Origin of the sequence: Marivibrio halodurans, assembly GCF_017963645.1 — a bacterium.
GTDB lineage: Bacteria > Pseudomonadota > Alphaproteobacteria > UBA8366 > Aestuariispiraceae > Marivibrio > Marivibrio halodurans.
In genome coordinates, this window is the sequence record NZ_JAGMWN010000013.1 from 55,131 (window position 1) to 102,781 (window position 47,651).

The window sequence follows — 47,651 nt, forward strand, 5'->3', positions numbered from 1 at the left end:
TCCCCCGGATGAACGGGGCGAGGGGAGTGCCGTCACCGTCGTCATGCTGGATAAAAGCACGACAGAGCAACTCGAACTACCTTGGCCAATTCCTTATAAGAATCATGGGATTCTGCTCGACCGCGTGTTGAAGAGCTGCCCCCGTGCGCTTTTCATCGATTTCCGCTTTTTGCGCGTCCATAGGGAAGGGGAAGTTCGGCACCTGGAACGCGTCCTTCTCAATTTCTTCGGGGTCGAGGGGACGGAGGAGGCATCGCCGTGGGAGCGCCTTGCCGAAGCACCGCCCGGGGGCATTGCACCCGGGCGCTTATCCGGGGCCCATGAATGCGAGAGCCAGATCGCGTCGGGGGCGCTCGATCTACCGCCGGGGCATTTCCGGGCCGGGACTTTTCCGCTTTTCTTCGCGCATGCGGATGAACTCGACACGCCATTGATCGGTCGGCTCGGTCTGTTCGGAAGGGCGCTGCCAACGCGCTTCGTCACCGCTGGACGGGTCAGCGACTATCACGGCGGGTATCCGCTCGCCCTGTCGTTCGCGGAAAAAGCCGGGGACACGAAGGAGAGTGAAGAAGGCGACGACGATGTTGCCACGCCGGCGGTCGCGCTATACCGCGTTTTCCGCGGTGTGCCGGCGGCGCAAGCGATAGAACCGCCCGATCCGGACGATTTTCTGGGTAAGATGTATTTACGGTGGGGCTATTGGATGTCTCCCCGGCAACCCGACTATCGGGACGGCATGGTGGGGTGCGAGACACGGTGCGGGATGACGGGGGTCGCAGGGGGCATTCTTCCCGTCCTGAAAAGTGTGGAATTGCTGGTGGGGTCCTTGGTGTCCGGCGCGCGCGGTCGGGATGAAGCGAATGCCCTGTATTGCCCGCCGATTCTCGAAATTCCCGCGCAGTTGCCGATGCATATCGGTACGCCACCGGATGCCTATCGGGACGACTTGCGGGGCCGGCTGGTGCTTTATGGCGGCAATCTGAGCCAGACGCCGGACCTCGCCTTCTCCCCGGTGCAGGGACCGATTCCGGGAGTCTATGTCCATGCGATGGCGCTCGATAACCTTCTGACGATGGGCCCGAAAGGCTATGCGACCCGCTTGTCGGAGGGATGGAGCCGGGCAATCGAGCTCGTGCTTCTCGCGATACTCGCCTTCTTTGCGGTTCGTCGGAAGGAGACGCGGGACGACACATATGTCGAGCAGGCGGCGGAGCCCTGGCAGGCCGACAGGACGGATCTCTTCCTGTTCTTTCGGGCGGTTGGATTGAGCCTCCTGATCGCTGTTGCCGGGATCAGCGTTTCCTTCATCGGCCAGTTCGCACCGGCGAACTTCATCGGGCTTCTCGCCGCGAGCGGGGTGATCGGGGTGCTGCAGTCCAGCGGGTTGTTCCATTGTGTCCGCTGGGTCGCCAGGAAACTCGACCGCAGGGTTTTCGATTCAAGGGATTGAGGCATGCGCCGAAACCTGCCGAAGGGGGACCGACCGCCCGTGCAGGACGTCGTTTAGAAGCGCGTTACGTCTTCATGTTCCGTGCAATTTTATATATACTGCACGTGTGTGGAGAGCCCGCGATTGGCTGGCAGGGGTTTTCGTCGGAGGGGGACTTGAGAAAAATTAAAGGATTCTGCGCCATACTGCCCGGGGCGTCGATAACGCTGTTCGCCTGGATGACCGTGACGGCCCTGGCCGAGGAACGGATCACCATCGCGGCGATGAGCAAGCCCGAGATTCGCCTATATACCGTCGATGCGGAGCCTGCCGGCTCGCTCAAGCAGGGCTCGCCGGAAGCGGCCAATGTTTTCCCGCAATCCTATGCGAAGACGGATGTGAACGATTACGGCATGCTGCCGTTGGTGGTCGGCGATGTACTCTACTTCATCGACCCGTTGGTCGTTCAGACCAATACCGAACCCTTGAAATGTCCTACCGGGTCCTCCGTCGCGGGGGCGGGAGTGCGCAGCACCGCCGGATCCGGAAGCAAACTGTGCATGTAAGGGTGGGGCGCGGCCGCGATATCTATTTTTGAGGGGGGCATAATGATTGGAAGATTTCGCGTTTCCCGTTCGCGGGGCGCCGTGTTGGCACGTGCCATGGCGACCGGAGTCGGCGTCCTGATGCTCGCCGGCTGTCAGACGGGCAGCGATACGATCGATTCGATGAATCCCTTCGCCGACAGTGTCGATATCAGTTCCCGGATCGTCGACCAGTACCTCGAAGGGCAAGGCCTGCCGCCGGATTCATTCCCGGCGCCGGAAGATCGGCGGCGCGCGCCCGATCTTCTGCCTCCCGGCGTGGGGAGCGAGGTTGCCTATCGCGACCATTATGGCACGATCTCAGTTCCCGCCATGGAGGAATCGCTGAACGATATCCTGCAACGATTGCAGGCGACGCTTCCGGGCGACCCGCCGGCGGCACGGGTCTATATCGAGCCCGGTATGGGGTTCGCCGCCAGGGCGGAGCGGAGCGGGGCGATCTTCGTCACCTTCGGAACGGTGCTGGGCAAGGATGGAATCGGTTGGGAGGCCGAAGGCCTCAAGGACGATCATTTGGCCTTCCTGATCGCGCATGAGTACGCCCATATCCTGATGGATCATTTCGGCGACATCGAAACCGAACAGGACATGCTCAAGCTCGCGCAGATGGCGCGTGTGGGTTTGTTGGCGCGTAACAAGGTGGATGACGACCGCGACAGCGAGGATCTGGAGCGCAATATGCGCGCCCCGAACATCGCGCTCGCCGTCAGCGAGGCCTCGCTGTTGAGGACCTGGGGGCGATCCCAAGAATATGAGGCCGATCTTCTCGCCCATGATCTCATGGCCGCCGCCGGGTTCAACCCGCGCGATTCCTCCAACGCGATCCGTCTGATTAAGGATGTCGATGACGTGGTGGGGCGCATCCCCTTCTTCAATTCGGAGGAATTCCAGTCGATTGCCGCGCAGACTCTGCAAGGTGGCCTCGATAAGGGAAATCTTGTCAGCCGCGCTTCTGACGCCGGGTTCGCTTTATTCCAACAAATGAGTAAAGAAGTTTTCGGCAAGGACCATCCAAGCCAGAACGAGCGCTTGGAGCAGTTGTCCCTCTATGACGAGAAGCAGTATCGGGAAGTGACGCGCGCCTATGTACCGCGTTTCGTAAAATCCAGTGACAGGATGCTGCGCGATCTCTCCACCGATTCCCGGTTCCGGACCTGGGAGGCGGCCTATACCAGCACCCTGAAGGCGATCGCCCTTTCCGAGGAGACGGAATATCCCGTCACGGAAACGGGAGAGCCGGCGAAGCCCATTTTCGCCTCTGGCTTCGCGCGCACCTTCCGGGAAGCGCGTGCGGCTCTCGGCAGGACGGGGCAGGAGGACGCGTTCCTACGCGAACGCTTCGCCGAACTGCGCGAGCACGAGGGCGAGGACGAGACCGCCATCGATAATCTTGAATTAGTGGTCGGTGAGATGGGGGACGACACCCCGTTGAAGACCCTTATCGAACTCGTGAACCGGCGACTGGATAGCGGGAAGATTGGTGAGGCTGGCGAGGCCGTGCGCGCCGCGGTCCTTAACTATCCGGACGAACAGGCTTGGTATCCCAACAAGATCGCCGTGGAATTGCTCAGCGGCGACAGGGAGCAGGCACAACGCACATTTGATGCCTGTCAGCTTCAGGGCACTGTGACCACCACGATTGCTTGCCGGGAGGTCGCGCGCGGGAAAGGTCCGGGCTTCAACAAGAACAAGGATGCGGCACCCGCCCTTCTGGAGAGTGGCGGCAGCGTACCCACCGGTGGCGGTGCTACCGGCGGGGGAAGCATACAGAGCTTCATGCAGTCCCTGACCGGCACCTGACGCGCGGGTATTGTTCGACAATTTCCCTGGCCAATCCGCCCGGCGCATGGCTTGCGATGCGCCGTGGGTCTATCTATATGCCGGTCCAGGTATTCCCCGAGGCTATCCGATAGAGCCGGAACGATTGGAGGAGACGGCGAGAACATGGCTGCCGAATCGAAAACGACGGGCGCGGGCCAGAGCGAAACCATGGGCTTCCAGGCGGAGGTTGGCCGCCTGCTGGATATCGTCGCGAACGCGCTTTATTCCGAGCGCGAGATTTTCCTGCGCGAATTGATCTCCAACGCCGCCGACGCGTGCGACAAGCTGCGTTATCTGGCGATCGAGACGCCCGAGCTTGCCGCCGGCGACAACGACTACGCCATCACGGTGACGGCCGACAAGGTGGCGCGCACGATCACCATCGCCGATAACGGCGTGGGCATGAACCGGGACGATCTGGTCGACAATCTGGGGACCATCGCGCGCTCGGGCACCTCCGCCTTCGTGGACCGGTTGACCGGCGACAAGAAGAAGGATGTCAGCCTGATCGGTCAGTTCGGCGTGGGCTTCTATTCCGCCTTCATGGTGGCCGACGAGGTGAGCGTCACCGCGCGCCGCGCCGGCGAGGAAGAGGCCTGGCACTGGACCAGCGACGGCAAGAGTCAATTCACCATCGAGCCGGCCGAGAAGGCGACGCGCGGCACGCGCATCACCCTTCATCTGAAGGAGGATGCGGACGAGTTCCTGGAGCGCATGCGCCTGGAACGGATCATCAAGACCTATTCCGACCATATCCCCTTCCCGATCCGCCTTGCCATCGCGGGCGACGAGAAGGACGAGGCGGAAAGCGCGGAGGAAACGCCCGCGCAGGTCAATGAGGGGTCGGCCCTGTGGACCCGGCCGAAGTCGGAGATCGACGACGCGCAATACAGCGCCTTCTACAAGCATGTCAGCCACGGCTTCGACGAGCCTTGGATGACGCTTCACTTCCGCGCGGAAGGCGTGATCGAATATACCGGCCTCGTCTTCGTGCCGACGGAGCGGCCCTTCGATCTGTTCAACCCGGAACGGATGTCGAAGGTGAAGCTCTATGTGAAGCGGGTCTTCATCACCGAGGAATGCGACGAGCTGTTGCCGAGCTGGCTGCGCTTCCTGCGGGGCGTGATCGACAGCGAGGACCTGCCGCTCAACATCAGCCGCGAGATGCTGCAGAACAATCCGGTGGTGGCGAAGATCCGCTCCGGGCTGGTCAAGCGCGTGCTGGGCGAGCTTGCCAAGAAGGCGGAGAAGGAGCCGGAAACCTATACTAAATTCTGGGAGAACTTCGGCCTTGTCCTCAAGGAAGGTCTCTATGAGAGCGCGGCCGACCGGGAGAGCCTGTTTCCGCTGACCCGCTTCGCCTCCACCACGGCGGATGGGTTGACCAGTCTCGACGACTATATCGCGCGCATGAAGGACGGTCAGAAGGCGATCTACTACATCGCCGGCGATGACGCGGATAAGCTTCGCAAGAGTCCGCAGATCGAGGGCTTCGCGAAGAAGGGCGTCGAGGTCCTGCTGATGACCGATCCGGTCGACGAGTTCTGGATTCCCGCCTGCGGGGAATACAAGGGCCATGCCTTCAAGTCGGTCACCCGGGCCGGCGCCGACCTGTCCGACATCAAGGCGGACGATGCGCCGGACGCGGAGAAGGACGAGGACAAGGCGGAGGAAAGCAAGGATGGCGCGGTCGAGGGCCTCGCCATCGCGCTCAAGCTGAAGCTGGGCGAGACGGTGAAGGAGGTACGCGCCTCCGACCGGCTGACCAATTCGGCCGTCTGCCTCGTCGCGGATGAAAGCGGCATGGACATCCATCTGGAGCGCATGCTGCGCCAGCATAAGCAGTTGGATCAGGCGAGCCCGCGCATCCTCGAACTCAATCCCGACCATCCGCTGATCAAGGCGCTGGCGTCGAAGGCCGGTGCCGACGGCACCGGCGATATCGGGGAGGCGGCGGAACTCCTCTACGATCAGGCGCTGATCGTGGAAGGAGAGCAGCCGAGCGATCCCTCGGCCTTCGCCCGGCGCCTGTCTGAGGTGATGGCGAAGGCGATCGGCTAGGCGGCGGCCTTCTCGCGCGGCGGTCGTCAGGCCCCGGGGGTGATATCCGGCAGGCAGGCGCGCAGCGCCGCCATATCGTCCGCGATAGCGGCCTCGGTCCTGGTTTCCATCCGGCGGAAGGTGTCGAGCACCCGGTCTCCCATTGGGGTCAGCGCGGCGCCGCCTTGGGCCGAGCCGCCGCGCCGCGTCTCCACCAGCGGCTCGCGGAAGGCGGCGTTCATCGCCTCGACCAGGCTCCAGGCGCGCTTATAGCTCATCCGCAGCCGGCGGCCCGATGCCGCGATGGAGCCGGTTTCCCGGATACCCTCCAGGATGTCCGCCTTGCCCGGCCCGATGGCGATGCCGTTCCCCAGGTCGAGGCGCAGGCGCGCGCCGGGCGGGCGGGGTGAGCGCCGGCTCATGCCGTATCCACCGTCGTCGCCCGCCATCGTGTCCGCCACCGAGACGGTCGCGTGGCGTGCCGTCGGTTTCTCATCATGACCGCTCTCCCGTTGTTTCGTTCGGGACGCTTCGTCCCCACCCTTCCATCCCTACCCCAGGCGCCCGGGACTTGGCGAGAGGGCGGGCGTCGGGCCGGTGGCGTCGGGCCGGTGGCGCGGCGTCGTACCACATCGCGTATTGCTTGCTATTCGTCTCGTTCGGACGTTCCCTTGACGGGGCACCGTGAGTGAAGGAGTGCGCGATGACGCCGGAAATCGAGACCTTCTTCGATGAGGCAACCAACACCGCCACGCATTTGGCCCACGATCCGGGAAGCGGGCGGGCGGTGGTGATCGACCCCGTGCTCGACTATGACGCGGCGTCGGGGCGGACGGGCCGTGCATCGGCCGACCGCGTGATCGCGCGGGTCGAGGCGCTCGGCCTTCAGGTCGATTGGATACTGGAAACCCACGCCCATGCCGATCACCTGACGGCCGCCCCTTATCTCAAGCAGCGGCTGGGCGCGCGGATCGGGATCGGCGCGCGGATCACCGAGGTACAGGCGATCTTCGCCACGCTCTTCAACGCCGGCGATGATTTCGAGCCGGACGGCCGGCAATTCGACCGGCTGTTCGAGGACGAGGACCACCTTTCCGTCGGTGGCATGGACATCCGCGTCCTGCACACGCCCGGCCATACGCCGGCCTGCGTCACCTATGTGATCGGCGGGGCGGCGTTCGTCGGCGATACGCTCTTCATGCCGGATCACGGGACGGCGCGCTGCGACTTTCCGGGCGGGGATGCGGCCATGCTGTACCGCTCGATCAGGCGGCTTTTCACGTTGGGCGACGGGATGCGGCTGCTGCTCTGTCACGATTACGCGCCCGGTGGACGGGCTTATGAATGGGAAACGACCGTCGGCGCCCAGCGGGCGCAGAACCGTCAGGCGCGCGACGGGATCGACGAGGCCGAATTCGTGCGCCTGCGCGAGGAGCGCGACGCCACGCTGGCCGTGCCGGCGCTTCTGCTGCCCGCCATTCAGGTTAATATGCGCGCCGGTGACTTCCCGCCGGCGGAGGATAACGGGACCGTCTATCTGAAAATCCCGATCGATCGGTTCTGACCCCCGCGCCGCCCCATCCGGGCCTTGGAAGGACGATGCCATGACACCTTACGCGGATTGGATTTCGGGCGCCCTCGGTGGCGCGTTGATCGGCCTCTCGGCGCTCGCGCTGCTGGCCCTGATGGGACGGATCGCCGGTATCAGCGGCATCGCCGGCGCGCTGGTCGAGGGGCGGCGCGATGGGTTCGGCTGGCGGCTGGCCTTTGTCGCCGGGCTGGTTGCCGGCCCCTTGCTCCATGCGGTCTTGCGCGGTGGGGAGGCGGTGGCCGTGCGCCTCGATGTGGGGTGGCCCTGGCTGATTCTCGGCGGGTTGCTCGTCGGGTTCGGGACGCGGCTGGGAAGCGGCTGCACCAGCGGGCACGGTGTCTGCGGGCTGGCGCGGTTGAGCCCCCGGTCCCTCGCCGCGGTCGCGACCTTCTTCGCGGTCGCGCTCGCCGTCGTCCTGGTCACGCGCCGGGTGCTCGGCCCGGCCGCCGGATTCGGAGGATAGGCGATGCGGATTCAGCGCATTCTCGCGGGGGCGGGCGCCGGGTTGCTCTTCGGGCTGGGGCTCGCGCTTTCCGGTATGATGGATCCGGCCCGGGTGATCGGCTTCCTGGATGTCGGGCGCCTTGTGGGGGCGGGCGTCTGGGACCCGACACTTGGCTTTGTCATGGGCGGCGCGTTGCTGGTGACGCTGCCGGGTTTCGCGTTGATGCGCCGGCGGGGGGCGCCGCTGCTGGCGGATCGGTTCGAATGGCCCAGCCGCCGGGATATCGACCGGCGCCTCCTTCTCGGCGCGGTGCTGTTCGGCGCTGGATGGGGGCTCGTCGGGTTCTGTCCGGGGCCGGCCTTGGCCGCCCTGTCCAGTGGCCTTGCCCCCGTTTTCATCTTCGTTGCCGCGATGGTCGCAGGGTTCCTTCTGTTCCGCCTATTGGCCGGGGGGAAGTAGCGTCAGCGCTGTTCCTCCAACCGGTCGGTCGCGGGCGGCGGCGTGCGGGATAGGGCGGCGATCTCCCGCCACAATCCTTCATCCATGCCGACCGAGACGGAGGCGAGCGAGGGGCGCAGTTGCTCGACCGACCGCGCGCCGACGATCGGGCAGGTGATGCCGGGATGGAAGCCCGCCCAGGCGACGGCGAGGCTGACAGGATGCACGCCGCGCGCATCGGCGAAGGCGGTGAAGGCCTCGGCCACGTCATAGTACCAGGCTTCGTCATAGCGCTTGGCGTATTCCCCGTTGGTGACGAGGCGCGTGCCCTCCGGCTTGCCGTCGCGGCGGTATTTCCCGGTCAGGAGACCGCCGCCGTTCGGGCCGTAGCTGATGACGCCCAGCCCCTCGGCCTCGGCCAGCGGCAGGATTTCCACCTCCGCCTGGCGTTTCACCAGATTGTACATCGGCTGGATCACGTCGAGGCGCGCCCACCCCCGCGCCGCCTGGATGCCGAGCGCCTTGGCGATCTGCCAGGCGGCGAAGTTGCTGGCGCCGAGATAGAGCACCTTGCCGTCGCGCACCAACTGCTCCAGCGCCCGCAGCGTTTCCTCCAACGGCGTGTCCTGGTCCCAGCGATGCAGGAACAGGACGTCGAGCCGGTCCGTGTCGAGACGCTTCAGGCTCGCCTCCACCGCGCGGGCGATGTGCCGGCGGTTGAGGCCGCGGGCATTGATATCGACCCCCTCCTTGCCGACCGGCATGGCGAGCTTCGAAGTCAGGACGATCGCGTCGCGTTCATGCGCGATCAGCCGTCCCAGGATCTCCTCCGCCGCGCCGCCGTTATAGGTGTCGGCGCAATCGAAGAAATTGATCCCCGCCTCGCGGCAGGCGGCATAAAGACGGCCGGCCTCGGCCGCGTCGGCGTCCCCGCCGAAGGACATGGTGCCGTAGCAGAGTTGGGACACCTGCACACCCGTGCGGCCCAGCCAACGCATCTCCATCGGTCGTTCCTTTCCCTCTCGGCCCCCTTGCGGGGCGGCGTCAGAGCAGCACCCGCGCGCGGATCGTGCCGGTCAGCGCGCGAAGCTGGCGCACCAGTTCGTCCGCCGTCTCCGGGTCCATGCTGCCATCGGAATCCAGGACAACATAACCGATTTCGCCCTGGGTCTGGTAATACTGGCCGGCGATGTTGGCGCCGTTGCGCGCGAAGATCTCGTTCATGCGGCCCAACTCCCCCGGTACGTTGCGCTGCACCTGGATGAAGCGCGTGCCGGCGGGGTGGCGGGGAAGCTGTACTTCCGGGAAATTGACCGCGCCGACCGTGGTGCCGACATCGGAATAATCGATCAGCTTGCGCGCCACCTCGTCGCCTATGCGCTCCTGCGCCTCCTCGGTGGAGCCGCCGACATGCGGGGTCAGGATCACGTTGTCGAGGCCGCGCAACGCGCTCTCGAAGCTTTCCTTGTTGGAGCCCGGCTCCTTCGGGAAGACGTCGATCGCCGCGCCGGCCAGATGACCGTCCCGCAGCGCGGCGGCCAGCGCGTCGATATCGACGACCGTGCCGCGCGCATTGTTGATGAGATAGCTGCCCGGGCGCATGCGCGCGATCTGCTCCGCGCCGATCATCATTTCCGTCGCGGCCGTCGCGGGGACATGCAAGGTCACGACATCCGCGCGTTCCAGCAGCGCGTCGAGGCTTTCCATCGGCTCCGCATTGCCGTGGCGCAGGCGGTCGGTGTGATCGTAATAGACGACGCGCATGCCCATGGATTCGGCCAGAACGGCAAGCTGGCTGCCGATATTGCCGTATCCGACGATGCCGAGGGTCTTGCCGCGCACCTCGAAGCTGCCGGTGGCCGATTTGTCCCAGCGTCCCTCATGCGCCGCCTGGGCGCGCGGGAAGGTGCGGCGCATCAGCATCACGGTCTCCGCGATTGTAAGCTCGGCGACGCTTCGGGTGTTCGAGAAAGGGGCGTTGAAGACCGGAATCCCAAGATGATGCGCGGCTTCCAGGTCGACCTGATTGGTCCCGACGGAGAAACAGCCGATGGCGGCCAGTCGAGGGCAGGATTCAATCACCCGTCGCGTCACCTTGCTGCGCGAGCGCACGCCGAGGAAGCGCACATCCTGCAGCGCCTCGATCAACGCTTCCTCGTCCAGGGCGGTCTTAAGATGCTCGACATTGCGGTATCCGTTGGCGGCGAGTTGCTCCACCGCCGTGTTGGCGATGCCTTCGAGCAGCAGGAACTTCAGTTCGTGCTTGGGAACGGACGGGTTGGCGATCTTCGACATGGGAACGGGTCCCCTCGGTTTTCGGAAAGAATGAAAGCAGGGTGAAGGGCGCCGCGGGGGCGCGGACCATTGCCCGTGGCTTGTTTCACGACGACGGCGGAATGTCCAGCCACGCCCCCGTCCTATCCCGGGGATGCGCCGGTTCGTCGCGGATTGTCGGGGGATATCGGGAACGTTCGGCAATGAGAACGTTTCGGCTTTTTTTCCGTTGCGCGGGTTTTCCGCACTCCTTGCGGCTGCTAGGCTTCAAGGAGGCTAAGCGGGGAAAGACGAGAACGAACCGCACAACGACATGGAATGCCGGAAGGAGATCAGCGCATGAGCGCAGCGAAAGACGGCGACACGGTCAAGGTCCACTATACCGGTCGTCTGGAGGACGGGAGCGAGTTCGACAGCTCGCGCCAGCGGGAGCCGATCGAATTCAAGATCGGCGACGGCGAGATCCTGCCGGGCGTCGAGCAGGCGGTGGTCGGGCTGGAGCCGGGCGGCACCAACGAGGTGACGTTGCCGGCCGACGATGCCTATGGCCCGCGCCGTGACGACATGATCCAGGAGATCGAGCGCTCGGTCCTGCCGCAGGAGATCGAGCCGGAGGTCGGCCTCCAGCTCCAGGCGCAGTCGCCGAACGGCCAGCCGCTCCTCCTCACCATCACCGATGTGGGCGAGGAAAAGGTCACGGTCGACGCCAACCATCCGTTGGCCGGCAAGGACCTCACCTTCGAGGTCGAACTGGTCGAGGTGGTGAAGTAAGGGACGATACCCCTCGCGGCCCGCGAGGGGCGCGCGGAACCGCCCTTTTCGCGGCCCGTTAGGGGCGCGCGGAATCGGCATGTGAATCCGGGCCGGTCCGATGGGCCGTGCCCGGATTTTCGTGTTATGATCTAGGGCCGCCCGGTTCCGTCGCTTTCCACCCCGGCGGCGCGCAGTTCCCGGCCGAGCCGCCCGCCGAGCCACAGCAGGAACATCCGGAAATCGCTGACCAGCGACCAGAGCGGATGGGTGAATGTCGCCGGCCGGTTCCGTTCCACGGCCATATGCGCGATCCAGGCGGGGCCGTATCCCGCCACCAGGGCCGCCGGCAGAAACCGCCAGTCCGCCAGCACCGCCGCCAGCGCGAGGCAGAGAAGCGCCGCGCCCGTGCCCGCGAAATGCAGGACGCGCGTGCCGGGCCGCGCATGTTCGCGCAGATAATGCGGCCAGAAATCCCGATAGCGCGTGAATCGTGTCGTCCGCTCCGTCATGGAAGGGACTCTAATCCGCCACGCGGGCGTCTCCAACAGGGCGGTTTTGGAAGCCGGTTCCTGTTTGCCGTTTGCGGCGGCGGGGAACTGCGCTATGCAGCGATCCCATGGCCGGTTCCGTTTCCTCTCCGATCCTACCCCCGCTCGATCGGGCGCTTCTGCCGCCGTTGCTGGCGGGTGCCGCCATGCTTTGGGTCGCGGGTGTCACATTGCCGATCCTGCAGGTGACGAAGCTTTTCCTGTGGGAGGACGAGATCGTGATCTGGCGCGCGACCTTCCAGGTCTTCGAGGAAGGGGCGGCCGTCCTCGGCGTGATTCTGTTGCTCTTCACTCTCGTCCTGCCGGTGATGAAGCTGGTCTCGACCTGCTATGCCCTGGCGGCGCTGGCGCGGGCCCGCACGGCCCAGGCGGCCCGGGGCCTCGCCTGGATCGAACGGTTCGGGAAATGGTCGATGCTGGACGTCTTCGTGATCGCGGTCGCGGTCTTCGCGGCCAAGAGCGGTTGGCAGGCGGAGGCGACGGTGCGGCCCGGCCTTTATTGCTTCGCCGGCTTCGCGCTGTTGTCCTCGGGGCTCGCGCTGCGGGTCAAGCAACTGGCCCATCGCGCTGCCGTGATCGAGAGCCCCTGACCCTTCTTGCCTAATCCTTCTTGGACGAGATCATCAGCAGGAACGGCGTCGGCGCGTCGTCGTCATGGATCAGCGTGCCCATGGCCGTGACCACGCGATGATGGTCGCGGTTCGCGAAGGCGGCGTTCAATTCATAGTCGATGGGAACGCGCGGGAAGATTTCCCTGTCCACATGCTCCATGAAGGCGCGCACGACGCGAACCGGCGTCCGGTCGAGCAGATCGTCGTCCGCTTCGAAATCGTACCGGCCTTCGCTACCGCTCGCCGCGTCCATCATCCGTGCCGTGAATAGCGCCATGATCGCTCGCCCTCCCTTCGATTCATGGGTGGAAGGGGCGAACCATACGCCGGTTTTATGACGCTATGCGGACACACCCGCTGGCCGTGTCGCCCACGACGCGTTATTCCCTAAGCCCAAAGCCCTATTCAGGAGGCAGGATGCTGGATGTGACCGCGCCTTTCGGCGCCGGACTCGGGCCGGTCGGGCAGAGCGTGTTGATCCCGGCGCTCGCGGCGCTCGCCGTCGCGGCGCTCGTTCGCCTTCTCGGGGGCAAGGCGCGCGCGGCGCTGGCCGTGGCCTTGGGCCTCGGGGCCGCGCAACTGGCGATCGCCTGGGCCATCGGCGGCATGCCGAAGCTCGTGACGCCGGCGGCGGTGGATAAGCTCGTGCTGACGACCCTCGCCTTCGGACCGATCGCGGCGGGCATGTTGCGTCGCGGCCGGATGGAGCCGCGCGCCATCGCGCCGATCGCCGCGCTGGCGCCGGTGATATGGATTGCCTGGCCGCTCCTGGTTTCGCTCGACCCCGCGACATTGCCGCGGATCGTGGCCGCGCTCCTGGCGGCCGTCGCGGTCGCGCACGGGGTCGGCCGGGCGGAAGGGCGCGGCCTGCCCCTGCTGGTCGCGTTGATCGCGATCGGGCTGGCGGGCGTGGCGCTCTTCGGGGCGACCTATCGCATGGCGCAGCTTTTCTCCGGTCTGGCGGTTGGCGCCTTGGCCGCGCCGTTGGCGGTTCTTCTCGCCGGCGGGGCGGCCGGGGGGATCGGCGCGGCGGTGGTCGGCGCGCCCTTCCGGTCGGCGGCGATCGCGGGGCTGGCCTCCGGCGCGGCGATCCTGCTGCTCTTCACCGTTGGGCCGCCCGTGGCGATGGCATTGCTGCTGCCGGCGGTGCTGGCGGGGCAATTGGTGCCGCTGCTGCCCGGGGGAGGCCGGTCGGGAAGCGTCGCCGCGACGCTCATGACGCTGTCGCTCGCGGCTCTGTCGGTCGCGGGGGCCGTCCTTATCGCCTGGGCGACGAGCGAACCTCTCTATCTGGGCTGAGACAATCCACCGGCCGTCAACACTCTGTTGCGGGGCGGATGCCTTGAAACCGGGCGCGTCGTGCGCATCTTGTTCGCGGTAACGGGAGGAGGAGGAGCCACCCATGACCGCCACGCGTTACGATCCGGTCGCGCAGCTTCTGCATTGGGCGATGGCCGCGCTGATCGTCGGCAATTTCGCGCTCGGCCTCTATATGGACGGCTTGCCGCCGGCGCCGCGGACCATCGAATTCTATAATCTGCACAAATCCATCGGCCTCGTCGTGCTGCTGCTGGCGGTCGCGCGGATTATCTGGCGCTTGCGCCATCCCGCGCCGCCGCTGCCGGATTACCATCCGCGCTGGGAGCGGGCGGCCGCGACGGCGAGCCATCATCTGCTCTATCTGCTGATCTTCGCCCAGCCGTTGACGGGGCTGCTGATCGCCTTCGCATCCAAATATCCGACGACCGTGTTCGGCCTCTTCAACCTGCCGAGCCCGATCGCGGCGAGCGAACAACTGGCCGGCCTCGGCGGCGCGCTTCATTGGTGGGGGCAATGGGCGATGCTGGTGCTGGTCGCGATCCATGTCCTCGCCGCGTTGCGCCATCATTTCTGGCTACGCAACGACGTCCTGAAACGCATGCTTCCCGGAGGGTCCGCGTGAAATCCCTGTTCTTCCATAAGTTCACCCCCGTGATCGTCCCGATGCTCGCCGCGCTCGCGTTCGCGTCGTCCGCGCCGGCGCATGCCCAGGATGCGCCACTCTGGCGGATGCGGCCGGCGGAAAGCGCGCTGACCTTCACGGCCTATCAATCCGGCGATCCGATCGAGGGGCGGTTCGAGGATTTCGACGCCGTGATCCATTTCGACCCCGACCGCCCGGAGGCCGGCGCCGTCGAGGTGACGATCCGCACGGCCAGCGCCACCACCGACGATTCGATGCGTGACGGCACGCTGAAATCCGCCGATCTCTTCAATGTCGAGGCCTATCCGACCGCCCGCTTCACCGCCGACCGGTTCGAGAAGGCGGCGGGCGAGAACGCCTATATCGCGCCCGGGGAGTTGACGCTGCGCGGCGTCACCAAGCCCGTGAGCTTGCCCTTCACCCTGACGATCGAAGGGGAGGGGGCGGGCGCCACCGCGCATGCGGCGGGCGGCATCACGATCCAACGGCTCGACCATGGTGTCGGGCAGGGTGATTGGGAGGACACATCCACCGTCGGCAATGACGTGGATATCGCCATCGATATCCGCGCGGTCCGTCAATGAGGCGGGTGAACCGGCCCGCACGGTTCCGCGCGGCATCCGAGTCCGGACATCCGGTCCGGCCGATCCATTCGACCGAGACGAAGGAGCATCGCATCATGCCTCACATGACCAAGACCCTTTCCGGCCTCGCTTTCGCGGCGGGCGCCTTCGCCGCGATCACCCTCGCGCCCGCTCCGGCGGCGGCCGAGGCGGAGGAATATGAACTCGACAAGACGCACGCGGACGTCGTCTTCTGGGTCAGCCATCTGGGCTATTCCAACACCTGGGGCCGTTTCAACAGCATGGACGGCACGCTGGTCCTCGACCAGGAGGCGCCGGAGAACAGTTCCATCGCCATGGTGATCGACGCCGCCTCGATCGACACCAATCTGGGCAAGCGGGACGAGCATCTGCGCAGCCCCGATTTCCTGAATGCCGGGGAGTTTCCGGAAATCACCTTCTCCAGCACCGCGATCGAGAAGACCGGCGACAAGACCGCGACGGTCACCGGTGACTTCACGCTGGCCGGTGTCACCAAGACGATCAGCTTCGACGCGACCGTCAACAAGGTCGCGCCCTCCCCGATGGACAAGTCGAAGGAGATTGTCGGCCTGTCCGCCGAGACGACGATCGACCGCACCGAATACGGTGTCGATTACGGTGCCGGCGCCATCGGTAACGAGGTGAGGATTTTCATGGAACTCGAATTCATCCGCGCGGTCGGGGGCTGAGCGCCCCTCTCGCGGAAAGTCCTATGGAAAAGCCCTCCGGTCCCACGGCCGGGGGGCTTTATCATGCGCCATTCTTTCCGGGTGTCGGCCCTGGCATCAGCCGGTGGTCGCGGTGCCCCGGGCGGGTTCGCTCTTCAGCGGGGCGACGACGACGTCGATCTCCGTCCCGCCGTCGATCGGCATGATGCGCACGGTCGCGAATCGTTCGTCCCGGACATAGGTGATCGAGGTACGCTTGGAGCGCACGATCGCCGTCTCCCGCCAGCCGTAATTGGGCATCGACCGGCGCATGAACTCCACCACCTGGACCAGGGAATAGCCGTCGGCGCGCATTACCACCTGGCCCGTCCATGTCTCGTCGTCGCCGATGATGACGGTATCGCCCAGCAGCACCTCCGAGCCCGGCGCGACTGGCAGCGAGGGAAGCTGCATCATGTCCGGCGGCATCTCCGCGTCCTGCTGACCGGCGCTGGAATCGCCGGAAATCGGCGTTCCGCCCCCGGCCGCGACGCGCGACGAACCGCCGCCACCGCCCAGACTGCCATTGACGCAGGCCCCCAGCATCGGCACCAGCGCGAGCGCGAGAAGGGCCCGCCAGGAAATGCCCCACCGGTGCCGACGTGCCGATCGCCGCGAAGTCCTATCGGTTCCTTGCAAGGGAAGGCCCGCCCTCAGCCAATCATCCATTTCCGATTGGGCCGTGATTCGCGCTTACCCTTCAAGGATCAATCGCGCGTGGCCAGAAGGGCGCGCGCGCGGTCCAGATCCTCGGCCGTGTCGACGCCGAGCGGCACGGTCTCCACCGCCGCCACGTCGATGCGCATGCCGGCCTCCAGCGCGCGGAGCTGCTCCAGCTTTTCCCGGCGCTCCAGCACGCCGGGCGGCAGCGCGACGAACCGGTCCAGCGCCGCGCGCCGATAGGCATAGAGGCCGATATGGTGATAGAGCGGCCCGTCCCCCCATGGCGCGGTCGCGCGGGTGAAGGTGAGCGCACGGGCGATGCGCCGTTCCGCCGTCAGCGGCGCCACCGCCTTCACGACATTGGGGTTGTCGCGTTCCTCGTCGCGCACGATCCGGGCAGCCAGCGTGGCGATGTCGACCGCCGGGTCGCGGGCGAGCGGCTCCAGCGCCGCGCGGATCAGCCGGGGGTCGAGGGTCGGCAGATCGCCCTGCACATTGACCACGGTGTCATAGCGCCCGTCCGGGTCGCGCGTGGCGAGAGCCGCATGGATGCGGTCGGAACCCGACGGCAGGTCCGGGTCGGTCAGCACCGCCTCGCCGCCGGCGGCGGTGACGGCCTCCACGATCGCGGCTTCCCCGGCGGCCACCAGCACGGGGCCGGTATCGGCCTCCATCGCGCGGCGCCAGACCTGGACGATCATGGGAAGGCCCGCGATATCCGACAGCACCTTGTCGGGCAGGCGGGTGGAGCCGAGGCGGGCGGGAATGACGGTGATGACCTGCATGGTTTCGGGACGCTATCTTCCGGAGAGTGGGATCGCCGTTTCGCCCGGCCGGGACAATTGGTCGCGTTCGCGGAGTCCCCGGAACGGGTGGAATGGCGCGCGCGGCCCATCATCGCGCCGGATGGCGGCATTGATTAAGGCGCGGCGACAGGATATATCGCACCGTCATGGGGGCAACCGGTTTGTCGAGGACGCGTCGCCACGCGTCCGGGCCGCGAAACCGGTTTGCGTTCGAAATATCGGTGACGGACGGTTCGCGTGCGACCCGTCGATGACTTGGGGAACGGTCCATGGCGAAAGACGCGCTTTTTTGGAACAAGATCGCGGGCGCGGTGCTTACCGCCGGCCTGATGGCCATGGTGGTGGGGGAGGTTTCCGGCATCCTGTATCACGCGGAGGAGCCGGAGGAGCAGATCTTCACCATCGGCACCGGCGAGCAGCAGGCCGCCACCACCCAGCAGGCGCCGCAGGAGCCCGCCGGGCCCGAGCCGATCGCGCCGCTGCTGGCCTCCGCCGACCCGGCGGCGGGCGAGACGGTCGCGCGCAAGTGCGGAAGCTGCCACAGCTTCGAGAAGGGCGGCCCCAACAAGGTCGGCCCGAACCTCTACAACGTCGTCGGCGCCGAGATCGCCCATCACGAGGGCTATAGCTATTCCAGCGCGTTGAGCGATCACGAGGAAAGCTGGACCTACGACAACCTGAACCACTTCCTCTACAATCCGAAGGATTTCGCGTCGGGCACCAAGATGACCTTCAACGGCGTCAAGGATACCGAGGACCGCGCGAACCTGATCGCCTATCTGCGCACCATGAACGACAACCCGCCGCCGCTGCCGGAGGAGTGATCCGGAGCGGACCCGTCGCGGGCGGGGCCATCCATTCGGGCGGACGGGGATCATCCCTCGTCCGCCCGTTTCATTTGCCATCCCGCTTTTGATCCGGACCCACGCAGGGGGAACGCCGTTGATGACCGATCCGTCCGCCGATTTCGTCGTTCCGGAGGCGTGGCTCGACCTCGCGCATGCGCTGGCGGATGCCGCGCGTCCGGTCGCGCGGCGCTATTTCCGTCAGCCGCTGGAGATCATCGCCAAGGCCGACGAAAGCCCGGTGACCATCGCCGACCGGGAGATCGAGCAGGCGATGCGCGCGCTGATCGAGGCCCGCTTCCCCGATCACGGCATCTTCGGGGAGGAATTCGGCCGCACGCGCGAGGATGCGCCGGTGCAATGGGTGCTGGACCCGATCGACGGGACGCAGGCCTTCATCACCGGCATGCCGATCTTTGGCACGCTGATCGCGGCCTGTTACCAGGGGCGCCCGGTGCTGGGCGTGGTCGATCAGCCGATCCTGGAGGAGCGCTGGGTCGGCGCGGCCGGTCATCCAAGCACCTTCCAGGGCGCGCCGATCCACACCAGCGGCTGCGCGGATCCGGGGGGCGCGACGCTCTATTCCACCCATCCCGACATGTTCGCCGGGCTGGGGCGCGCCGAGGATTACGGCCGGTTGACGGCGGCGGTGAAACGCACCCGTTTCGGCGGCGATTGCTATGCCTACGGCTTGCTGGCCAGCGGATGGGCCGATCTGGTGGTGGAGGCGATGCTGCAGCCCTATGATTACTGCGCGCTCGGGCCGATCGTGGAGGGCGCGGGCGGTGCCGTCAGCGATTGGGCCGGCGATCCCCTGACGATCACGAGCGACGGGACGGTCGTCGCGGCGGCGAGCCCGGCGCTCAACGTGGCGGCGCGCGGCCTGCTCAACCGGTAAGCCGGTGGAACGGGGCAATATCGGGGCGGCCTTGAGCTTGCCACGAAGACGCGCCATCTTGCCCCAAAGGTCCTCAAGGGCCAGGGACCGTCGGGAACAGGGAGCAGCCATGAACGCGCGCCGGATCACGCAATTTCTCGCCTCCGTCACGCTCTGCACGCTCGCCGGCTTCGCACCGGTTCTGATTGGCGTGGTTGCAAAGGCTCAGGAACCGGAACGGCACCACGGCTTCGCGATTCACGGCGACTTGAAATACGGCCCCGATTTCCCGCATTTCGACTATGTCAATCCGGACGCGCCGAAGGGCGGCACGGTGACCCGTCTCGGTCGGGGAACCTTCGACAGCCTCAATCCCTTCATCATCAAGGGCACGCCGGCGGGCGCGGCCGCGGCCGTCTACGACACGCTGATGACGCAGCCGATGGACGAGCCGAACACGGAATACGGCCTCCTGGCGGAGTGGATTTCGGTATCGGACGACAAACGCACGGTTACCTTCGGGCTCAGGCCGGAAGCGCGCTTCCATGACGGCCATCCGGTCGAGGCGACGGATGTGGTCTGGACCTTCGATACCCTTCGGGAGAAGGGCGCGCCCCTCTATCGCTATTATTACAGCGCGGTGGATAAGGCCGTCGCCGTGGACGCCCATACGGTCGAATTCCATCTGGGCGAGGGGATGAACCAGGAAATGCCGGTGATCCTCGGCCAATTGCCGGTGCTGCCTGAACATTACTGGGCGGACAAGGATTTCGCCACGACGACGCTGGAGCCGCCGCTCGGCTCCGGCCCCTACCGCGTCGCCGATGTGGATGCGGGAAAGGCGATCACCCTGGAGAGGGTCGAGGATTATTGGGGCGCCGATCTGCCGGTCAATATCGGCATCAATAATTTCGACCGGATCGTTTATCAATATTACCGCGACCCCGTCGTCGCGATCGAGGCGCTGAAGGCCGGCGAGATCGATATCCGTTACGAGAATTCCTCGAAGTTCTGGGCCACCGCCTATGATGTCCCGGCGGTCGAGAAGGGACGGTTGATCAAGCGGGAATTTCCGCATCACCGCGTGGCACCGATGCAGGGATACATCTTCAACCTGCGCCGGCCGCTGTTCCAGGACCCGAAGGTGCGGGAAGCGCTGACCTATCTCTGGAATTTCGAGTGGGTCAACAAGACCATCATGTATGACAGCTATGTCCGCACCGACAGCTATTTCGACAATTCCGACCTGGAGGCGACGGGCACGCCCGGGCCGTTGGAGATGGAGGTGCTGGAGCCGCTGCGCGACCAGCTGCCGCCGCGCGTCTTCACCCAGGATTATGCCCCGCCCGCCTCCGCGCCCACCGACATGGACCGGAACAATCTGAAGGCCGCGTTGGGTCTGCTGAAGGAAGCGGGCTGGGTCGTCAATGAGAACCGCAAGCTGGTCCATGGCGAGACCGGGGAGCCCTTCGCCTTCGAGATCCTGCTGCATTCCGATCAGTTCGTTCCCCACACCCAGTCGCTGGAGCGCGCGGTGGAACGGCTGGGCGGTGACGTGGAAATCCGCCCGGTCGACGATGCGCAATATCAGAACCGCGTCGACAATTTCGATTTCGACATGACGATCGAACTGTTCGGGCAATCGCACAGTCCCGGCAACGAACAATTGGATTTCTGGGGCAGCGCCGCCGCCGACCGGCCCGGAAGCCGTAATGCGATCGGCATAAAGAACCCGGCGATCGACACGCTGATCGAGAAGCTGATCGCCTCTCCCGACCGGGAGACGCTGGTCGCCCGGACCAAGGCGCTGGATCGGGCATTGCTGTGGAACTTCTATCTGATCCCGATGTATCACAGCGAGGCCGATCGCTATATCTATTGGGACAAGTTCGGTATCCCGGAGACGGTTCCCTCCCAGGGCATGACGCCGGAAATCTGGTGGGTCGATCCGGAGAAGGCGGCCGCATTGGGCAAGGCCGGCTAGGCGATCGGATGAGGGGGCGATGATGGCGGCGCGCGCGGGGGTGTCCTGATCCATGCTGGCCTATGTCGTTCGCCGCCTGCTGTTGATCGTGCCGACCCTGCTGGCGATCCTGACCATCAATTTCGTGATCATCCAGACGGCGCCCGGCGGGCCGATCGACCGCTTGATCGCGGGCCTCAAGGGCGAGGTGACGGGGGCCGCGGGCCGGGTGGCCGGCGGGGCCGGGGACACGGCCGGGAACGGTGAAGGCGCCGCGCGCGGCGGCGACACGCGCGGCAGCCGCGGCCTCGACCCCGAATTCATCGCCGAGTTGGAGCGCGAGTTCGGCTTCGACAAGCCGATGCACGAGCGCTATTTCGCGATGCTCGGCGATTATCTGAGCTTCGATTTCGGGGACAGCTATTTCCAGGACCGTTCCGTCATTCAACTGGTGATCGACAAGATGCCGGTGTCGATCTCGCTCGGTCTGTGGACGACGCTGCTGACCTATCTGATCGCGGTGCCGCTCGGCATCCGCAAGGCGGTGCGGGACGGCACGCCCTTCGACGTCTGGACATCGGGGGTGTTGATCGTCGGATATGCTATTCCGAACTTCCTCTTCGCGGTTTTGCTGATCGTGCTGTTCGCGGGCGGCAGCTATTTCGATCTGTTCCCGTTGCGCGGCCTCGTCTCCGACGATTGGGCGACGTTGAGCTGGCCGATGAAGATTCTCGATTATTTCTGGCACCTGGCGCTGCCGCTGCTGGCCATGGCGGTCGGCATGTTCACCGCGCTCGCCATGCTGACCAAGAACAGCTTCCTGGAGGAGATCAACAAGCAGTATGTGATCACCGCCCGGGCCAAGGGGCTGGCGGAGCGGCGCGTGCTCTACGGCCATGTCTTCCGCAACGCGATGCTGATCGTGATCGCGGGCTTCCCCAGCGCCTTCATCCGCATCCTGTTCACCGGCGCCCTGCTGATCGAGGTGATCTTCTCCCTCGACGGGCTTGGCCTGCTGGGCTTCGAGGCGGCGCTCAATCGCGACTATCCGGTGATGTTCGGCACGCTTTATATCTTCACGCTGATCGGGCTGCTGCTCAATCTGGTGAGCGATATTACCTACACCCTCGTCGATCCGCGCATCGACTTCGAGCGGCGGGAGGGCTGATCCCATGGACGCGCCCATGCAGACGGCGAAGCCCGACCGGTTCCTCGGCCTGCGCGTCGCGCCGCTGACCCGCCGCCGGCTCGATCGGTTCAAGCAGAACCGGCGCGGCTATTGGTCCTTCTGGATATTCATCGTCCTGGTCGTCCTCTCGCTCTTCGCGGAGGTGATCGCCAACGACAGGCCGCTGATCGTTCACTATGACGGTGGTTGGTACTTCCCCGTGGTCGAGGTGGTGCCGGAGACCGACTATGGCGGCTTCTTCGAGACGGAAGCCGTCTATACCGACGCCGCCGTCCAGGAGTTGATCGAGGAGAAGGGCTGGATGATCTGGCCCTTGATTCCCTACGACTATCGCGCGCCGGCGACCGATCTGACCGGCCCGGCGCCGACGCCGCCGGATGCGAACCACTGGCTCGGCACCGACGACGCGGCGCGCGACGTGGTGGCGCGCACGATCTACGGCTTCCGGATATCGGTGCTGTTCGGATTGGCGCTTACCGTGCTCAGCAGCGTGGTCGGCGTGATGGTCGGGTTGATGCAGGGCTATTTCGGCGGGCTCACGGACCTGATCGGCCAGCGGGCGATCGAGGTGTGGAACGGCCTGCCCGAACTCTTCATGCTGATCATCCTGGCGGCCATCGTGCAGCCCAGCTTCTGGTGGCTTCTGGGGCTGATGCTGTTGTTCAGCTGGCCGACGCTGGTCGGCCTCGTGCGGGCGGAGACGCTGCGCGCGCGTAATCTCGACTATGTCCGGGCGGCCAAGGCGCTGGGCATCTCGGACAGCACCATCATGGTGCGCCATGTGCTGCCCAACGCCATGGTCGCGACCCTGACCTTCCTGCCCTTCATCGCGACGGGATCGGTGACGACGCTGACGGCGCTCGACTTCATCGGCTTCGGCTTGCCGCCGGGCTCGGCCTCGCTCGGCGAGTTGCTGAAGCAGGGGAAGGAGAATCTGCAGGCGCCCTGGCTCGGCCTGACCGGGTTCTTCGTGATCGGCGCGATGCTGACGCTTCTGATCTTCATCGGCGAGGCGGCGCGCGACGCGTTCGACCCGCGCAAGACGATGCTGTAGGAGAATAGCCGATGAGCGACGAGTCCCCCCTGCTTCGGATCGACAACCTCTCCGTCGCCTTCGCCATGGGCGGGGCGGAGCCGGTCGAGGCCGTGCGCGGCGTCTCCTTCGAGGTGCGCCGGGGGGAGACCGTGGCGCTGGTGGGGGAGAGCGGTTCGGGAAAGTCGGTCTCGGCGCTTTCGATCCTGCAACTCCTGCCCTATCCGGTCGCCTCGCACGCGCCGGGCAGCTCCGTCAAATTCAAGGGTCAGGAATTGGTCGGCGCCCCGGAACCCGCCTTGCGCAAGGTGCGGGGCAACGAGATCGCGATGATCTTCCAGGAGCCGATGACCAGCCTCAACCCGCTGCACACGATCGAGAAGCAGGTGGGCGAGGCGCTGTTGATCCATAAGGGGATGAGCCGGTCACAGGCGCGCCCGCGTATCCTGGAGCTGCTGGACCTCGTCGGCATCCGCGATCCGGAAAGCCGTCTCGACGCCTATCCGCACGAACTGTCCGGCGGTCAACGCCAGCGCGTGATGATCGCCATGGCGCTGGCCAACGACCCGGATCTGTTGATCGCGGACGAGCCGACGACCGCCCTCGACGTCACCATCCAGGCGCAGATCCTGAAGCTGCTGAAGGATCTGCAGGACCGCTTCGGCATGGCGATCCTCTTCATCACCCACGATCTGGGTATCGTGCGGCGAATGGCGGAGCGGACCTGCGTCATGCAGGCGGGCGAGATCGTGGAGCAGGGGGAGACCCGGGCCCTGTTCGACGCGCCCAGCCATGCCTATACCCGCAAGCTTCTGGCCGCCCAGCCTTCCGGCGTGAAGACGCCGCCGGCCGCCGACGCGCCCGTCGTGATGGCGGGCGATGCGCTCAAGGTCTGGTTCCCGATCAAGCAGGGCATCCTGCGCCGCACGGTCGATCATGTGCGCGCGGTGGACGGTATCTCGCTCACCGTGCGCGAAGGCCAGACCGTCGGCGTGGTGGGGGAGAGTGGATCGGGCAAGACGACGCTCGCCATGGCTTTGCTGCGGCTGATCGGCGCGCGTGGCGGCATAAGGTTCGACGGGGAGGCGATCGACGGCCTGGACGGTAAGGCGCTGCGCCGTCTGCGGCGGCGCATGCAGGTGGTTTTCCAGGACCCGTTCGGCAGCCTCAGCCCCCGCCTCTCGGTCGCGGAGATCGTGGGGGAGGGGCTGGCCGTCCACGGCATCGGCGATGCGGCCGAGCGCGACCGGCTGGTGGTCGAGGCGCTGCGGGAGGTGAAGCTCGACCCCGAGGCGCGCCATCGCTATCCGCATGAATTCTCCGGTGGCCAGCGTCAGCGCATCGCGATCGCGCGCGCCATGGTGCTGAAGCCCCGATTCGTGGTGCTGGACGAGCCGACCAGCGCCCTCGACATGTCGGTCCAGGCGCAGATCGTCGATCTGCTGCGCGACCTTCAGGCGCGGCACAAGCTGGCCTACCTCTTCATCAGCCACGACCTGAAGGTCGTGCGCGCCATGGCGGACGAGGTGATCGTGATGAAGGACGGCCGGGTGGTCGAGGCCGGCCCCGCCAGCGATATCTTCGACGCGCCCCAGGCGGACTATACCAAGGCCCTGATGGCCGCGGCCTTCGATCTGGAGGCGATCGAGAGCGGGGTCGTCAACGTCTGACACGTCCGCCCCGCGCGTCGTTTCCTATCCGTCGTCCCGTTTCTTCGCGCGCGGATGCGCCTTGGCGTATTCGGCCATCAGGCGCGCCGAATCGACTTCCGTATAGCGCTGGGTGGTGGAAAGGGAGCTGTGGCCCAGCAGTTCCTGGATCGCGCGCAGATCGCCCCCCGCCGCCAGAAGATGGGTGGCGAAGCTGTGGCGCAGGGCATGCGCGCTGGCGCTTTCCGGCAGGCCGAGGGCCTCGCGCGCCTGACGCATGACGCGTCGCGCCTGACCGGAGTCGAGCGCGCCGCCACGCACGCCGACGAAAAGCGGACGCTCGGCCTCCGCCGCGTGCGGACAGGCCGCCAGATAATCCGCGATGGCCGCGCGCACCGCGGGCAGCACGGGGACCATGCGCTGCTTGTTTCCCTTGCCGGTGACGGTCAGTTGGTCGTCCTTGGGTGCCTCCCCCACGCTCAGCGCCAGCGCTTCCGCCATGCGCAGCCCGCAGCCATAGAGCAGCGTCGCCAACGCCACGTCCCGTTTCGCGACCCATTCCTGGCGGGCGCCGTCGCCGACCGTCCCGATCATCGCTTCCGCATCCGGTTGGGACAGGGGTTTGGGCACGGCGCGCGGTACCTTCGGGCTTCGGATCATTTGGATCGCGGGGCATTCGGCGCGCCCGGTCTTGGCCGTCCAGGCGAAGAAGGTGCGCAGGGCGGAGAGCTGGCGCGCGCGGCTCGCCGGGATCACGCCGTCGGCCGCGCGCTCAGCCAGCCAGGCCCGGAAAGCACGGGGCTCCAGCCGCGACAGGCGCTTCAGGGTCGGCGGCTCGCCCTCATAAACCTGTAGGAAGGAGAGGAATTGCCGGATATCGCGGCCATAGGCCTCGACCGTCTTGGGGCTCGCCCGGCGCTCGTCCGAAAGCCAGCGCAGGAAATCCCGATGGGCGGCGGCGATATCCGTGTCGTCGGCGAGGTCGATCATGGGCCCCGGCCTCTATGTATGCATCATGCTCTAGGCGGCATGCCCCAGCCAAATCCGGATCAACTGGCTCAGAACCCGGGAGAGGAAGGCGATAAGCTCCGTCGCCTGGCCGGGGTGAAACTTGTCCTCGTCGCGATGACCGAAGGCGAGCAGCGCGGGTGGGCTCTGGCTCGATATCTCCAACCGCACCAGCGCGTCGGAGCGGATGAGCGGGGCCGCGCCCGCGAAGATTTCCGGATCGCCCGACACGTCCGCGCGCAGCAGATGCGATTTGCCGGTGCCGATCTGGCGGTCGACGAAGCCGGGAGGGACGAGAGTGACGGTGCGGATAGGGAAGCTTTCCGCCCGGGCGCTCTCCACGCAGAGCACGACCGCATCCATGTCGAGAATCATGGGAAGGTCGGTCTGCACGGTCTCGACCAGCCGCTCGAAGCTGTCCGCGCCGAGAAGCGCCATGACCGCGTCATGGATACGCGTCGTGCTGGTCAGGTTGTCGCGGCTGGTGTCGATCAACTCCTGGGCGACGTCGGTGGCGTCTTCCTTCTCGCGCCGCAGGCGGCGGATCAGGGCGGTCTGGAAGTCCGCGATATTGTCGCCGCTGGCCGGCTGGGAAGGCGGGTCGAGCACGCTGAGTAGGTCGGGCCGCCGGGCCAGGAAATCGGGATGCGCGCACAGATAATCCGCTACCTGCTCCGCGTTCGGCGGGGCCGGTATCCGGCTGTCGCTTTCCGGTTTCTGACTCATCGCGGCCTTCCCCCTCCGCCCATTCGATCACACGATTGTCTTCGTAGCGTGATTCGCTCCGGCCGGAAACGGCCCACCCTTAAAGAATGGTTTGGCCGGTTTTCTTCCAGTCCGCCAGGAAGGCATCCAGCCCCTTGTCGGTCAGCGGATGGCCGTAGAGTTGGCGCAGCACCTTCGGCGGCACGGTCGCGACGTCGGCGCCCAGCTTGGCCGCCATGACCACATGCTGCGGTCCGCGCACGGAGGCGACGAGGACCTCCGTATCGAAGTCGTACTGCGCGTAGATCTGGCAGATATCCGCGATCAGCTCCATCCCGTCCTGGCCGACATCGTCCAACCGGCCGACGAAGGGCGAGATGAAGGCGGCACCCGCCTTGGCGGCCAGCAGCGCCTGGGCGGCGGAGAAACAAAGCGTCACATTGACCATCACGCCCTTGTCGCTGAGCGCCTTGCAGGTCTTCAGCCCGTCGACCGTCAACGGCACCTTGACCGCGATGTTGTCGGCGATGGCGGCGAGCTTCTCGCCTTCCTTCAGCATGGTCTCGAAATCGGTCGCGACGCATTCGGCGCTGACCGGTCCGTCGACGATGCCGGCGATTTCCTCGACCACTTCCAGGAAGCTTCGCCCGGTCTTGGCGACCAGCGAGGGATTGGTGGTGACGCCGTCGACCATGCCGGTCGCGGCCAAATCGCGGATGTCGTCGAGATCGGCGGTATCGATGAAGAACTTCATGGTGAATGGCCCCCTGGGTGCGGTCGATGGCGCGGTACGCGGCGCGCGGCCCTCGCTATCCCGATTCGCCCCCGTTTGTCCGGGGGACGTGGATCGGCTCGCGACATGGGGGGAATCGCTGCTAGAACGCTTCCCATCATGGCGACTTCCGATGATACAGCGCGGCGCGCGTCGCACCCGGCTCTTTTCGGCTCTGAGGAACGGCGGGTCAAGGTGCTGCTGCCGCTTCCCCTGGGGGGGGCCTATGATTACCGGTTGCCGCCGGACATGACCGCGCGGCCGGGGCAGTTCGTGCGCGTGCCGCTTTCCAATCGCGAGATGGTCGGCGTGGTCTGGGACCCGCCGGAGGAGGAGGACGCGTCCACCGTGCCGGCGTCGAAGCTGCGCGATGTGGAGGCGGTGCTGAACGCACCGCCGCTGCCGGCGGAAAACCGGCGCCTTGTCGAATGGATCGCGGCCTATGTGTTGAGTCCTCCCGGCGCGGTCCTGCGCATGGCGATGAGCGTGCCGAGCGCGCTCGACCCGCCGCCGACCCGCACCGCCTATGTCCTCTCCGACACGCCGCCGGAGGTGCGTACCACCCCGGCGCGCGCCCGGGTGATCGAGCGTGCCCGCGAGGGCATGGCGCTTCCCGCCGCCGACCTGGCGCGGGAGGCGGGGGTGACGCCCGGCGTGGTGCGCGGCCTCGCCGATGCCGGGGTTCTGGTGCCTGTCCAGGTGCGCGAGCGGGCCGATTGGCCGGACCCCGATTCGGAACGCGCCGGCCCCGCCCTTTCCGAGGCGCAGCGCGCGGCGGCCGATTCGGTCGTGGCGAAGGCGCGTGCGGGCGGTTTCTCCGTGACGCTGATCGACGGCGTCACCGGTTCCGGCAAGACGGAGGTCTATTTCGAGGCCATCGCCGCCGCCCTGCGGGCGGGCCGCCAAGTGCTGGTCCTGCTACCGGAAATCGCGCTCGGCGCGCAATGGCTGGAACGCTTCACCAAGCGTTTCGGCGTCGCGCCGGCGGAATGGCATTCCGACCTGACCGCCGCCCAGCGCCGCGCGACCTGGCGCGGCGTGGCGGAAGGGCGTGTCCGGGTGCTGGTCGGCGCGCGTTCCGGCCTGCATCTGCCCTTTCCCGACCTCGGCCTCATCGTCATCGACGAGGAGCATGATCAGAGCTTCAAGCAGGAGGATGGGGTTATCTATCACGCGCGCGACATGGCGGTCGTGCGCGCCCATATCGGCGATTTCCCGATCCTTTTGGCGAGCGCGACGCCCTCGCTGGAGACCGTGACGAATTGCGAGTCCGGTCGGTATGCGCGCCTCGTCCTGCCCGAACGCCACGGCGGGGCCGATCTGCCGACGATCGAGATGGTCGATCTGCGCCGTCATCCGCCGCCGCGCCAATCCTGGATCGCGCCGCCGCTGCGCGAGGCGCTGGAACAGTGCCTCGCGCGGGGGGAGCAGGCGCTTCTCTTCCTCAATCGCCGGGGCTATGCGCCGCTTACCCTATGCCGGGCCTGCGGACATCGGTTGGAATGTCCGAACTGCAATGCCTGGCTGGTGGAGCATCGCTTCTCCCGCCGGCTGGAATGTCATCATTGCGGCCATTGGATCCCCATGCCGGAAGAATGCCCGGAATGCGGCGCGGCCGATCAGATGGCGGCTTGCGGTCCGGGGGTGGAACGGCTGGCGGAGGAGGCGGCGGCCCTTCTGCCCGATGCGCGAATGGAACTCGCGACCTCCGACACGCTGATGGGGCCGCTGGCGGCCGCGGCCTTCGTCGACCGCATGGCGACGGGGGAGACCAATCTGGTCATCGGCACTCAGATCGTTGCCAAGGGGTATCATTTTCCCCTGCTGACGCTGGTCGGCGTGGTGGACGCGGATTTGGGCCTCGAAGGAGGCGATCTGCGGGCGAGCGAACGGACCTTCCAACTATTGAGTCAGGTGGCCGGGCGCGCCGGGCGCGCCGGGCACAAGGGGCGGGTTCTGTTGCAGACGGCGAACCCGGACGCGCGGGTGCTGAGCGCGATCGCGGCGGGCGATCGCGACGGCTTCCTTGCCGCCGAGGCGGAGGCGCGCAAGGCCGGCGGCTGGCCACCCTTCGGCCGCTTGGCGGCGCTGATCGTCTCCGGCCCGGAGGAACGGCCGGTGGAGGAGACGGCCCGCGCGCTCGCCCGGGCGGCGCCGGTGGCCGACGGGGTGCGTGTGCTGGGGCCCGCGCCGCCGCCGCTTGCCCTGCTGCGCGGGCGGTTCCGTCGCCGGCTGTTGCTGAAGGCGGATCGCGCGATCAGCGTGCAGAAGGCGCTGCGCGATTGGATCGGCCATGTGAAGGTGCCGAATCAGGTGCGTCTGCATGTCGATGTGGACCCCTATAACTTCATGTGACTAACTTCATGTGACCGGCATGGAATGCGCCAACGGTCCGGTTCGTTCGGAAAGGGGGGGGCGACCTGGGAAGCGTGCCGTTCTTCCTCCCCTTCGCGAGACGCAAGGGTAAGGTGTCGAGGTCGGTTCGGGGCGGCCATGTTGCGCCGCAGGGTGGGGCGCGGTCGATTTCTCTCGAATCCGAGGTTTTTCGGGAGCCGTGGCATGTTGCAAGGCCCGGACCCGTGTGGTAAATCGCCGCCAACTTGGGGCGAGCACGAAAGTGCGCGCCGGGTTCGTAAAGCGAGGGGCTTTGACCGAATCGCGACGGGCCGACCGCGGGGAGTGTCGCGGCCGGCCTGCCGGTACGGAACCCGGACGGAGAGTCGGGATTAAGGTCCTCGGGGGCACACGACGGCGGTCGGGCGCTGGCGCGCGGCCGCCTCTCGCAGCAGGGGTTTCCCAATCGTGGCAGCCAAAGGTGGCGTTTCAGACATCGCCGATCGCTATGCGCACGCGCTGTTCGATCTGGCGGACGAGAACAAGCAGTTGGATGCGGTCGCGGAGGATCTGCGCACGCTTTCCGCGCTGATCGCCGAAAGCGATGACATGACGCGCCTCGTGCGCAGCCCGGTCCTCAGCCGGCAGGAGCAGGGCAAGGCCATGGCCGCGCTGCTCGACAAGATGGAAGCCTCCGATCTCACGCAGAAATTCGTGGCCCTGGTCGCGGCCAAGCGGCGTCTTTTCGCGCTGCCGGCGATCGCGCGGGCCTATCTGGAGGAGTTGGCGCGGCGCCGCGGCGAGGTTGTCGCGGACGTCACCGTCGCGCAGGAACTGTCCGACCAGCAGAAGGAGGCGCTCGAAGCGGCGCTGAAGCAGGCGGTCGGCGGCAAGGTATCGATGGATCTCACGGTGGACCCGTCCCTGCTGGGCGGCCTCGTGGTCAAGGTCGGCAGCCATATGGTGGACTCGTCGCTCAGCGGGAAGCTGCAGCGGTTGAAGTTTGCGATGAAGGGAGCTTAAGGGCATGGAACTCCGCGCCGCGGAAATCTCCGCGATTCTCAAGGACCAGATCGCGAATTTCGGGGCCGAGGCGGACGTCGCCGAGGTCGGTCAGGTTATTTCCGTCGGTGACGGTGTCGCCCGCGTCTACGGGCTCGACAACGTCCAGGCCGGCGAAATGGTCGAATTCAAGAGTGGCGTGAAAGGCATGGCGCTCAACCTCGAAACCGACAATGTCGGTGTCGTGATCTTCGGTTCCGACCGCGAGATCGCCGAGGGTGACACGGTCAAGCGCACGGGCGCGATCGTGGACGTGCCGGTCGGCAAGGGCCTGCTCGGCCGCGTGGTCGACGCGCTCGGCAATCCGATCGACGGCAAGGGCGAGATCGAGGGCGACGAGCGTCGCCTGGTCGAGGTCAAGGCGCCGGGCATCATCCCGCGCAAGTCGGTGCACGAGCCGGTGCAGACCGGCATCAAGGCGCTCGACGCGCTGGTCCCGATCGGCCGCGGTCAGCGTGAGTTGATCATCGGCGACCGTCAGACCGGCAAGACCGCCGTGGCGATCGACGCGATCATCAACCAGAAGACGGTGAACGCGGGCGACGACGAGAAGAAGAAGCTCTACTGCATCTATGTCGTCGTCGGTCAGAAGCGCTCGACCGTCGCGCAGGTGGTGAAGACGCTCGAGGACAAGGGCGCGATGGACTATTCCGTCGTCGTCGCCGCGACCGCGTCGGATGCCGCGCCGTTGCAGTTCCTGGCCCCCTATGCCGGATGCGCCATGGGCGAGTATTTCCGCGACAACGGCATGCATGCGCTGATCATCTACGATGACCTGTCCAAGCAGGCCGTCGCCTATCGTCAGATGTCGCTGCTGCTGCGCCGCCCGCCGGGCCGTGAAGCCTATCCGGGCGACGTGTTCTACATCCACTCCCGCCTGCTCGAGCGCGCGGCGAAGATGAACGACGATCTCGGCGCGGGGTCGCTGACGGCGCTGCCGGTCATCGAGACCCAGGGCAACGACGTCTCGGCGTTCATTCCGACCAACGTGATCTCGATCACCGACGGGCAGATCTTCCTGGAGACGAACCTCTTCAACAAGGGTGTCCGTCCGGCCATTAACGTCGGCCTGTCGGTCAGCCGCGTGGGCTCCTCGGCCCAGACGAAGGCGATGAAGAAGGTCGCCGGCTCGGTGAAGCTGGAACTCGCGCAGTATCGCGAGATGGAGGCTTTCTCGCAGTTCGCCTCCGATCTCGACGCGGCGACCCAGAAGCTTCTGGCGCGCGGCGCGCGCCTGACGGAGCTGTTGAAGCAGCCGCAATATCAGCCGCTCAAGGTGTCGGAGCAGGTGCTGTCGATCTATGCCGGCACGCATGGCTATCTCGACAAGGTTCCGACCGGCGACGTCACCAAGTACGAGGCCAAGCTGCTCGAATATGCGCGCAACGAGGGCAAGGCCGTGCTGGACGAGATCGACAGCAAGGGCGAACTGCCGGAGGACCTGGAGAAGAAGATGGTCGAGTTGCTCGACGCCTTCGCCAAGGTCTACGCGTAAGCCGGCTCCGGTAACGGAGAGCCAGGGTCAGAACCTAGCGAAGACGGACGGCCCGGGCGGGCCGGCGGACGCGGTGAAAGCGGTCGCCCACGCCACGCCCAGGCGGGCCATCCGATCGGGAGGCGCCAGTAGATGCCCAGTTTGAAGGACTTGCGCGGGCGGATCAAAAGCGTCCAATCGACACGCCGGATTACCTCGGCGATGAAGATGGTCGCGGCCGCGAAGCTCAAGAAAGCCCAGGAAGCCGCCGAGGATGCGCGCCCCTATGCCGAGCGGATGGAGCGCATGCTCTCTTCCCTCGCCGCCGGGATCGTGCCGGAGAACGCGCCGCCGTTGCTCGCCGGCACGGGCTCGGAGAAGGTGCACCTGCTGGTCGTCGTTACCTCCGACCGCGGTCTGTGCGGCGGGTTCAACGGCTCGATCGCGCGGGCGGTCAAGGCGCGGATCAAGTCGCTGGAGGACCAGGGGCAGGAGGTCAAGCTCATCGCCATCGGGCGCAAGGGCGTGACCTTGCTGCGCCGCGATCACAATCACCGCATGGTCGAGAAGTACGAGGAGCTGCTGAAGCCGGCCCCCGCCTTCGAGCATGCGGACGAAGTGGTCCAGCGCATCATGCGGATGTTCGAGGACGGCGAATTCGACGTCTGCACGGTCTACTACAACAAGTTCGTCTCGGCGCTGACCCAGGAGGTCACCCCGTTGCAGCTCATCCCCTTCCAGATGCCGGAAAGCCCGGATGAGGAAGCGGGCGACGGCGGCGGTACCGGCTCCGGCGGCGGCGCGCAGTATGAGTTCGAGCCGAACGAGGAGACGATCCTCGCCAGCCTCCTGCCGAAGAACCTCTCGGTGCAGGTTTACCGGGCGATGCTGGAGAGCTTCGCCTCCGAGCAGGGCGCGCGCATGACCGCGATGGACAACGCGACCCGCAATGCCGGCGAGATGATCGACAGCCTCAGCATCACCTACAACCGGATGCGCCAGGCCCAGATCACGAACGAACTGATCGAAATTATCTCGGGCGCCGAAGCGCTCTGACGAACGGACGTAACGAGGAGCTAACCCATGGCTAAGAACAGCGTTGGCAAGATCACCCAGGTGCTCGGCGCCGTCGTCGACGTCCAGTTCGACGGCGAGCTTCCGCCGATCCTGAACGCGCTGCACACCGACAACCAGGGCAAGACGCTGGTGCTCGAGGTCGCGCAGCACCTTGGCGAGAACACGGTCCGCACCATCGCGATGGACACGACCGAGGGTCTGACCCGTGGTCAGGAAGTGGTCGATCAGGATGGCCCGATCAGCGTGCCGGTCGGCCCGCAGGTGCTCGGCCGCATCATGAACGTGATCGGCGAGGCGATCGACGAGCGCGGCGACGTGAAGACGGAGAAGCGTTATCCGATCCACCGTCCGGCGCCGGAATATATCGATCAGGCGACGGAGACCGAGCAGCTCGTCACGGGCATCAAGGTCATCGACCTTCTGACCCCCTATCCGAAGGGCGGTAAGATCGGCCTGTTCGGCGGCGCGGGCGTCGGCAAGACCGTGCTGATCATGGAGTTGATCAACAACATCGCGAAGGGCCATGGCGGCTATTCCGTCTTCGCCGGCGTCGGCGAGCGGACGCGCGAGGGCAACGACCTCTATCACGAGATGATGGAATCCGGCGTCATCCAGCCGGACGGCGACAGCAAGGCGGCCCTGGTCTATGGCCAGATGAACGAGCCGCCGGGCGCGCGTGCCCGTGTCGCCCTGGCCGGCCTGACCCAGGCGGAATATTTCCGCGACGAGGAAGGCCAGGACGTGCTCTTCTTCGTGGACAACATCTTCCGCTTCACCCAGGCGGGCTCCGAGGTCTCGGCCATGCTGGGCCGTATTCCCTCGGCGGTGGGCTATCAGCCGACGCTCGGCACCGACATGGGCGCCATGCAGGAGCGCATCACCTCCACCAAGAAGGGCTCGATCACCTCCGTGCAGGCCGTCTACGTGCCGGCGGACGATCTGACCGACCCCGCGCCGGCGACGACCTTCTCCCACTTGGACGCGACGACGGTTCTGTCGCGCTCGATCGCGGAGCTGGGCATCTATCCGGCGGTCGATCCGCTCGACTCCACCTCTCGTATCCTGGAGCCGGGCACGGTTGGCGAGGATCACTACCGCATCGCGCGGACGGTCCAGGAGACCCTGCAGCAGTACAAGAACCTGCAGGAGATCATCGCCATTCTGGGCATGGACGAGCTTTCGGAAGAGGACAAGCTGACGGTCGCGCGCGCGCGCAAGATCCAGCGCTTCCTGTCGCAGCCCTTCCACGTCGCGGAGGTCTTCACCGGCAGCCCGGGCAAGTATGTCGAGCTGGAAGACACCATCAAGGGCTTCAAGGCCATCGTCGCCGGCGATCACGACGACCTGCCGGAGGCCGCCTTCTACATGGTCGGCACGATCGACGAGGCCGTCGAGAAGGCCAAGAAGATGGCGAAGGACGCGGCCTAAGAAGGCCCGTCCGGTCCGCCGGTTCGAAGTTTCCCTTTAGGGCGTTCGAGGAAGGATAGCCGATGGCCGACAAGATTGGCTTCGACGTGGTCTCCCCGGAGCGGCTGCTCCTCTCCGAGGATGTCGACATGGTCGTCATCCCGGCCGAGGAGGGCGATATGGGCGTGATGGCCGGCCACGCGCCGGTGATCGCCAATGTTCGTCCGGGCACCATCGCCGTCTTCAGCGGCAACAGCGTCCAGAAGCGCTATTTCGTCGCCGGCGGCTTCCTGGAAGTCACCGGCGAGCGCTGCACCGTTCTGGCCGAGCAGGCCACGCCGATCGAGGATATTGATATTTCGGCGACCCAGTCCCAGATCAAGGATCTGAGCGAGGACGTGTCGCATGCGAAGGACGAGCGTGAGAAGGAGGCCGCCGAGGCCGATCTCGCGCTGGCCCGCGCCAAGCTCCAGGCCGCTGAATCCCCCGCCTATAAATAAGTGGGCCGGTGACGGGGCCTGAGGGGCGGGCTGACCCCGGTGGGCCGTGAATCCGGCTCGGCGTTCGTCCTCCGATAAATACCGGCGGTATCCGGGTCCGACCACGGGATCCCGGGCCGACCGGTAGGATGGTCGATGATAGGGGCGGTCGCGATGCGGCCGGGAGATTGCCGATGAAAGCTGGATGGACTCTCGACGATATCGCTTGGGACAAGTTCGATGCGGACAAGGTCAATCCGGAGGTCGTGAAGCTCATCAAGGCTGCTGCCCTAGTCGAGCATAACGGCGCCGATTACACCGAATATCTGTGCAACGTCTTCTCGGGCGACCCGGAATTCCAGGACGATGTCCGTGTCTGGGGCCGGGAGGAAATCCAGCATGGAAAGGCGCTGGCGGCCTGGGCCGAGAAGGTTGATCCGAGCTTCGATTTCGATGCGGCCTTCCAGCGCTTCCTGGACGGCTACCGTCTGCCGCTAGAGGCGACGGATTCGGTGCGCGGATCGCGTTCCGGAGAGTTGGTGGCGCGTTGCATCGTCGAGACGGGGACGAGCAGCTTCTATTCCGCCATCGCGGAATCGACCGACGAACCTGTCCTGAAGCAGATTTGCCGGGCCATCGCGGCCGACGAGTTCCGTCACTATAAGCTGTTCTACGACAGCCTTCGGAAATATCTCGATGTCGAGGGGCTGGGGCGCCTTGGCCGCCTCAAGGTCGCGATCGGCCGTATCAACGAGACCGAGGACGACGAGCTCAGCTACGCCTATTACGCCGCCAACCTTCATGGCACGGAAGATTACGACCGGGAGCGGTGCCACCGCCTCTATATGGCCCCGGTTTATAAGAATTATCGCCGGCAGCATATGGACCGCGCGGTCTCGATGATCGCGAAGGCGAGCGGTATCCGTCTTTACGAGCCGGTTCGCAAGGCGGTCGCCAGGATCATGCTGAACCGCATTCATCGCCAGGCGGAGAAATTCGAGGCGGTTCGGGCCGAGGCGCGGGCGGTCTGACGGGGCAACGCCCTATTGCTTGGGTCGGCCAGCCGCCCCCGCATCCGATCAAGCCCTGATATCGATCGGCGCGCGGGCTATGGGGCTTCCGTCCGGAGCGTATAATGTGCCGGGCGCGGGGACAGCCTCGTCGCGTCCGGCGAGTGTTTCGGCGAAGGCGCGGCGGCTCGCGAGCGCGCGTTGCGCCATATCCTCGAATGCCACCAAATTTCCATCGGCAGGCGCCGCTTCGGCGTCGGGCGGACCGTCTATCGTTTCGCTCGACCCCACCGGCCGCTGTTGCTCTTCCAGCCTCTCGTCGCGCAGTTCGGACTGAGCGGCACTGATTTCCTGCTGTGCCTGGGCGGCGACGCGTGCGTCCTGTGGCGACGGGTCGGCCGGGGCGAGCGCCGCGCGGCGCACGGTGCGCATCTTGGCGATGGTGGCTTCGGGGTTATTCGGGACCGGCGCGGCATCGATACTGACCTCGCCGCCGACGGCATAGAGGCGATTGTCCGGCCCGCGTTGGTACTGATAGCTGGGGGCGCCGGCATAGGGGCCGCCGGCCGCGGCATGCGCGTTCTCGTGCCGGCGGACCTCCGCCTCGCGGCGCTGAAGGTCCCGAACTTGCTCGCGCTCCGCGTCCGTCAGCCCGTCCGGGCCGTCCTCGCGCCCCTCCTCTCCTGATCGGTTGGAGGCGCGGGAAGGGATGGCGTCGGGCCGCGTCGGATCGTCGGGGCCGCGGCGCGGTTCGTTACGCCCATCGCGCGGCGCTTGAAGGAGCGCCAGGCCCTCCGGCCCGATGGAAAGAGGGGCGGCGCGTCCACCCTCCACCGTGCCGGGCGCGTCGCCGCCCGGCTGGCTAGGGCTAGGGGGTGGCCCAGCTTCCGGCTCCTGTCCGGCAATGGGCGCGTCGGCGGTCGCCCGCGACGGGCCGGCCGGCCGCGTGACGAAGAGCAGTGTATTCTGGCTCGTGGCTTCGAGGTACATCGACGCGTTACCAAATGACCGTCCGGTTCGGCCCCGGGTATTTTCCAGACATCGCCAATCGGTTGCCTATAGCACGCCGACAGGTGGGCAGGCGAATCACGAGGCCGCGCCTCGCGGCCGGCGATGTTGCGATGCGAAAAAACACACAAAGAAATGATAGAAATATTGATTCACACACGATTCATGTTTAAATAGATCCAAAGAAGATGGCTCTTATGGGCCAGATCGCTTTCACTCATGCCAGCCATGGAGGTCCCGCCATGACCCGCCTTGCCCGCCCGACCGATGGCGACCCCTCGACGCTCTATCGCGCGTTCGAGACGCTCTCCGGCTTGGAAGGTCTGGACCTTCTTTCGAAATCGATGCTGGAGGTCTTGCCCACGCGGGTAGTCACGGTATCGTCCTTCGGCGCGGAATCGGCGGTGCTGCTGGATCTCGTGGCCCGGGTGGACCCGGATGCGCCGGTCTATTTCATCGATACGGGCATGCATTTCCCGGAAACTTTAGCCTATCGTGATCTGCTGATCGATCGGCTAAGGCTAACGAATGTGATCAATCTCGGCCCCGACGGCCAGGAGCGCGCGGCGGAGGACCCCGAGGATTTGCTGCATCGCAGCGACATCGATGGGTGCTGCGATCTGCGGAAGGTGCGGCCGCTGGACCGTGCCCTGGCCGGGGCCCCCGCCTGGATCAGTGGTCGCAAGCGCTTTCAGGGCGGCGCGCGAACCACTCTGCAAAGCGTGGAATGGGAAGAGACGCCGGAGGGCGGGCGCCGCCTGAAGCTCAACCCCCTGGCGTCGTGGCGGGAAGCCGATATCGATGCGTATTTCGATAACTACGCCCTGCCGCGTCATCCGCTATGGGAGGACGGCTATCCGTCGGTCGGCTGCGCGCCCTGCACGGCCAAGCCCGATCCCGACGCCACGGACCGGCGCGCGGGCCGGTGGGCGGGCCTGGGCAAGACGGAATGCGGCATCCACAACCGCCGCAAGCCCGCGACGAGCCCCATAGCCTGAGCGCATGAACCCAAAACCCAAGCCCTTATATCACGTCCCGGCACCGGTGCGCAGACGCTCGATCGTCGGACGGAATTCCTCCACCACGCGGGCATAGATCTCGCGCTTGAAGGGTACGATCAAATCGACCAACTGGCCGAGGGGGACCCACCGCCATTCCCCGAATTCCGGGGTATGGCGGGTCAGGTCGATATCGGAATCAGTGCCCAGGAAGCGGAAGGCGAACCATTTCTGCGTCTGTCCGCGGTAGCGTCCCTTCCAGACACGACGCGAAAGGCCGGGAGGAAGGTCGTAGGAATGCCATGTCGCGCTCTCGGCCAGGATTTCGGCGCGGTCGGTACCCACCTCCTCCAGAAGCTCGCGCCACGCGGCCTCCTCGGGTGTCTCGCCGGTGTCGATCCCGCCCTGGGGCATCTGCCAATGATCGCCGGGCGTGTCGATGCGGTTGCCGACGAAGACCGCGCCGGATGGATTGACCAGCATCAGGCCAACGCATTCACGATAGGGGCGCGTGTCGGAACTGTCCTGCATCACCCTTTCTTGCTGCCCCGCGTCGCCGGTTCGGTCAAGTCCGAAGGGTCATGTGGCATGACGGGGGAGGGGGTCAACTGCTGCTGGCCCGCGCACGGATGACGGCGGAGAGCGGCGCCAGGACGATTCCCCGCGATTGCAGTTCCTTGGCCCAGCTTTGCACGCGCGCGATCGACACCGGATAGGGCCGGACCAGCACGATCGCGGTTTCCCGCGCCTTGGCGATCACCTCCGCCTCGTTCAGTTTGCGCAGGATTGCGGCGCGGCTCAACGTGTCGTCCGCCACGATATCGGCCGTGACGGCCGGCGCGCCGACGCCGGTCGCGATCCGGGGCGCGGCGGATGTCGCATCCTCCAACGTATCGAAATAGACGAGTCCACGATCGGCCAGGCTGGTCATGATGGGTTGCAGGGCGGTGGCGTTCGCGGTGAAGGCCGAGCCCTGATAGTTGGCGACGCCGATATAGCCGGTCGCCCGGCTCAGGACCCAGTTGAGGCGCTCCATGTTGGCGGCATCGTCGATCGTCGTCATCAAGGCATAGGGACCCGGGTCGCTGCGCGGATAGTCGCGCGGCTCCATCGGCAGGGTCAGCAACACCTCATGGCCGCGATCGCGCGCGGCGGCGATATACTCCGTCAGCTTGCGCGAATAGGAGGCCATGGCCAGCGTGACAGGGCCCGGCATGGCGATCGCTTGCGCCGTCGTATCGTCGGCGATCCCCACATCCGTCACCACGATGGCGATGCGCGGCCGGGTCTCGAGCGCGTTGAAGGGGCGGCTATAGACGCGCCAGGGCTCGCGTCCGTCCGCCGCGATGCGGGGCAGGGGGCCGGTCGGCGATTCCTCCACCAGCGCCGGGTCCGGATGGGGCGCCAACAGGGCGACATCCTCCGCCGCCTGTTCCGCGTCAGCCGTTTCCGGGGCCTCCGCACCCTCGACCGGAGCCTGTTCCGCCCCGGCGGTGCGTTCAGGCTCGTCCTGTTGGAGGTTGGCTTCCTGATTGCCGCTCTCTTCACCCTCGGGCGCGGCGCCGGCGGGCGTGGGGGCGGCGGTTTCCGGCGATGCTTCTTCCCCATCCGCGCCGACACGCACGATCTCGGGCCGCAGATCCTCGACCAGAAGGGAGGGGCGCCGCGCCTTCTCCGCCTCCAGGATCGTATCCTCGTTGAGCCAGAGATAGAGCCCGGTGCCCGCGATCGCGGCCACGAACAGGAAATAGCCGGCGGCCAGCGCGATCCGCTGCCCGTGCCGTTCCAGGAAGGTGGGCTTCAGATGCGCCGGGATATCGTCGTCGTCATCCGTTTCGGATGTCCGGTCCGGGAACTTGGTCGGTGTCGCGACCGTCTTGCCCCGCACGCGCGCCATCAGCCGGGAAAACGGCGATCCGCCCTCCGACCGTGACATGGGAAGCTTTATCCTCGGCGCTTTCATGCGTCCCGCCTTGCCGGCCGCGGCGCCGATGGCATGGCGCGTCGGCCCGAATGAGGACGGTCCCGGGCCCCGTTCCTATTCGGGGCCCGGGATGCGGCGCCCGATCGTTACTCGGCCGCCTGCCTGCGATAAAGCGCGATTCCCTTGATCAGGTCCAGGGCCCGCGCCAGTTGGTAATCGTCGATCGCCCGGTCATGAGCTTCCGCCTCGACGTTCTCATCCCCGCTTTCGCTGTCGGGAGCCGGCGCCTCGTCGGTGCCTTCCCCGGTCTCGGGGGGCTCGGGGGCGGCGTTCTCGTCTTCCTCGTTGGTCAGCGCGTTGCGCAGATCGGCCTCGGTGCGCTGATCGCCGCTCTCCAGCACTTCGAGTTTCGCGCGTTCGACCAGGATATCCGGCGAGATGCCCTTGGCCTGGATCGACCGGCCGCTCGGCGTGTAATAGCGCTGGGTCGTCAGCTTGATCGCCGAGCCCCGGCGGTTGAGCGGCATGATCGTTTGGACCGATCCCTTGCCGAAGGATTGCGTGCCCAGCACGATCGCCCGGCCGTGATCCTGTAGCGCGCCGGCCACGATTTCGGAGGCGCTGGCGGAACCGCCATTGATCAGCACGACCAACGGCAGGCCGTTCGCCCGGTCGCCGGCGGTCGCTTGGAAGCGCTGGATGCTCTCCGCCTCGCGACCACGGGTGGAGACGATCTCCCCCTTGTCGAGGAACGTGTCGGAAATCGAGATCGCCTGATCCAGAAGCCCGCCCGGATTGTTGCGCAAGTCGATCACATAGCCTTGCAGGTCGTCGCCCAGCTCCGCCTTGATCTCGTCGATCGCGCGGTCCAGCCCGTTCTGCGTCTGGCCGGAGAAACTGGTGATGCGGATATAGCCGGCATCGCCCTCGACCCGGCTGCGCACGGATTGGATCTGGATATTGTCGCGGGTAATGGTGACGTCGAACGGATCGCCGCCGTCGCGCACGATGGTCAGGGTGATGTCGCTGCCGACGGGGCCGCGCATCTGATCGACGGCGTCGTTCAGGGTCAGGCCCTGCACCGCCTCCCCGTCGAGATGGGTAATCAGGTCGCCGGCCTCGATACCCGCGCGGTAGGCGGGCGTGTCGTCGATCGGCGAGACCACGCGGACATAGCCGGTCTCGTCCATCGTCACCTCGATGCCGAGGCCGCCGAACTCGCCGCGCGTGTTCGTGCGCATCGCATCGAAGCTTTCCTCGTTGAGATAGACCGAATGCGGATCGAGGCTGCGCAGCATGCCCTGGATCGCCGCCTCTATCAGCTTCTTGTCGGAGACGTCCTCGACATATTCGCGGCGCACCTGTTCGAACACTTGGCCGAAAAGGTCGAGCATCTCGAAGGTGTCGGTTCCGCCCTCGGCGTCGAGGGTCTCGGTGGGAGCGGCGTCGTCCCCCTCCTCCGATTGGGCAAGGGCGGGCGCGGGACCGGCCAGCGTCAGCAGCACGGCGAGCACCGCCAGAAGACGGGCGCCGAGGCGCGGAACGGCCAGGGACGCCGTCCGCGGGGGGAAGAGAGAGAGATCAGAAATCATCCATGCACCTTCAGACTGCCAGCGGTGATCCATTGCAGCGGATTGACCGGTTGGCCGCCGCGCCGCACCTCAACGTACAACTGCGGGCGCCCGCCGTCACCCGCCGATCCGGGGGCGCCGCCTTCATCGCCTTGTACCGTGATCTTCGGCCCGGCCTGGGCGATACGCGCGGACGGCATGACGCCGACCGGTTCCCCCGCCAGGACCCATTGGCCGGCGACGGCGTCGATCCGCTCGAACCCGGCGAGGACCGAATGGTATCCGCCGTCATGCTCGACGATCAATATACGCCCCAGGTCGCGGAACGGACCGGCATAGATCACCTTCCCGTCGAACGGCGCCACGACCTGGGCGTCGGCCCGGGTGGCGACATAGAGGCCCTTGGCGTTGAAGCCGAAGCCGGTGCTCTCGCCATAGCGGCGCAGGATCGTGCCGCGCGCGGGCGCGGTGATCGCCCCCTTCTCCGGAAAGGGACGAAGACCGGCGGGTCGTGTCGCGCGCGCCAGTTGGCGGGCCGTCGGCTGGTCCGGCTCCGGTGCCTCGGCTGTCCCGGGCGCCTCGGGGGCGGGCTTGGCGCGCGCGGCCTCCGCCGCCCGGTCCGCTTCCGCCTCCGCCGCCCGGAGGCGCGCGACGAGATCCTGCAGGGATTGGGAATCCTCGACCATCTCCCGCAGGTCGCGCTGGGTGCGCTGGGAGACGGCGGCTGTCTGCTGGTAGAGGTCGCGCTTTCGCGTGATCAGCGATTCCAGCCGCGCGCGATCCGCCGCCAGGGCTTCGTCGGTGCGGTTCAACTCCGCGATCTTGTCGTCGATATCCGCGCGCACGGCGGCGAGCGCCTCCAGATCGTCGCGCAGCAGCCGCGCGCGCCCCTCCAGCGCCGGGACCGCCGATTTCAGCAGCAGCGCCCCGCGCACCGCTTCCGCCGGCGTGCCGGGATAGAGGAAGACGGCCTGGGGTGGGTCCTCGGAAAGCCGCGCCAAGGCGGCCAGCGTGCCGCTCAATTGACCATGGCGCAGGGTCAGCGCCTTGCGCCGCTCCGCCAGATCGTCCTCCAGCCGCGCGAGTTGGTCCTCCAACGCGGAGAGCAGGGCCTCGCGCTGCTGCGCGCTTTCGGCGACCGTGATGAGTTCCTGGCGCAGGGTGTTGATCTCGCCCGCCAGACGCTGCGCCTCGGCTTCCAGCGCGCGGCTCTTGGCGCGGGTCTGCTCGATCCGCCGGTTGAGGCTCTCCAACTCCGCCTGGCTGGCCTCGCGCTCGTCGCTTCCGGTGGCGGGGTCGGTTTGCGCTTTCGCCGGGGCGATGGGAGGGGCGACCAGTGCCAGCATCAAGACGCCGGCGATCGCGGCCGCCAGGCCGGTGCCCCGCACCCGTCTCGCCTCGCCGCGCGCCATCGCCGTCCGTCCCGGTCTACTCCGCCGCCTGCCGGTCGGCGCGTCGGATCAGGTTGGTGCCGCTCATCGCCTCCGGTTGGTCGAGCCCCATGATGGCAAGCAGCGTCGGCGCCAGATCGGCGAGCCGACCGTCGGCGAGCACCGCGCCCTCGGCCCGTGGCCCGCAATAAACCAGCGGCACGCGGTTCATCGTGTGGGCCGTATGGGCCTGACCGCTGGCGGTGTCGAGCATCATGTCCGCATTGCCGTGATCGGCGGTGATCAGCATGGCGCCGCCCTTGGCGGTCACCGCCTCCTCCAGCCGCCCGACGCAGTGGTCGACGGTCTCGATCGCCTTCACCGCCGCATCGAAGACCCCGGTATGGCCGACCATGTCGGGGTTGGCGTAGTTGACGACGATCAGGTCGAAGCGATCGCTCTCGATCGCCTCGATCAGCTTGTCCGTCACCGCTTCCGCCGACATCTCGGGCTTCAGGTCGTAGGTCGCGACGTCGGGGGAAGGGACGAGGATGCGCTCCTCCCCCTCGAAGACCTCTTCCTCGCCGCCGTTGAAGAAGAAGGTGACATGGGCGTATTTCTCGGTCTCCGCGATGCGCAGTTGGCGCAAGCCCGCGGTCGAGACGACCTCGCCCAGCGTCTCGCGCGGGGTTTCGGGCGGGAACAGCAGGGTCATGAAGGTGTTCAGCGACTTGGAATATTCGACCATGCCGAGCGCGCCGGAGAAGGCGACCGCGGGGCCCCGGTCGAAGCCGTCGAAGATCGGGTCGAGCAGCGCCGTCAGAATCTCCCGCGCGCGATCCGCCCGGAAATTCGCCATCAGCAGCCCGTCGCCGTCCGCCATGCCGGTATAGTCGCCGAGCACCGTGGGGGTGACGAACTCGTCCTTCTCGTCCCGCTCATAGGCTTGGGCGAGCGCGTCCAGCGCGTCGGCGGCATGCGCGCCCTCGGCCCTGGCTATCGTGTCATAGGCCTTGCTAACGCGGTCCCAGCGCTTATCCCGGTCCATCGCGAAGTACCGTCCGGAGACCGTCGCGATACGCGCGCGCGGCGCGGCGACCGCGAAGTTCTTGAGATAGCCTTCCGCGCTGCGCGGCGGGGTGTCGCGGCCGTCCAGGATCGCATGCACGGCCACCCGCACGCCCAGATCGATCAATGCCTCCGCCAGCGCGGCGATGTGATCCTGATGCGCATGGACGCCGCCCGGCGACAGAAGCCCCATCAGATGGGCCGTGCCGCCGCGCGCCTTCACCGTCTCCGCGAAGTCCAGGAGCGCCGGGTTGCGGGTCAGCTCTCCGCTCTCCATCGCTTGATCGATGCGCGGCAGGTCCTGGAGCACCACCCGGCCGGCGCCGATATTCATATGCCCGACCTCGGAATTCCCCATCTGGCCGTCCGGCAGGCCGACATGATGCTCGCTCGCGTCCAATTCCGCATGCGGGCATGTCGACATCAGTCGGTCCATCACCGGCGTATCGGCTGCGGCGATGGCGTTGTTATCGGTCTCCGCGCGCGCACCATAGCCATCCAGGATACACAGGATGGTGGGTTTCGGCCGGCGCGCGCCGGGTGCGCCGTCGCGGGGGGTGGGGGAGGTCTGGGTCATGCTCTTCACCGATCTCGATACGGTCCCGAATGCCGCCTCCGCGCCACGTGCCCTCCATGCCCAGGATATCGGGCCGGGGAGCGGGCCGTGTCGGAGGCGATAGAGGCCTCGGAACGGCCGGTCGGCGCACAGTTCTGTTGAACGGCATTCCCGATAGCGTATCATGGCGCGCGCGGACGGGCATTCGCCTGCCTGTCCACGCCGCCCGCGACACGCCGGGGGCGTTTTACAGGACCGGACCCGACCGGGAAAGTGGCAAGGCCGGCGGCCCTGTCGGATATGGCGTCGGGATCGCGGGATACAAGCGCGGCCGACGGCGAGGGGGCGTATCGGCATGGCGAAGAAGAAATCGGATAAGGGCGGCGCCGGAAAGGGCGGCGCCGACAAGAGCGGTGCCGAGAAAGGCAGTGCCGAGAAAGGCAGTGCCGATAAGGGCGGCGGGGACAAGGCCGGCGCCGCCGGGTCGGATGAATCCCGGCAAACGGACCCGATCCTGCGGACACCCGCCCTGGCGATGCGCGGCTTCGCGAACGAGATCAATCGTAAGCTGGAATCGGCGGGTACGGCCCTGGCCCGGCAGGACGCGGCGCATCTGACCAGTATCGAGGCCTATACGATGCTGCTCTTCATGCTCGAATTCTCCGATGCCGGTCTGTCGGAGAAACATTATCGTACATTGCTGGCCAAGTACGGCGTCGATACGCCCGCCAACCTCAAGATCTATCCGATGTTGAGCCAAACCGTGCTGTTCGAACTCTTCCAGAATCTCGGCATCAGCCGGGAGTCGATCCGGCGCCTGCTGATCCTGATGGCGGAACATGGATTGGTCGACCGCGTTTCCAAAGGCCCCCCCTTCCCGGATCAACTCGGCCTCTCCAAGGAGGGACGGAAGTTGATGGGCCGCGTCGCCAAGAAGCTTGCCAAGGATATCGGAAAGACGAAGCCGTTCGGCTATCTGTAGCCGTGGGCCGAATTGGCCACCCTTTGAAATAGCTTTTTAATATTATTTCTATTAAAAGTTGATGATCGGGAATGCCGTCGGGGAGGCGTGAATGCGCGCGCTTCTTTTCATCTTCTGCCTGGGAATCGGGCTTTGCCCGGGAATCGGGTTGCCGAGTGGGGCCGCCATGGCCGCCGACACCGGCGCCGCGGTCACGCCGGCACCATGGACCGCGCAACTCGCGGCCTGTTGCAAGACCTGCCGTAAGGGCAAGGCCTGCGGCGATAGCTGCATCCGTGCCGATTACCGCTGCACCAAACCGCCGGGCTGCGCCTGCGATGGGGTCAGGCCGCCGGTCCCGGCCGATTGGGGCCCGGCGATGCGCGCGATCGGGGACGCTCTAGAATAGTGCCATCTGGTCGCCGGGACGCGGCGGGCGGTGGAACCGAGAGCAATCGAGTTCGCCCAGCGGCTTGTCCAGGCCGAACCGGCGCGTGGCGATGCGGTAGCGCTGTCGGAAGGTTTCGGCATAGGCGCCGGTGCCACGCATCCGTTCCCCCCACCGCGCGTCGTAGAGCTTGCCGCCGCGCATTTCGCGGACCAGTTTCAGCACCCGGTCCTTGCGATCCGGGGCATGGGCGGCCAGCCATTCCTCGAACAATCCGGCGATTTCCAGCGGCAGGCGCAGCATGACATAGCCGGCGCCACCGGCGCCGCGCGCGGCCGCTTCCTTCAGGATCGCCTCGGCCTCGTGACAGGTGAGGCCGGGGATGATGGGGGCGGTCATGACGCTCGTCGGGACGCCGGCCGCGGCCAGTCCTTGTATGGCGTCGAGCCGCCGGCCGGGCGTCGAGGCGCGCGGCTCCATCACATTGGCGAGATGCCGGTCGAGGGTGGTGATGGAAATGCTGACGCGCGCCAACCCGTCGCGCCCCATCGGACCTAGGATATCGAGATCGCGCAGCACCAGGGCCGATTTGGTGACGATGCTGACCGGATGCCGAAAATCCGCCAGCACCTCCAGGATCGCGCGCATGGACCGCTTTTCCCGCTCGATCGGTTGATAGGGGTCGGTGTTGGTGCCGATCGAGATCGTTCGCGGGCGATACCCCTTGCGGGAGAGCTCCTTCTCCAGCAGGTGCGCGGCATTCGGCTTCCAGAACAGCTTGCTTTCGAAATCGAGGCCGGGCGACAAGCCGTAATAGGCATGGGTCGGCCGCGCGAAACAATAGACGCAGCCATGCTCGCACCCCCGATAGGGATTTATCGACCGATCGAAGGGGACGTCCGGGCTATCGTTTTTCGTGATGATGCTGCGCGCGGCGTCGATGCCGATGCTGGTGCGCAGCTTCGGTGGGGGGAAGTCCGGATCGATCCCGTCCCCACCCGATCCCCAGCCGTCATCCACCGCGTCGTGCGACAGTGCCTCGTATCGCCCGTCGCGGTTGGAAACGGCGCCGCGCCCCTTCACCGGCCGGTCGGCCAGCCGGTCCGGCGCATGCGCGCCATAGCCGTCCTCCATGGAACCCTCCACTGGGGAACCCTCCACTGGGGAACCATCCACCGGAAGACCGGACGTATCGCCATGGGGAAGGGGTTTGCTCATGCGGGCGAGTATGGGAACATTAAAGGAACACGTAAAGTTCTTTCTTCGTTCCTTTTGGCGTGGGCGTCTACATCGCCGGCCAGGGCAGTGGAATTTGCCGCGGGTATGGTTTGTCCGCCGGGGAGGGCATTGAGTATCCGGATCGGTTGGCGGCCGTCTATTTCTCGATCGTCACGATCACCACGCTTGGCTACGGGGATTTTTCCCCGCGTCAGCCATTGCGCCTATTGGCCGCGATGGAAGCGGTATCCGGATTGATCGTTTTCGGAATATTCGTCGGCCTTATCGCCCACTCCCTGAACAGGGTGGGCGATAAGGCGGGGGCGACGAACGTATGGCCCGCCCCGGCTGCAAGCAATAATCAGCAGATGACTCGACGAGTCTGCATAAACGTATCCGGCATTTC

47 protein-coding genes (1 of these 47 only partly in view) are annotated in these 47,651 nt (G+C 66.3%); 30 read left to right on the forward strand and 17 right to left on the reverse strand.

Going from position 1 to position 47,651, the window contains the following annotated elements:
* The 4 genes from KAJ83_RS18255 to htpG all read left to right on the forward strand — a co-directional run.
* Positions 1-1,450, forward strand: partial view of a CHASE2 domain-containing protein gene (locus KAJ83_RS18255; RefSeq protein WP_210683554.1) — the 3' portion only. It extends 224 nt beyond the left edge of the window; 1,450 of the gene's 1,674 nt are visible here — the last part of the coding sequence; the start codon falls outside the window, past its left edge; it ends in the stop codon at positions 1,448-1,450.
* Positions 1,451-1,668: 218 nt separating this feature from the next.
* Positions 1,669-1,995 carry a hypothetical protein gene (locus KAJ83_RS18260; RefSeq protein WP_210683555.1) on the forward strand — a complete coding sequence of 109 codons (327 nt, stop codon included), beginning with the start codon at positions 1,669-1,671 and terminating at the stop codon, positions 1,993-1,995.
* Positions 1,996-2,091: 96 nt separating this feature from the next.
* On the forward strand, positions 2,092-3,834 hold the full coding sequence (locus tag KAJ83_RS18265) for a M48 family metalloprotease (RefSeq protein WP_210683556.1): 1,743 nt from the start codon (positions 2,092-2,094) through the stop codon (positions 3,832-3,834).
* Positions 3,835-3,978: 144 nt separating this feature from the next.
* Positions 3,979-5,916, forward strand: coding sequence for a molecular chaperone HtpG (gene htpG / locus KAJ83_RS18270; protein WP_210683557.1), 1,938 nt, complete (start codon positions 3,979-3,981; stop codon positions 5,914-5,916).
* A gap of 26 nt (positions 5,917-5,942) precedes the next feature.
* Here htpG and KAJ83_RS18275 read toward each other — a convergent pair whose 3' ends face one another.
* A complete protein-coding gene (locus tag KAJ83_RS18275) occupies positions 5,943-6,344 on the reverse strand; it encodes a winged helix-turn-helix domain-containing protein (protein WP_246484877.1) in 402 nt (133 codons plus the stop codon).
* A 254-nt stretch (positions 6,345-6,598) separates the two neighbouring features.
* Here KAJ83_RS18275 and KAJ83_RS18280 point away from each other — a divergent pair, with 254 nt between their 5' ends.
* The 3 genes from KAJ83_RS18280 to KAJ83_RS18290 are packed head-to-tail and all read left to right on the forward strand — an operon-like array spanning position 6,599 to position 8,390.
* Positions 6,599-7,459 carry an MBL fold metallo-hydrolase gene (locus tag KAJ83_RS18280; protein WP_210683558.1) on the forward strand — a complete coding sequence of 287 codons (861 nt, stop codon included), beginning with the start codon at positions 6,599-6,601 and terminating at the stop codon, positions 7,457-7,459.
* A 40-nt stretch (positions 7,460-7,499) separates the two neighbouring features.
* A complete protein-coding gene (locus KAJ83_RS18285; protein ID WP_210683559.1) occupies positions 7,500-7,949 on the forward strand; it encodes a YeeE/YedE family protein in 450 nt (149 codons plus the stop codon).
* A gap of 3 nt (positions 7,950-7,952) precedes the next feature.
* Positions 7,953-8,390, forward strand: coding sequence for a DUF6691 family protein (locus KAJ83_RS18290; protein WP_210683560.1), 438 nt, complete (start codon positions 7,953-7,955; stop codon positions 8,388-8,390).
* A 2-nt stretch (positions 8,391-8,392) separates the two neighbouring features.
* On the opposite strand, the gene KAJ83_RS18295 is transcribed toward KAJ83_RS18290, so the two are convergent.
* Both KAJ83_RS18295 and serA read right to left on the reverse strand, forming a co-directional pair.
* Entirely contained in the window at positions 8,393-9,373 is a 981-nt protein-coding gene (locus tag KAJ83_RS18295; RefSeq protein ID WP_210683561.1) for an aldo/keto reductase, read from the reverse strand.
* Between the two features lie 40 nt (positions 9,374-9,413).
* A complete protein-coding gene (gene serA, locus KAJ83_RS18300; protein WP_210683562.1) occupies positions 9,414-10,664 on the reverse strand; it encodes a phosphoglycerate dehydrogenase in 1,251 nt (416 codons plus the stop codon).
* 318 nt (positions 10,665-10,982) lie between these two features.
* Here serA and KAJ83_RS18305 point away from each other — a divergent pair, with 318 nt between their 5' ends.
* Positions 10,983-11,414, forward strand: coding sequence for an FKBP-type peptidyl-prolyl cis-trans isomerase (locus KAJ83_RS18305; protein WP_210683563.1), 432 nt, complete (start codon positions 10,983-10,985; stop codon positions 11,412-11,414).
* 131 nt (positions 11,415-11,545) lie between these two features.
* On the opposite strand, the gene KAJ83_RS18310 is transcribed toward KAJ83_RS18305, so the two are convergent.
* Positions 11,546-11,905, reverse strand: coding sequence for an Mpo1-like protein (locus KAJ83_RS18310; RefSeq protein ID WP_210683564.1), 360 nt, complete (start codon positions 11,903-11,905; stop codon positions 11,546-11,548).
* Positions 11,906-12,012: 107 nt separating this feature from the next.
* On the opposite strand from KAJ83_RS18310, the gene KAJ83_RS18315 reads away from it, so the two are divergent.
* Positions 12,013-12,534, forward strand: a complete 522-nt coding sequence (locus KAJ83_RS18315) for a paraquat-inducible protein A (RefSeq protein ID WP_210683565.1) — start codon at positions 12,013-12,015, stop codon at positions 12,532-12,534.
* Positions 12,535-12,544: 10 nt separating this feature from the next.
* Here the strand turns inward: KAJ83_RS18315 and KAJ83_RS18320 are convergent, their stop codons facing one another.
* Complete coding sequence (locus KAJ83_RS18320) at positions 12,545-12,832, reverse strand: hypothetical protein (RefSeq protein WP_210683566.1); 288 nt, start codon at positions 12,830-12,832, stop codon at positions 12,545-12,547.
* Between the two features lie 140 nt (positions 12,833-12,972).
* Between KAJ83_RS18320 and KAJ83_RS18325 the strand changes: the two genes are divergently transcribed.
* The 4 genes from KAJ83_RS18325 to KAJ83_RS18340 all read left to right on the forward strand — a co-directional run bounded on the left by KAJ83_RS18325 (position 12,973) and on the right by KAJ83_RS18340 (position 15,812).
* Positions 12,973-13,854, forward strand: a complete 882-nt coding sequence (locus tag KAJ83_RS18325) for a hypothetical protein (protein WP_210683567.1) — start codon at positions 12,973-12,975, stop codon at positions 13,852-13,854.
* A gap of 103 nt (positions 13,855-13,957) precedes the next feature.
* Positions 13,958-14,497, forward strand: a complete 540-nt coding sequence (locus tag KAJ83_RS18330; RefSeq protein WP_210683568.1) for a cytochrome b — start codon at positions 13,958-13,960, stop codon at positions 14,495-14,497.
* Entirely contained in the window at positions 14,494-15,102 is a 609-nt protein-coding gene (locus KAJ83_RS18335) for a YceI family protein (RefSeq protein ID WP_210683569.1), read from the forward strand. The genes KAJ83_RS18330 and KAJ83_RS18335 overlap by 4 nt, the downstream gene beginning before the upstream one ends.
* A 95-nt stretch (positions 15,103-15,197) precedes the next feature.
* Positions 15,198-15,812, forward strand: coding sequence for a YceI family protein (locus tag KAJ83_RS18340; protein ID WP_210683570.1), 615 nt, complete (start codon positions 15,198-15,200; stop codon positions 15,810-15,812).
* 96 nt (positions 15,813-15,908) lie between these two features.
* Here KAJ83_RS18340 and KAJ83_RS18345 read toward each other — a convergent pair whose 3' ends face one another.
* Positions 15,909-16,469 carry a hypothetical protein gene (locus KAJ83_RS18345; RefSeq protein WP_210683571.1) on the reverse strand — a complete coding sequence of 187 codons (561 nt, stop codon included), beginning with the start codon at positions 16,467-16,469 and terminating at the stop codon, positions 15,909-15,911.
* A 68-nt stretch (positions 16,470-16,537) separates the two neighbouring features.
* Complete coding sequence (locus KAJ83_RS18350) at positions 16,538-17,278, reverse strand: 3-deoxy-manno-octulosonate cytidylyltransferase (protein WP_210683572.1); 741 nt, start codon at positions 17,276-17,278, stop codon at positions 16,538-16,540.
* 290 nt (positions 17,279-17,568) lie between these two features.
* Between KAJ83_RS18350 and KAJ83_RS18355 the strand changes: the two genes are divergently transcribed.
* The 6 genes from KAJ83_RS18355 to KAJ83_RS18380 all read left to right on the forward strand — a co-directional run bounded on the left by KAJ83_RS18355 (position 17,569) and on the right by KAJ83_RS18380 (position 24,876).
* Positions 17,569-18,123, forward strand: a complete 555-nt coding sequence (locus KAJ83_RS18355; RefSeq protein ID WP_210683573.1) for a c-type cytochrome — start codon at positions 17,569-17,571, stop codon at positions 18,121-18,123.
* Between the two features lie 121 nt (positions 18,124-18,244).
* A complete protein-coding gene (hisN, locus tag KAJ83_RS18360) occupies positions 18,245-19,042 on the forward strand; it encodes a histidinol-phosphatase (RefSeq protein WP_210683574.1) in 798 nt (265 codons plus the stop codon).
* 109 nt (positions 19,043-19,151) lie between these two features.
* Positions 19,152-21,005: an extracellular solute-binding protein gene (locus KAJ83_RS18365; protein WP_210683575.1), complete on the forward strand. Its 1,854-nt coding sequence runs from the start codon at positions 19,152-19,154 to the stop codon at positions 21,003-21,005.
* 52 nt (positions 21,006-21,057) lie between these two features.
* Positions 21,058-22,152: a microcin C ABC transporter permease YejB gene (locus tag KAJ83_RS18370; protein WP_210683576.1), complete on the forward strand. Its 1,095-nt coding sequence runs from the start codon at positions 21,058-21,060 to the stop codon at positions 22,150-22,152.
* A 16-nt stretch (positions 22,153-22,168) separates the two neighbouring features.
* Positions 22,169-23,227 (forward strand): ABC transporter permease, encoded by a 1,059-nt coding sequence (locus KAJ83_RS18375; protein ID WP_210683577.1) that lies wholly within the window; start codon positions 22,169-22,171, stop codon positions 23,225-23,227.
* Positions 23,228-23,238: 11 nt separating this feature from the next.
* Complete coding sequence (locus tag KAJ83_RS18380) at positions 23,239-24,876, forward strand: ABC transporter ATP-binding protein (RefSeq protein ID WP_210683578.1); 1,638 nt, start codon at positions 23,239-23,241, stop codon at positions 24,874-24,876.
* A 24-nt stretch (positions 24,877-24,900) separates the two neighbouring features.
* Here KAJ83_RS18380 and KAJ83_RS18385 read toward each other — a convergent pair whose 3' ends face one another.
* The 3 genes from KAJ83_RS18385 to fsa form a co-directional block, all read right to left on the reverse strand.
* The gene (locus tag KAJ83_RS18385; protein WP_210683579.1) at positions 24,901-25,845 is read right to left on the reverse strand and encodes a tyrosine recombinase XerC; all 945 of its coding nucleotides are present in this window, start codon (positions 25,843-25,845) and stop codon (positions 24,901-24,903) included.
* Between the two features lie 30 nt (positions 25,846-25,875).
* Positions 25,876-26,589, reverse strand: coding sequence for a DUF484 family protein (locus tag KAJ83_RS18390; protein ID WP_210683580.1), 714 nt, complete (start codon positions 26,587-26,589; stop codon positions 25,876-25,878).
* Positions 26,590-26,668: 79 nt separating this feature from the next.
* Positions 26,669-27,322, reverse strand: coding sequence for a fructose-6-phosphate aldolase (gene fsa / locus KAJ83_RS18395; protein WP_210683581.1), 654 nt, complete (start codon positions 27,320-27,322; stop codon positions 26,669-26,671).
* A 138-nt stretch (positions 27,323-27,460) separates the two neighbouring features.
* Here fsa and KAJ83_RS18400 point away from each other — a divergent pair, with 138 nt between their 5' ends.
* The 7 genes from KAJ83_RS18400 to KAJ83_RS18430 all read left to right on the forward strand — a co-directional run bounded on the left by KAJ83_RS18400 (position 27,461) and on the right by KAJ83_RS18430 (position 36,204).
* Positions 27,461-29,695 carry a primosomal protein N' gene (locus tag KAJ83_RS18400; protein ID WP_210683582.1) on the forward strand — a complete coding sequence of 745 codons (2,235 nt, stop codon included), beginning with the start codon at positions 27,461-27,463 and terminating at the stop codon, positions 29,693-29,695.
* A gap of 447 nt (positions 29,696-30,142) precedes the next feature.
* On the forward strand, positions 30,143-30,697 hold the full coding sequence (locus tag KAJ83_RS18405; RefSeq protein ID WP_210683583.1) for a F0F1 ATP synthase subunit delta: 555 nt from the start codon (positions 30,143-30,145) through the stop codon (positions 30,695-30,697).
* Between the two features lie 4 nt (positions 30,698-30,701).
* Positions 30,702-32,231, forward strand: a complete 1,530-nt coding sequence (gene atpA, locus KAJ83_RS18410) for a F0F1 ATP synthase subunit alpha (protein ID WP_210683584.1) — start codon at positions 30,702-30,704, stop codon at positions 32,229-32,231.
* Positions 32,232-32,363: 132 nt separating this feature from the next.
* The gene (locus KAJ83_RS18415; RefSeq protein ID WP_210683585.1) at positions 32,364-33,266 is read left to right on the forward strand and encodes a F0F1 ATP synthase subunit gamma; all 903 of its coding nucleotides are present in this window, start codon (positions 32,364-32,366) and stop codon (positions 33,264-33,266) included.
* A 27-nt stretch (positions 33,267-33,293) separates the two neighbouring features.
* A complete protein-coding gene (atpD, locus tag KAJ83_RS18420; RefSeq protein ID WP_210683586.1) occupies positions 33,294-34,715 on the forward strand; it encodes a F0F1 ATP synthase subunit beta in 1,422 nt (473 codons plus the stop codon).
* 62 nt (positions 34,716-34,777) lie between these two features.
* Positions 34,778-35,194: a F0F1 ATP synthase subunit epsilon gene (locus KAJ83_RS18425; protein ID WP_210683587.1), complete on the forward strand. Its 417-nt coding sequence runs from the start codon at positions 34,778-34,780 to the stop codon at positions 35,192-35,194.
* A 173-nt stretch (positions 35,195-35,367) separates the two neighbouring features.
* Positions 35,368-36,204, forward strand: coding sequence for a ferritin-like domain-containing protein (locus tag KAJ83_RS18430; RefSeq protein WP_210683588.1), 837 nt, complete (start codon positions 35,368-35,370; stop codon positions 36,202-36,204).
* 48 nt (positions 36,205-36,252) lie between these two features.
* Here the strand turns inward: KAJ83_RS18430 and KAJ83_RS18435 are convergent, their stop codons facing one another.
* Positions 36,253-37,173 (reverse strand): putative metalloprotease CJM1_0395 family protein, encoded by a 921-nt coding sequence (locus KAJ83_RS18435; RefSeq protein WP_210683589.1) that lies wholly within the window; start codon positions 37,171-37,173, stop codon positions 36,253-36,255.
* A 260-nt stretch (positions 37,174-37,433) separates the two neighbouring features.
* On the opposite strand from KAJ83_RS18435, the gene KAJ83_RS18440 reads away from it, so the two are divergent.
* Positions 37,434-38,189, forward strand: coding sequence for a phosphoadenylyl-sulfate reductase (locus tag KAJ83_RS18440; protein WP_210683590.1), 756 nt, complete (start codon positions 37,434-37,436; stop codon positions 38,187-38,189).
* 30 nt (positions 38,190-38,219) lie between these two features.
* On the opposite strand, the gene KAJ83_RS18445 is transcribed toward KAJ83_RS18440, so the two are convergent.
* From KAJ83_RS18445 to gpmI, 5 genes are all read right to left on the reverse strand, one after another.
* Positions 38,220-38,720 carry an RNA pyrophosphohydrolase gene (locus tag KAJ83_RS18445; RefSeq protein ID WP_210683591.1) on the reverse strand — a complete coding sequence of 167 codons (501 nt, stop codon included), beginning with the start codon at positions 38,718-38,720 and terminating at the stop codon, positions 38,220-38,222.
* Positions 38,721-38,793: 73 nt separating this feature from the next.
* A complete protein-coding gene (locus KAJ83_RS19570; protein WP_210683592.1) occupies positions 38,794-40,125 on the reverse strand; it encodes a divergent polysaccharide deacetylase family protein in 1,332 nt (443 codons plus the stop codon).
* Between the two features lie 134 nt (positions 40,126-40,259).
* Positions 40,260-41,705 carry a S41 family peptidase gene (locus tag KAJ83_RS18455; protein WP_210683593.1) on the reverse strand — a complete coding sequence of 482 codons (1,446 nt, stop codon included), beginning with the start codon at positions 41,703-41,705 and terminating at the stop codon, positions 40,260-40,262.
* The gene (locus tag KAJ83_RS18460; protein ID WP_210683594.1) at positions 41,702-43,096 is read right to left on the reverse strand and encodes a murein hydrolase activator EnvC family protein; all 1,395 of its coding nucleotides are present in this window, start codon (positions 43,094-43,096) and stop codon (positions 41,702-41,704) included. The genes KAJ83_RS18455 and KAJ83_RS18460 overlap by 4 nt, the downstream gene beginning before the upstream one ends.
* Positions 43,097-43,112: 16 nt before the next feature.
* Complete coding sequence (gpmI, locus tag KAJ83_RS18465; protein WP_210683595.1) at positions 43,113-44,699, reverse strand: 2,3-bisphosphoglycerate-independent phosphoglycerate mutase; 1,587 nt, start codon at positions 44,697-44,699, stop codon at positions 43,113-43,115.
* Positions 44,700-45,033: 334 nt separating this feature from the next.
* Between gpmI and KAJ83_RS18470 the strand changes: the two genes are divergently transcribed.
* Together KAJ83_RS18470 and KAJ83_RS18475 are read left to right on the forward strand one after the other, a co-directional pair.
* Positions 45,034-45,660: a hypothetical protein gene (locus KAJ83_RS18470; protein ID WP_210683596.1), complete on the forward strand. Its 627-nt coding sequence runs from the start codon at positions 45,034-45,036 to the stop codon at positions 45,658-45,660.
* Positions 45,661-45,751: 91 nt separating this feature from the next.
* The gene (locus KAJ83_RS18475; protein ID WP_210683597.1) at positions 45,752-46,048 is read left to right on the forward strand and encodes a hypothetical protein; all 297 of its coding nucleotides are present in this window, start codon (positions 45,752-45,754) and stop codon (positions 46,046-46,048) included.
* On the opposite strand, the gene KAJ83_RS18480 is transcribed toward KAJ83_RS18475, so the two are convergent.
* Positions 46,040-47,161, reverse strand: coding sequence for a PA0069 family radical SAM protein (locus KAJ83_RS18480; protein ID WP_210683598.1), 1,122 nt, complete (start codon positions 47,159-47,161; stop codon positions 46,040-46,042). The genes KAJ83_RS18475 and KAJ83_RS18480 overlap by 9 nt on opposite strands.
* A 143-nt stretch (positions 47,162-47,304) precedes the next feature.
* Here KAJ83_RS18480 and KAJ83_RS18485 point away from each other — a divergent pair.
* On the forward strand, positions 47,305-47,651 hold a 347-nt coding region (locus tag KAJ83_RS18485), incomplete at its 3' end, for a potassium channel family protein (protein WP_210683599.1).

What these genes read in the sequence shown, in the direction of transcription:
- KAJ83_RS18260 (WP_210683555.1), top strand. Translation starts at nt 1,669, where the DNA reads ATGACCGTGACGGCCCTGGCCGAGGAACGGATCACCATCGCGGCGATG.
- KAJ83_RS18265 (WP_210683556.1), top strand. Translation starts at nt 2,092, where the DNA reads ATGGCGACCGGAGTCGGCGTCCTGATGCTCGCCGGCTGTCAGACGGGC.
- htpG (WP_210683557.1), top strand. Translation starts at nt 3,979, where the DNA reads ATGGCTGCCGAATCGAAAACGACGGGCGCGGGCCAGAGCGAAACCATG.
- KAJ83_RS18275 (WP_246484877.1), bottom strand. Translation starts at nt 6,344, where the DNA reads ATGGCGGGCGACGACGGTGGATACGGCATGAGCCGGCGCTCACCCCGC.
- KAJ83_RS18280 (WP_210683558.1), top strand. Translation starts at nt 6,599, where the DNA reads ATGACGCCGGAAATCGAGACCTTCTTCGATGAGGCAACCAACACCGCC.
- KAJ83_RS18285 (WP_210683559.1), top strand. Translation starts at nt 7,500, where the DNA reads ATGACACCTTACGCGGATTGGATTTCGGGCGCCCTCGGTGGCGCGTTG.
- KAJ83_RS18290 (WP_210683560.1), top strand. Translation starts at nt 7,953, where the DNA reads ATGCGGATTCAGCGCATTCTCGCGGGGGCGGGCGCCGGGTTGCTCTTC.
- KAJ83_RS18295 (WP_210683561.1), bottom strand. Translation starts at nt 9,373, where the DNA reads ATGGAGATGCGTTGGCTGGGCCGCACGGGTGTGCAGGTGTCCCAACTC.
- serA (WP_210683562.1), bottom strand. Translation starts at nt 10,664, where the DNA reads ATGTCGAAGATCGCCAACCCGTCCGTTCCCAAGCACGAACTGAAGTTC.
- KAJ83_RS18305 (WP_210683563.1), top strand. Translation starts at nt 10,983, where the DNA reads ATGAGCGCAGCGAAAGACGGCGACACGGTCAAGGTCCACTATACCGGT.
- KAJ83_RS18310 (WP_210683564.1), bottom strand. Translation starts at nt 11,905, where the DNA reads ATGACGGAGCGGACGACACGATTCACGCGCTATCGGGATTTCTGGCCG.
- KAJ83_RS18315 (WP_210683565.1), top strand. Translation starts at nt 12,013, where the DNA reads ATGGCCGGTTCCGTTTCCTCTCCGATCCTACCCCCGCTCGATCGGGCG.
- KAJ83_RS18320 (WP_210683566.1), bottom strand. Translation starts at nt 12,832, where the DNA reads ATGGCGCTATTCACGGCACGGATGATGGACGCGGCGAGCGGTAGCGAA.
- KAJ83_RS18325 (WP_210683567.1), top strand. Translation starts at nt 12,973, where the DNA reads ATGCTGGATGTGACCGCGCCTTTCGGCGCCGGACTCGGGCCGGTCGGG.
- KAJ83_RS18330 (WP_210683568.1), top strand. Translation starts at nt 13,958, where the DNA reads ATGACCGCCACGCGTTACGATCCGGTCGCGCAGCTTCTGCATTGGGCG.
- KAJ83_RS18340 (WP_210683570.1), top strand. Translation starts at nt 15,198, where the DNA reads ATGCCTCACATGACCAAGACCCTTTCCGGCCTCGCTTTCGCGGCGGGC.
- KAJ83_RS18350 (WP_210683572.1), bottom strand. Translation starts at nt 17,278, where the DNA reads ATGCAGGTCATCACCGTCATTCCCGCCCGCCTCGGCTCCACCCGCCTG.
- KAJ83_RS18355 (WP_210683573.1), top strand. Translation starts at nt 17,569, where the DNA reads ATGGCGAAAGACGCGCTTTTTTGGAACAAGATCGCGGGCGCGGTGCTT.
- hisN (WP_210683574.1), top strand. Translation starts at nt 18,245, where the DNA reads ATGACCGATCCGTCCGCCGATTTCGTCGTTCCGGAGGCGTGGCTCGAC.
- KAJ83_RS18365 (WP_210683575.1), top strand. Translation starts at nt 19,152, where the DNA reads ATGAACGCGCGCCGGATCACGCAATTTCTCGCCTCCGTCACGCTCTGC.
- KAJ83_RS18370 (WP_210683576.1), top strand. Translation starts at nt 21,058, where the DNA reads ATGCTGGCCTATGTCGTTCGCCGCCTGCTGTTGATCGTGCCGACCCTG.
- KAJ83_RS18375 (WP_210683577.1), top strand. Translation starts at nt 22,169, where the DNA reads ATGCAGACGGCGAAGCCCGACCGGTTCCTCGGCCTGCGCGTCGCGCCG.
- KAJ83_RS18380 (WP_210683578.1), top strand. Translation starts at nt 23,239, where the DNA reads ATGAGCGACGAGTCCCCCCTGCTTCGGATCGACAACCTCTCCGTCGCC.
- KAJ83_RS18385 (WP_210683579.1), bottom strand. Translation starts at nt 25,845, where the DNA reads ATGATCGACCTCGCCGACGACACGGATATCGCCGCCGCCCATCGGGAT.
- KAJ83_RS18390 (WP_210683580.1), bottom strand. Translation starts at nt 26,589, where the DNA reads ATGAGTCAGAAACCGGAAAGCGACAGCCGGATACCGGCCCCGCCGAAC.
- fsa (WP_210683581.1), bottom strand. Translation starts at nt 27,322, where the DNA reads ATGAAGTTCTTCATCGATACCGCCGATCTCGACGACATCCGCGATTTG.
- KAJ83_RS18400 (WP_210683582.1), top strand. Translation starts at nt 27,461, where the DNA reads ATGGCGACTTCCGATGATACAGCGCGGCGCGCGTCGCACCCGGCTCTT.
- atpA (WP_210683584.1), top strand. Translation starts at nt 30,702, where the DNA reads ATGGAACTCCGCGCCGCGGAAATCTCCGCGATTCTCAAGGACCAGATC.
- KAJ83_RS18415 (WP_210683585.1), top strand. Translation starts at nt 32,364, where the DNA reads ATGCCCAGTTTGAAGGACTTGCGCGGGCGGATCAAAAGCGTCCAATCG.
- atpD (WP_210683586.1), top strand. Translation starts at nt 33,294, where the DNA reads ATGGCTAAGAACAGCGTTGGCAAGATCACCCAGGTGCTCGGCGCCGTC.
- KAJ83_RS18425 (WP_210683587.1), top strand. Translation starts at nt 34,778, where the DNA reads ATGGCCGACAAGATTGGCTTCGACGTGGTCTCCCCGGAGCGGCTGCTC.
- KAJ83_RS18430 (WP_210683588.1), top strand. Translation starts at nt 35,368, where the DNA reads ATGAAAGCTGGATGGACTCTCGACGATATCGCTTGGGACAAGTTCGAT.
- KAJ83_RS18435 (WP_210683589.1), bottom strand. Translation starts at nt 37,173, where the DNA reads ATGTACCTCGAAGCCACGAGCCAGAATACACTGCTCTTCGTCACGCGG.
- KAJ83_RS18440 (WP_210683590.1), top strand. Translation starts at nt 37,434, where the DNA reads ATGACCCGCCTTGCCCGCCCGACCGATGGCGACCCCTCGACGCTCTAT.
- KAJ83_RS18445 (WP_210683591.1), bottom strand. Translation starts at nt 38,720, where the DNA reads ATGCAGGACAGTTCCGACACGCGCCCCTATCGTGAATGCGTTGGCCTG.
- KAJ83_RS19570 (WP_210683592.1), bottom strand. Translation starts at nt 40,125, where the DNA reads ATGTCACGGTCGGAGGGCGGATCGCCGTTTTCCCGGCTGATGGCGCGC.
- KAJ83_RS18455 (WP_210683593.1), bottom strand. Translation starts at nt 41,705, where the DNA reads ATGATTTCTGATCTCTCTCTCTTCCCCCCGCGGACGGCGTCCCTGGCC.
- KAJ83_RS18460 (WP_210683594.1), bottom strand. Translation starts at nt 43,096, where the DNA reads ATGGCGCGCGGCGAGGCGAGACGGGTGCGGGGCACCGGCCTGGCGGCC.
- gpmI (WP_210683595.1), bottom strand. Translation starts at nt 44,699, where the DNA reads ATGACCCAGACCTCCCCCACCCCCCGCGACGGCGCACCCGGCGCGCGC.
- KAJ83_RS18470 (WP_210683596.1), top strand. Translation starts at nt 45,034, where the DNA reads ATGGCGAAGAAGAAATCGGATAAGGGCGGCGCCGGAAAGGGCGGCGCC.
- KAJ83_RS18475 (WP_210683597.1), top strand. Translation starts at nt 45,752, where the DNA reads ATGCGCGCGCTTCTTTTCATCTTCTGCCTGGGAATCGGGCTTTGCCCG.
- KAJ83_RS18480 (WP_210683598.1), bottom strand. Translation starts at nt 47,161, where the DNA reads ATGGAGGACGGCTATGGCGCGCATGCGCCGGACCGGCTGGCCGACCGG.